The sequence below is a fragment of the Mangrovihabitans endophyticus genome (assembly GCF_014646155.1).
In the GTDB taxonomy this organism is placed as follows: domain Bacteria; phylum Actinomycetota; class Actinomycetes; order Mycobacteriales; family Micromonosporaceae; genus Actinoplanes; species Actinoplanes endophyticus.
In genome coordinates this window covers 1-56273 of sequence record NZ_BMMX01000036.1, presented here as the reverse complement: position 1 = coordinate 56273, position 56273 = coordinate 1, and the positions used below count along the sequence as shown (strand labels likewise).

Here is a 56273-nt window from a genome sequence, read left to right as displayed (position 1 = left end):
GGAGTTGGTTGCAGTACTCCACGGTCCGCTTGATCTCGTCGATGTCCGAGAAGTCGATCATCGGGTCGATGCCCTGGGAGAACAGGTTGAGGCCCAGCGTGACCAGGTCGACGTTGCCGGTGCGTTCGCCGTTGCCGAACAGGCAGCCCTCCACCCGGTCCGCGCCCGCGAGCAGGCCCAGTTCGGCGGCGGCCACCCCGGTGCCGCGGTCGTTGTGCGGGTGCAGCGAGAGCACCAGCGACTCCCGCCGTGGCAGGTTGCGGTGCATCCATTCGATGGAGTCCGCGTACACGTTCGGGGTGGCCATCTCGACCGTGGCCGGCAGGTTGATGATCAGTGGCCGGGCCGGGGTCGGGTCGATCACGTCGATGACGGCCGAGCAGATCTCCAGCGCGTACTCCAGTTCGGTGCCGGTGTAGGACTCGGGGGAGTATTCGTAGAAGATCTCGGTGTCCGGGGTGTGGATCTCCTGGTATTTCTTGCACAGCCGGGCGGCGCTGGTGGCGATGTCGGTGATGCCGTCGGTGTCCAGGCCGAAGACCACGCGGCGTTGCAGCACCGACGTCGAGTTGTAGATGTGCACGATGGCGCGCTTGGCGCCGCGGATCGACTCGAAGGTGCGGTCGATCAGGCGCTCCCGGCACTGCACGAGTACCTGGATGGTCACGTCGTCGGGGATCAGGTCCTGCTCGATCAGTTGCCGCACGAAGTCGAAATCGGTCTGGCTGGCGGCCGGGAAGCCGACCTCGATCTCCTTGTAGCCCATCTGCACGAGCAGCGTGAACATGCGCCGCTTGCGCTCCGGGGACATCGGGTCGATCAGGGCCTGATTGCCGTCGCGCAGGTCGACGGCGCACCAGCGGGGCGCGGCCTCGATGCGCCGGCTCGGCCACTGCCGATCGGGCACGTCGACGGCGAACTGTTGGTGATAAGGCGTGTAACGCCGGAACGGCATCGCGCTGGGGCGCTGCCGGGCAATCGGGTTGTGCTGCTGGTCAGTGGACATGCGGATGCTCCTGAGAAGGCGAAACCGGTGAGGCGGCGCGCATCAACTCCGCGACGAGGTGCCGACCTGGAATGGGGCCTCGTCGCGGCAACGAAGGAGGAGTGCCTGCCACATGTCGTCCACGACCCTACGTGATCGGTGAATGCACCGCTAACGGTATGCCCGGATGGTGGGACCCCGATTCAGGCCGCCGGGGCCGACGCGGCGGACGCCGACGGCTCCGGCGGTGGGGGCGGGGGGCTGGCCATGCCCATCGCGTCGCCGTCCACCACCGGGCCCGGCATCGGCACGGTGGCCGGTGCGGGCGCCGGGTCGGCCGCCAGGCGCACCGTTCCGGATTCCACGCGCGCCGCGGTGAGCAGCCCGTCGGCGGCGTAGCAATAGATCCCGACGTCCACGGCGGCGGACAGCGAAGCGGAGATCGAGTCGATGGAGAAGCAGGTGCCGCGGGAGCCCTTGAGCGGTGTGGTGGCGGTGACGGACAGCGCCGACTGCCGGTCGGTGAAGACGTCCAGCCACTGCCGGAAGACCCGTTCGATCTTCGGGTCGTACTCGGCCGGCACCCGTTCGCCTTGGTCCGCCACGCGTACGCAGGTCGGGGTGACCGGATTCGCGGTGGAGGACAGGCTGCACTGGAAGACACCCTGGGAATTGGAGACGATCGCCACGTCGGCGGTGCCGCCGAGCGCGCCCTTGGCCACGTCCACCCGCCAGCTCCCGTCCCGCGCGACGGTGGCGACAAGCGCGCGCTTGTCCCGTCCCGGGGCGGTGTAGTCGTAGAGCGCGGCGAACCGGTGGTCCTCCGCGGCGGCGGCCAGCGCGGCGAGGTCGGCGCGGGCCGCGGAGCCGTCCGGCGGCACCGACGCGTCGGCCGAGGGCTCGGCGGGGCCGTGCGTTGGCGACTGGTCATCGCCGCAGGCCGCGGCGGATCCGACGAGCATGACGGCGGCGAACGCGGACAAACCACGACGTACGGCGGGGTGAGGGCGCACCGAGCCATTCTCGCCGCATACCCGGCGGTGCACCGTCGGCGGCGGGCGGCGTGTCGCGCTCCACATGCCGGAATCTGGGATCGCCTGTCGGAGTGCCTGCTCGCCGCGGCTAGGCTGATCCGGGTCGTCGTCGGGTCCGTAGAGAGGGGTTGCCTGCCGTGGCGCTGGTGGTGCAGAAGTACGGCGGTTCGTCCGTTGCCACGGCGGAGCGGATCAAACGGGTGGCGGAACGCATCGTGGCCGCACGTAAGGCGGGCGACGACGTCGTCGTCGTGGTGTCGGCGATGGGCGACACCACGGACGAGCTGTTGGACCTGGCGAACCAGGTGAGCCCCCTGCCGCCCGGTCGCGAACTGGACATGCTGCTCACCTCCGGCGAGCGCATCTCGATGGCGCTGCTGGCGATGGCGATCCACAACCTGGGATACGAAGCGCGGTCCTATACCGGCTCGCAGGCCGGCGTGCTGACCACCTCGGTGCATGGCAAGGCGCGCATCATCGACGTGACGCCGGGGCGGCTGCGGACCGCGCTGGACGAGGGCGCGATCACCATCGTGGCCGGGTTCCAGGGCGTTTCCCAGGACACCAAGGACATCACCACGCTGGGCCGGGGCGGCTCGGACACGACGGCGGTCGCGCTTGCCGCGGCTCTGCACGCGGACGTCTGCGAGATCTACACCGACGTGGACGGTGTCTTCACCGCCGACCCGCGCATCGTGCCGGATGCCCGGCATATCAAGCAGATCACCTACGAGGAGATGCTTGAGCTCGCCGCGGGGGGCGCGAAGGTGCTCATGCTGCGATGCGTGGAGTACGCCCGGCGCTTCAAGGTGCCGATCCACGTACGCTCGTCGTACTCGAACAAAGAAGGCACGCTCGTCACCGGCTCGATGGAGGACCCGGACGTGGAACAAGCACTGATCACCGGGGTCGCCCACGATCGCAGCGAGGCGAAGATCACGATCGTCGGCGTGCCGGACGAGCCGGGCGCGGCCGGTCGCATCTTCGAGACCGTTGCCCTGGCCGAGATCAACATCGACATGATCGTGCAGAACGTGTCGACCGAGGGCACCGGGCGTACGGACATCTCCTTCACCCTGCCCAAGTCCGACGGCGTCACCGCGATGGCCGCGCTGGACAAGATCAAAGAGCAGATCAAGTTCAAGAGCCTGCTCTTCGACGACCATGTCGGCAAGGTGTCGCTGATCGGCGCCGGCATGCGCTCGCACCCCGGCGTGGCCGCCTCGTTCTTCGCCTGCATCGGCGAGGCCGGCGTCAACATCGAGATGATCTCCACATCGGAGATCCGGGTGTCCGTGGTGTGCCGCGACAGCGACCTCGACACGGCGGTCCGGGCCGTGCACGACCAGTTCGAGCTGGGCGGCAGCGAGCAGGCGGTGGTCTACGCGGGCACCGGGCGGTAAGCGCGCCGATGGCGCAGCCCACGCTCGCCGTCGTCGGCGCCGACCGTCCCGTCGGCACCGTGATGCGGGAGCTGCTTTCCTCCCGCCGCAACGTCTGGGGCGAGGTTCGTCTCGTCTCCCTGGATCCCGCGGCGGGGGTGTCCCTGCCGTGCCGTGGCGTGGACGTCCCGGTGTCGCCGGTGGCACCCGAAATCTTCGACGGCGTCGACGTGGCGATCTTCGACGTACCGGAACCGGCGGCCGAATACTGGGCGCCGGTGGCGGTGGAGCGCGGCGTGACGGTGGTGGACGGCTCGGCGGCGTTCCGCATGGCGCCGGACGTCCCGCTGGTGGTGCCCGAGGTGAACCGGCAGGCGGTGCGGCGCCGCCCCCGCGGCATCGTGTCCGGGGCGAACTGCACGACCACCTCGATGCTCATGGCCGTCGCACCCCTGCATCACGAGTACGGCCTGCGCGAACTCACCCTGGCGTCGTACCAAGCGGTGTCCGGGGCGGGACAGGTCGGAGTGGACGTCCTGCACGACCAGATCAGCAAGCTGGCCGGCGACCGGACCCTCGGCTCACGGCCCGGTGACGTACGACAAGCGGTGGGTGACGATCTCGGCCCGTTCCGGGCTCCGATGGCGCTCAACGTGGTGCCCTGGATCGGCGATCTCACCGACGGCGGATGGTCGTCGGAGGAACGGGAGATGCGCAACGAGTCGCGCAAGATCCTGGGCCTGCCGGACCTGAAGGTCTCCGCCACCTGCGTGCGGGTGCCGGTGGTGACCGGGCATTCGATCGCGGTGCACGCGGTCTTCGGCGCGGAGCTGAGCGCGGACGAGGCGCGCAAGGTGCTGCGTAACGCGCCAGGGGTGATCCTGGTGGACGATCCGGAGGCCGACGAGTTCCCGATGCCGGTCGACGCGGTGGGCACCGACCCGTCCTGGGTGGGTCGCATCCGCCGGGCCATGGACGACCCGCGCGCCTTGGACTTCTTCGTGACCGGGGACAACATGCGCAAGGGTTCGGCACTCAACACGGTGCAGATCGCGGAGTTGGTGGCGATGGAGTCGGAGCGACGCTGATTCGCGAAATGTGTCCGCCCCATGCTCGAAAGTCCATAAATTCTTAAACTTTCTTTACAGCGATTGACCGAGGCGTTTGGGTTGGGTTGAGTGAATTCCCCTACCTCATCCCCGAACCATCGAGAGGTTGATCCCCATGCCGAGAAAGCGCCTCCTGACGCTTGCGGTCGCGGCAGGTGTCGCCGTGGCGGGTGCCGCGGCGGCCGTGCTGCCCATGACGGTGTCCAACGCCGCCGCGGCCTGTGCCGCGGCGTACGACAGCAACGCCGTCTACACCGGCGGCATGCAGGTGTCCTACCAGAGCCACAACTGGACGGCGAAGTGGTGGACGCAGCACGAAACCCCGAGCACCGGTGGCTCCGGAGTGTGGCAGGACGACGGCACGTGCGGCGACGGTTCCGGCGGTGGCAACTCGGGCGGCGGCAACTCGGGCGGTGGCAACTCGGGCGGCGGAGCGTGTGACTACCCGGCATGGGCGGCGGGCACCTATTACCCGGCCGGTGCCGTGGTGCGTTACACCGACGGCAACTACTACCGCGCCGAGCACGAGAATCCGGGCTACGACCCGGTGATCAGCACGTGGTACTGGGAGCCGTTCTCGTGTGACGGCGGCGGATCGACCACCCCGCCACCCAGCGGCGGCGGAGGCGACAGCAGCGGGTTCCCGGTCTCCGAGGCGCAGTTCAACCAGATGTTCCCGAACCGGATCGCGTTCTACTCGTACGCGGGACTGATCGACGCGATCGGCAAGTTCCCGGCGTTCACCACCACCGGCAGTGAGACCGTGCGCAAGCAGGAAGCTGCGGCGTTCCTGGCGAACATCAACCACGAATCCGGCGGACTGGTCTATGTGGAGGAGCTGAACCAGGCCAACTGGCCGCTCTACTGCGATCAGAGCCAGCCGTACGGCTGCCCGGCCGGCCAGTCCGCATACCACGGCCGTGGGCCGATTCAGCTGAGCTGGAACTTCAACTACAAGGCCGCCGGCGACGCCCTCGGCATCGACCTGCTGAACAATCCGGACCGGGTCAAGAACGAGGCGTCGGTCGCCTACCAGACCGCGGTCTGGTACTGGATGACCCAGCGTGGTCCGGGCACGATGACGCCGCACGACGCGATGGTCAACGGTCGCGGATTCGGCGAGACGATCCGCAGCATCAACGGCTCGCTGGAGTGCAATGGCGGCAACCCGGCGCAGGTGCAGAGCCGGGTGGACGCGTACAACCGGTTCACCTCGATCCTGGGCGTCGCCCCGGGTGGCAACCTGTCCTGCTGAGACGACGCGCCTCGCACGACGCACGAGGGGGGGGGCCGCCGCGGCGCCCCCACCCCTCGTCTGGTTTCACAGGGCGAGCTGTGGCCGGGACGGGATGCCGACCACGGGCGGCGCGGACTCCGGCGGTGGCAACTGGTGCGGCACGTGATAGCTCGGCAGCATCATCGATTCGACCGCCGGCGCGACCGTCGGCTTGTCGTGCAACTGGATCAAGCGGGCCGCGCGAGCCAGCGAGCCGGTCTCGCCGTCGCGGAAGCCCTCCCGGTATCCCTTTTCATAACGTTCGCCGCGGCCCAGAGCCCGGCCGATGGCAAAGCACGACGTCCCGGCGAGGGTCAGCAGAAAGAGCAAAGCGAAGGGTGTCACGTCGGATCCTTTCTGGAGCTCTGTGAGCCGTAAAGTACGCCAAACCGGACAAACGGCTCGTGAATTGTCGAATTCACAACACGAACGGGTGATCCATCGGCGTTCGCCGGTGCGGACCGGCATTCCGCAGCGACGGGCTTCTTTGGCGGGGCCGGTGCCATCGCCCGCTCGACGGCCTGACAGGCTGTCACCTTGTGACAGATTCCGACCTCGCGCGGCGGGTCCGCGACGTGAGCCGGCTGACCGGTCAGTTCGTACTGCGCTCCGGCCGGACCGCCACCGAATATTTCGACAAGTATCAGTTCGAATCCGACCCGGTGCTGCTGGACCGGCTCGCCGAGCAGATGGCCGTGCTGATCCCGGACGGGACCGAGGTGCTGGCCGGCCTGGAGATGGGCGGCATCGCCGTGGTCACCGCACTCGGCCGGCACGCCGGTCTGCCCTGCGCCTTCGTCCGTAAGCAGGCCAAGCAGTACGGCACGGCCCGCCTGGCCGAGGGTGCCGAGGTGGCCGGGCGACGGGTTCTCGTGGTCGAGGACGTGGTCACCTCCGGCGGCCAGGTCGTCATCTCCACCGGCGAGCTGCGCAAGCTGGGCGCCCATGTGGACCATGCCCTGTGCGTCATCGACCGCCAGGAAGGCGGCGTCGCGGCGCTGAACGCCGAGGGCATCGCCCTGCGCGCGCTACTGACCCGCGCCGACCTCGAAGCCGCCGTCTGAGGTCTCGTCCAACACCCATTTGCGGTACGCCGGATTGGCGGCCACGATCGGCAACGCGATGACGCACGGCACGTCATAGGGATGCTCCCGATCCGTGCGTTGCACGATGCGCTCGACCAGCGAGGCGCGAGTGTGCAGGGCGACGCGGGCCTCCGGGTCGTCCTGCATGGCGCCGTCCCACCGGTAGATCGAGCGGATCGCCGGCGTCTGATGCCCGCACGCGGCGAGCCGTTCCTCGACGAGACGTCGAGTGAATCCGGCCAGCCACTCGGCGTCGTCGGCGGTGATCACCACTTCGCAGATCTCGTTGTCGCTCATCGCTCGCAGTGTCCCACCCCTGGTCGCAGTGCTCGCGCGTCACGGCGAGAAATCCCGGGGCGGAATCCTCAGGATCGCGGCCGTGATGCCGACGCATAGGGCCACAGCGAAGGGAGGTGGCGTCACATCCGACATACCAGCGGGCGGTCGGCGAAGCGCAGCAGGTCCGGTGATGCGGCCACCGGAGGTGACGGCGTCAGCGATCCGCCCGAGATCGTCGGTATTACCGCGACACTGACCGGCCGAGGGGCCGGAGGACGGATCATGGGACGAGGGCCACCCCGCGACGGGGGTGGCCCTCGTGATCGTTTCGGTCACTGCACTCGCCACTTCTCGGCGTCGGCGCGCCGGAACGCGTAACCGTTGCCCGGTGCGTCCCGATGCGGCGTGACGCGTCCGCCGATCGGCGTGGCGGCATCGGCGAACAGCATTGTCTCGATGCGCGCGTGATCGTGGAACCACTCCAGGTGCCGCATGTTCGGCGTGGCGGCGGCCACCGCGAGGTGCTGATGCGGCGCGCAGTGCCCGGAGACCTCCAGACCGTGCGCCGCCGCCACCGCCGCCGCCCGCTGAAACTCGGTGATGCCACCGCAGCGGGTGACGTCGATCTGAAGACAGTCCACGTGCGGCGCCATCCGCGCGAAATAGACCAGATCGTAGCCGTACTCGCCGGCCGCCACGTCCGGGCGCACCGCATCGCGCACCTGACCCAGGCCCGCCAGGTCGTCCGAGCTGACCGGCTCCTCGAACCATCGCACGTCCAAGTCGGCGGCCGTCCGCATGACCCGGATGGCCTGCTTGCGCGCGTAACCGCCATTGGCGTCGACGTACAGCTCGGCGTCCCCGATGGTCTTGCGGGCGGCCGCCATCCGGGCCAGGTCCCGGCCGGTGTCGGCTCCCCAGGATTCGCCGATCTTGATTTTGACCCGGGGGATGCCCTGCTCGTGCACCCACCCGGCGAGCTGGGCGTGCTGCCGGTCCGCGTCGTAGGTGGTGAAGCCGCCGCTGCCGTACACCTCGACGACCGCCCGTGCTCCGCCGAGCAGTCGGGCCAGCGGCAGGCCGTGACGCCGGGCCTTGAGGTCCCACAGGGCGTTGTCCACCGCAGACAAGGCCATGCCGGCCACCCCGGGGCGCCCCGCGTTACGGATCCGGCGCTGCATGGCCAGCCACGCCGCGGGCACGTCGTCGGGGTCGGCGTCGGTGACCACGTCGGCGAGCATGCCGGTGATGATCTGCGCGGCGACGGCCGGGGCGTACGTCCAGCCGATCCCGGTCACGCCGTCCGCGCTCGCCTCGGCCAGCACCAGCGTGGTGCTTGACCAGGCGAGCGTGCCGTCTCCCTCGGGAGCGTCGGTCGGAATCGTGTACGCCGTGGCGGTCAGCGTGACCATGAGCGCCACCCCCGTACGGCCGCCCAGCACAGCGTGGCTGCGGCGGCGCCGAGCGTCGCGACGGTCAGTCCCGCGACCGCGCCGGAGGGTGCCGAGGGGCGCCGCGCCCAGCGATGCTCGGGCACCCCGTGGCCGTCGTCGTCGTGCAGGCCGGCGCGCAGCAACTCGGCCAGGTGCATGCCGCAACGGCCCGCGGCCTCGCTTTGCTCGACCTGCGTGCGGCAACTGAAGCCATCGGCCAGGATCACGTCGTCGTCCGCGGCGCCGCGCACGGCGGGCAGCAGCACACGTTCCGCGCACGCCTCGCTCACCTCGTAGTGGCCCTCCTCGAAGCCGAAGTTGCCGGCCAGGCCGCAACAACCCGAGTCGAGGACGTCGGCCTGCACCCCGGCGGCGGACAGGACCGCGCGATCGGCGTCGAATCCCATGACGGCGTGCTGGTGACAGTGCGTCTGGATGTGCGCGGTCCGTGGGATCCGCGGCGGCTGCCACCCGTCGCTGTGCCGATGCAGCAGCTCGGCGAGGGTGACGGTCTGCCGCTTCAACCGCTGCACGTCCTGGTCGTCCGGGAAGAGTTCCTCGGCGTCGCCGCGGAACACCGCCGTGCAGCTCGGTTCCAGGCCCAGCACGAGGGTGCCGGCCCGCAGATGCGGACGCAGCACGGCGACGGTACGCATGAGAATCCGCTTGGCAGTGTCGAGCTGACCGGTGGAGATCCACGTGAGCCCGCAACAGACCGGCTGCTCGGGCACGATCACCCGCCAGCCGGCGTCCTCCACCACCTCGACCGCCGACTCGGCGATGGCCGGGTCGAAATTGTTGGTGAAGGTGTCCGGCCACAGCACCACGTCGCCGCGTTCACCCGTGCCGGTGGGTGTCCGACGGGCGAACCACTCCTGAAAGGTCCGCGGCGCGAACACCGGCACCTCGCGGCGCACGTCCACCCCCGCCGCCTTCTTCGCCACCCGGGACAACCCGGGCGCGTGCGTCAGCGCGTTGGCCAGGCGCGGCGCGGTGCGGGACACCAGGGCGGCGGCCAGCGGAAGCCAGCCCATCGAATAGTGCGTACGCGGTCGCACCCGTCCCTCGTAGTGGTGGGACAGGAACTCCGCCTTGTACGTTGCCATGTCCACGTCGACCGGGCAGTCCGCCTTGCAGCCCTTGCAGGCCAGGCACAGGTCGAGGGCGTCGTTGACCGCGTCGGAGCGCCAGCCGTCCGCGATGGCTCCGCCCCGCGCGCCCCCGTCGAGCATCTCGAACAGCAACCGGGCCCGGCCACGGGTGGAGTGCTCCTCCTCCCGGGTGGCCATGTAGGACGGGCACATCACGCCGCCCGAGTGGCGACGGCACTTGCCCACGCCCACGCATCGCAGCACGGCTCTGCCGAAGCTGCCGTCGTCGTGCGGGTACTGGAAGTGGGTCTCGCCGGTGGTGTGCCGGTAGTCGGTGCCCAGCCGCAGGTTGCTGTCCAGCGGGTATGGCGCGACCACCTTGCCGGGGTTCATCCGGTTGTCCGGGTCGAAGATCGCCTTGAACTGGCCGAACGCCCGGACCAGATCGTCGCCGAACATCTTCGGCAGCAACTCGCCGCGGGCCTGTCCGTCGCCGTGCTCGCCGGAGAGCGAACCGCCGTAGCGCACCACGAGATCGGCGGCGCGTTCCAGGAAGGAGCGGAACGCCGCGATACCGTCGGGGTTCACCAGGTCGAACGGGATGCGCGTGTGCACACAGCCCTGCCCGAAGTGGCCGTAGAGGGACGCCTGCTGGTAGCCGTATTCCTGGTACAGCGTGAGCAGGTCGCGAAGGTAGTCGCCGAGCCGCTCGGGGGCGACCGCGGAGTCCTCCCAGCCCGGCCAGGTGTCCGCCATGCCGGAGACCCGGGCGGTGGCTCCGAGGCCGGATTCGCGCACCGCCCAGAGCCGTTTCTCCAGCTCCGGGTCGTCGAAGAGCAGCACGTCCTTGTCCTCGCGCCCGCGGTCGATGCCGGCCAGCATGCGTGATGCGGCCGCGTCGGCCTCGTCCTTGGTGTCGCCGCCGAACTGTACGAGCAGGAACGCGTCGCCGTCCGGCAGGTTCTCCAGGCCCCGCGGGTTGAGATCCTTGCGCTTCTCGAATCCGATGAGCCTGCTGTCGATGCCTTCCAAGGCGATCGGTTCGTACGGCAGGAGGGACGGCACCGCGTCGGCCGAGGCGGCCACGTCGGAGTAGCCGAGCACGACCAGGGTGCGATGTTTGACGACCGGGACCAGGCGTAGCCGTGCCCGCAGCACGGTCACGAGGGTGCCTTCGCTGCCCACCAGCGCCTTGGCCACGTGGAACTGCTGTTCCGGCAGGAGACTGTCCAGGTTGTACCCGGAGACCCGGCGCGGTATCTGCGGATAGTCGGTGCGCAACTGTCCCAGGTACGCGTCGCGCAACTCGCGCAACTGCCGGTAGATCTCGGCCTTGCGGCCGCCGTCCGCGATGATCCGTGCGTACTCGTCGTCCGAGGTCTCGCCGACCCACATGCGGGTGCCGTCGTAGAGCAGCACCTCCAACTCGACGACGTTGTCGACCACCTTGCCGGTGCGCTGAGCAGTCGCGCCGCACGAGTTGTTGCCGATCATGCCGCCGAGCGTGCAGTGGTTGTGGGTGGCCGGTTCCGGGCCGTACTCCAGACCGGTCGGTTCCAGTTGCTGGTTGAGGATGTCCAGCACGATGCCCGGCTCGACCACGCAGGTGTGGCCGTCGCGGTCCACATCGGACACCCGGTGGCAGTACTTGGACCAGTCGATGACGACCGCGGTGTTGGTGCATTCCCCGGCCAGGCTGGTGCCGCCGCCGCGCGAGGTGATCGGAGCTCCGTAACGGCGGCACACCGCCACCGCCGCGACGCCAGCCTCGACGGTGCGCGGCAGCACCACGCCGATCGGCACCTGGCGATAGTTGGAGGCGTCGGTGGAGTAGGCACCCCGCGACCCGGCGTCGAAGCGGACCTCGCCGTCCACCTCGCCGGCCAGGTCGCGGGCCAGGCCGGCGACGTCGATGTCGCCGGCGTCCGGGATGCGGGTGACCGGATCGGGCAGTTCGACCGCGGTCATGCGCGCCTCCTCGTGTCGTGGAAGTCCGAGACGCTGCTCACCTACCCGCGCCCGGCGGGTGCAAACGAAGCTGTGAGTGTCGATCGAGGTCGATTGCACCAAGCAAAGGTTGCGTATCGCACGGAAATGCGTCCGGCCGGCCCGCGGGGACGGGCCGGCCGGAGGGGCACGGGCGGTGCCGTTCCGGGGGACGGAAGGGGAACGCGGCGCCCGCGGGGTGCCGCGCCGACGGCCGGGAACGGGTCCCGGCCGGGGGATTCCGGCGCGGCATCGAGGTGGATCAGGTGTTCATCATGGTCAACATCTGCTTGATCTGGTCGGTGCGGGACGCCCGCACGCGTTCGGCGAAGGACTTGGCCTGCGCGTTCACCCCGCCCGTGGTCTCCATCTGCGCCATTTCCACGGCGTTGTGCTGGTGTGCCACGAACAGGTTGAGGAAGTCCGTTTCGAACTCGGCACCCTTGGCCTTCTTCAGGGCGGCGATCTCCTCCGGCCCGGTGGCTGGCAGCCCACCGTGGTCGGCGTGCAGGCTCGGCGCATCGTCCACCTCTGTGGGCTTGCCCCACGAAGTGAGCCACGACTTCATCAGCGTCACCTCGTCGGACTGGGTGGCGTCCACGGCCTTCGCCAGGATGCGCACGTCGTCGCTGTCCGCATGCGACTCGGCCAGCCGCGCCATCTCCAGGCCCTGCTCGTGGTGCGCGACCATCATCTGCAGGTACATCACATCGGTGTCGTTGTGCGCGCCGTCCGCCGCGACCGACGCGGTGACCGCGGTGGCCTGCTGCGCATCGGTGGCGGTTGCGGTGCCGCACCCGCCGAGCAGCGCGCCGCACAGGGCCAGTGCGAGAGCCGGGGCCAGTGCGAGAGCCGGGGTCAGCGCCAGGGCCGGGGTCGCGTGGCGGTTGCGCACAGCGGGAGCCCCCCTCACAGCGGGAGCCACAGCGCGGCGGTGTAGATCGACGGCTCCCAGCTCCGGATCGACGAGTGGGCCTGCCGGCAGCGGTAGGTCTTGCCCTGGTAGGTCACCTCGTCACCGGCGCGGTAGGCCACGCCCGGCGCCCACGGCGTACCGTCCGCCGCTGGCGGGTCGGCGGTGGGGGCGGTGGTGGCCGGCGGTTCGGTCGCCGGGCTGGACGTCGCTGGCGGGTCCGCCGGGGGTGTGGTCGGCGCGGTCGTCGGCGGCTCGGTGGCCGGTGGCTCGGTGGCCGGCGGTGTGGTCGGCTCGCTGGTCGGCGGGGTGTCCCCGCCGTCGCCGTCCCCGCCGACCCGAAGGTCGATGCAGCTATAGAACGCGTTCGCGGTGTCCGCGATGTTCCACACCGCGAGCACCGTGCGCCGACCGGGGAAGGCGCTGAGGTCGACGTCGTGCGTCACCACCGCGTCCGGCTGCGCATCGTTGCCGTCCACCGTGGCCACCTTGGTGCCGCCGATGAAGTATTCCCAGTCGCTGGTCCGGTGGCGCGCGGTCATCACCCAGGTGAAGGTGACCTTCGAGCCGACCGCCTTGGCCGGCCAGTCACGACTCTCATCGGAGAGCACCGAGAACTGTGCCAGGCCGCCGTCGCAGGATTTCAGTCCCTTGGGACCCTCGACGCTCTGCGGCTCGAACTGGATCTGACCGCAGTCCGGCACCGCTCCGGCGGCGCACAGGGCCTGTCGGCTCGGTGGCGCGGAGACGTAGCCGTGGGCGAGCGCCGGGGATGCCACGGCGAGGGTCGACCCGACTGCTCCGAGTGCCACCAGCGGATAAGCGATGGACCTGCGCATTGTTCGGCTCTCCTCACGTGTCGTCCGGTTCGTACCGAGAGGACCGTAACGACGCTTTCCATAAGGGAGCCTTAAAGGCGCTCGAAAGGATCATGAAGCAGCAGACCGATCCGGGCCCCGCCGAGGGGTCCACGGGTGATCTGCAAATGGCCGCCCGCGGCTTCCGCGACGCGGCGCACGATGTCCAGGCCGAGCCCGGTGGAACCGGCCCCGCTCACCCCGCGCCGCACCGCCGCGGCCGGGTCCGCGATGCCTGCACCGGCGTCGTCGACCAGCAGGCCGTCCGCGGACACGGTGACCCGGAACGCGGTGCCCTCCGGGGTGTGCGCGAAGACGTTGCCCAGCAAGGCGTCCACCGCGAGGATGACCTCGCTGCGGGCCAGCGGCAGCGGCACCGGCGTCTCCCCGCCGATCACCTCCCAGGGGCGGACCTGGTCCTCGGCCAGCGCCGACCAGAAGGCGAGCCGGTCGGCCAGCACCTCCACCAGGTCGCAGCGCTGACTGCCGCGCGACTCCACACCCAGCCGGGCGCTGGCGATGATGGCCTCCAGCTCCTCGTCGAGCATGTCGCAGGCCTGCCGCATCCGGTCGCCGGTCGGTCCCGGCGGCATGGTCTCCGCGTCCAGACGCAGGGCGGTGAGCGGGGTGCGCAGCCGATGCGACAGGTCGGCGGCAAGTTCCCGCTCGGCGTCCAGCAGCCGACGCAGGTCGGCGGCCATGGTGTTGAAGGCCGTGGCGGCGTCACGCACCTCGGCCGGTCCGGACGGCGTCACACGCGCGGCCAGGTCACCCGCGCCGAGCCGGCGGCTGGAGGCCGCCAGGTCTCGCGTCGCCGCCACCAGGCGGCTGCCCAGGCGGTCGGCGAACAGCACCGAGCCGGCCACCAGCACCACGGCCAGCGCCCCCAATGCCAACCACGCCGGCCACACGCCCCGCCGCGTCTGCTCCCGCGGGACGAACACCTCGACGACCACCGGCCGCCCGTCGGTGAGCACACTGGGCTGCAGATAGACCAGGCCGTCCCCGGCCGGCGCGACCATCGGAGCGCGGAGCCGGGCGGCCCGCGCCACGTCGGCCGGGTCGCCATGCGTGGTGCCGATCGGGGTCCCGGCGGGCAGGTGCACCGCAAGCCGCCCCGCACTGCCCGCCACGGTTCCGGCGATCGCCCCGGCCAGCGTCTGCGGGTCCGCGTTCACCGCGAGCACCGCCACCATGGCCGCGGCCTGCTGCCGGGCGTCCGCGATGGCCCGGTCGTGCGCGATCTTCCCGGTGGCATAGATGAGCGGCACCAGGAAGGCCAGCGCCACCATCGAGGTGATGGCCAGTGCCAGCCGGTTGAGCTCCCACCTCACCGCGGGTCGACCATCATCACGCCGACGCCGCGCACGGTGCGCAGGAAATGCGGTGCCGCGGCCGTCTCGCCGAGCTTGCGGCGCAGCCAGGAGATGTGCACGTCGATGGTCTGCTCCTCGCCGACGCGGGACTGGTTCCACACCTCGGTCATCAGTTCGCGCCGACTCACCACTTGACCGACCCGTTCGGCCAGGTAGGTCAGCACGTCGAACTCGCGGCGGGTGAGCTGCAACGTCTCGCCGCGCAGGGTCGCCCGACGCTGGCGTGGATCGATCTCCAGGTCGCCGACGGTGATCACGCTGGGTCCGGCGTCGGCGGCCGAGCGCGTGCGGCGCAGCACCGCGGAGATCCGGGCCAGGATGTGTCCGCTGGAGAACGGCTTCGTCACGTAGTCGTCCGCGCCCGCGTCGAGCAGGCGGATGATGTCCGCCTCGGAACGCCGCGCGGTGGCCACGATGACCGGCACCGCGGAGATCGACCGCATCATCCGTAATGCGTCCGTGCCATCGATGTCCGGCAGCCCGAGGTCGAGGATGACCAGCTCGGGGCGGTCCTGGGCGAGGATCTGCAGGGCTTGGGTGGCCTGCCCGACGGTGCGCACCACGTGCCCGGCGTCGGTCAGCGCACGGGCCAGCGCCGCAGTGATGTTGCGGTCGTCCTCGACGAGAAGGATCAACGCCATGGGACAACCTTAGGGGTGGGTGAGACCATGGCCGGGTGCGGAATCCTCGGCGTTGGCTCCCGTTGCTCGGCTGGTGCGCGGCCACCCTGGCGAGCATCGTGCTGGCGTCGGTCGCGATGCTGCCGGTGCTGCGCACCGCCATGCCGGAAGAGGGCTCGCTGGCCGCGCTGCAACGGTTGCCGCAGACCCCGACGGCGACCGCTACGCCGGGCAGCGCGCCGGTGACTCCGACACCGGAGGCGACGCCGTCCGCCCGCCCGTCGTCCGCGTCTCCGTCGCCGAGCCGCAGCCGGGCCGCCGGGCCGCGGACGCGTACCCCGACAACGTCGCCGACTACCGAGGCACCGCGGGCGACGGTGGAGGACGGGTGGACGGTCACCACGGACGGCAACGGCACCAAGACGTACGTCCGACTCTTCCGGGTCGACGGGGGCCGCACGGTGATCCGGGGGCGGGATGGGGTGATCGAGCTCGTCACGGCGACGCCGGCGGACGGATTCTCGGTGGCCACCGTGCAGAATTCACCGGACAACCTGGCGGTCTACTTCAACGAGGTGAACCACAGTTTCATCGTGCACGTGGTTTGGCAGGATGACGCTCCGGTCGCCCTGGTCGACGAGGTCGGCTCCTGAGGGGCCGGCCCGCTGATCGGCCCGACGGTACGGCGACTGAGCGCACGGCCCGCACGGTGACGTGCGCCGATCGTTGTCATCACGCACCTCAGTCGGAGAAGCCGCGGCATCCGGAAACGATGCGGGATGCCGCGGCCCGTGCCCGCGGAATGAGGGCGCCTCAATGTCACTGACCGATCGGTACGTCAGTGCGCAGCGTTGAACGCTTCCACCACCGACGCGGGGATACGGCCGCGCTCGGACACCTCGTGGCCGTTCTTGGTGGCCCATTCCCGGATCGCTTGATTCTGTTCCCGGCTGGACCGTGTGGCGGGAGCGGCCCCGCGCCCGCGCCCGGCGGCACGGCCGGTGAAGCCGCCCCGGCCGACACGAGAGCCAGCGGAGATGTAGGGCTCCAGCGCTTTGCGCAGCTTCCCGGCGTTCTTATCGGAAAGATCGATCGTGTAATTCGCGCCATCGATGCCGAATTCGACGGTACGATCCGCCTCCGACCCATCGAGGTCGTCGGTAAGCAATGTGACAACCTGCTTCGCCATGTATCAAACACTCCCCCACGCGACCGGTCGGACCGGCCGTTGATTACCGTTTCGGCAACCCTAACCGCAAGGCCGTGGGTAGCAAATACCGGACCCTCATATATCAGCATCTGCCAATGAACTTTTTCTACGTGGCGAGGCCGGCGGATGCCGCCGCTGGTCGACGGCGCGCAACCGACGGGCTCGACGCCAGGTTGAAAACGGTTCAATGAGGTTTCGCAGCGTGCGGAGATCGGCAACCGCTGGTTCGGGTATCGGCGACGGAATGCGCGGCTCGCCGGGATTCGGCTATGCGGCCCGGTCCATCGCCGCCCGGAAGTCCGCAACGATCCGCGCCAGCCGATCCGGCCCGGCACCCTCCAAGACCTTCCGCATCAGCGCGGAGGCCACCACCACGCCGTCGGCCGCGCGGCACGCCCGCGCCGCCTGGGCCGGGGTAGAGACGCCGAACCCGAGCAGCACCGGGAGATCGCTCGCCTCGCGGGCCCGCGAGGCGAGCGTCAGGGCACCGTCGTCCAGCGCGGTTCGCTCCCCGGTCACGCCCATGGTGCTCACCGCGTACACGAATCCGCGGCTGCGGGCGCAGATCTCGCGGAGCCGCCCGGCCGATGTGGACGGTGCCGCCAGCAGCACCAGATCGATGCCGGCCACGGCCGCGACGGATTCCAGCGACCCGAGTTCGTCCACCGGGACGTCCGGCACGATCAACCCCGAAGCTCCGGCCTCGGCGAGACGCCGACAGAACTCCACGACGCCCAGGCGCACCACCGGATTCGCGTACGTCATGACCACCACCGGCACGGTGAGGCGGTCGCGCACCGCGGCGAGATCGGCCAGCACGCCGTCGAGACGGGTGCCCCGCGCCAGCGCCCGGTCGGAGGCCTGTTGGAGGGTGGCGCCGTCGAGCATCGGGTCGGAGAAGGGCAGGCCGACCTCAACGGCATCGGCGCCGGAGTCCTGGTAGGCGAGCAGGTAATCGGTCCAGTTCGCGGTGATGCCACCGGTCACGTACGGCACCAGCCGCGGGGCGGGTGCCGTGCGCAGCGCGGTGGCGAGCTGACCGCTCATCGCCCGGCCGCCATCAGCGCCGGCATGTCCTTGTCGCCCCGACCGGAAACGGTGATCAGCACTGTGGAGCCGGACGGTAGTTCGGCGGTGCCCGCCGCGCGCAGCACCCAGGCGATCGCGTGTGCCGATTCCAGCGCGCACAGGATGCCCTCGGTGCGGGCCAGCCGACGCAGCGCCGCGACCACCTCGTCGTCGGTGACGGTGACGTAGCGGGCGCGCCGGATGTCGCCGAGGTGCGCGTGTTCCGGTCCGACGCCGGGATAGTCCAGGCCCGGCGCGATCGAATGCGCCTCGGCCACCTGACCGTCCGCGTCCTGCAGGACCCGGCTGCGATAGCCGTGCACCACGCCGACCGCACCGTCGGTCATCGCCGCGCCGCCCGCCGCTTCCACCCCGACGAGCTGGGCGTCCGTATCGACGAAACCGGCGAACGTGCCCGCCGCGTTCGAGCCGCCACCGACGCAGGCGACGACGTGGGTCGGTACCGCGGCGGGCAGTTCCGCCGCGCACTGGGCCCGCGCCTCTTCACCGATGACGCGCTGAAACTCGCGCACCATCCACGGGTACGGGTGCGGTCCCATGACCGAGCCGGCGCAGTAGTACGCGTCGTCGACGGTGGCGACCCAGTGCCGCAGTACCTCGTTGCAGGCGTCCTTCAGCGTGCGGCTGCCACTGCGTACCGGAATCACCTGCGCGCCCAGCATGGTCATCCGGAAGACGTTGAGCTCCTGGCGTTCCATGTCGCGTTCACCCATGAACACGGTGGCGTCGAGCCCCAGCAGGGCCGCGGCGGTGGCGGCGGCCACCCCGTGCTGCCCGGCACCGGTCTCGGCGAGCAGCCGGGTGCGGCCCATCCGGTGCGCCAGCAGCGCCTGCCCCAGCACGTTGTTGATCTTGTGGGAGCCGGTGTGCGTCAGGTCCTCCCGCTTCAGCAGCACGGTCAGACCCAGCTCGGCGGAGAGGTTCGGCGCCGGTGTGAGCGCGGTGGGGCGTCCGGCATAGACGGTGCGCAGCCGGTCGAGCCGCTGCCGGAAGGTGGCGTCCGACCATGCCTCGCGAAAAGTCCGCTCCACCTCGGCGCATGCGGCGACGAGTGACTCCGGCACGAAGCGCCCGCCGTGGTCGCCGAAGCGCCCGCCGGTGGCCGGCTCGGCCATCCGCGATGTCGGCGGCGCGGTGCTCGCGACGGATGGCGCGGTGAGGTGAACCCCGGTCATCTGAACCCCCAAAGTTCTAGAACTCTTGCCAGAGTCTCACAGCCTGCGGCCGGAGTTCAACCGGGTTCGCCCGAGGAGGAGATATGACGCACTCTGGACAGCGCCGCCTACCATTTTGGCCGCCGTCGATGAACTGAGACCCGGCAGGAGACCCCAAAACCGATGCGCGACTCCGAGGACTTCGATGCGTTCTACGCCGCGTCGTCGCGCCGGGTCCTATCGCACGTCAGTGCCATGGTGGGCAGTCAGAGCGACGCCGAGGACGCGGTTGCCGAGGCCTACCTCAAGGCGTGGAAACGTTGGACCCAGGTCCGGCAGTATGGCAGCCCTGAGGCATGGGTGCGGACAGTCGCGTACCGGAATGCGGTGAGTACGTGGCGCAAGGCGGTCAATCGACTGCGCGCCCACCACCGCGACACCGTGGAGCAGGAGGTGGAGGCGTTGAACCCGAATCACGTCGCCATCGTCGCCGCCCTGCGTCAGATCCCCGCCGACCAGCGGCGAGCCGTCGTGCTGCACCACCTCGTCGGCCTGAGCGTCGCCGAGATCGCCCAGGAGACCGGCACCGCACCGGGAACCGTCACCTCGTGGCTGTCCCGGGGCCGCCGGGCGATGGCCGACCACCTGGCCGATGAGCACTCCTCGACGGCCGGGCAGGAGCGCCGCGATGCCTGACGATCGGCTCGACGACGAACTGCGCGCCTATGCCGACCACGTGCAGAACGTGGGTCGACTCCCGATGGCCGCCGAGATCCGCCAGACCGCGCGACGGCGCACCCAACGCCGGTCCGCCGCTGCCGCCTTCGGCGTGGTCATCGTCGGCGCGCTCGGGGTGGGGCTGGGACTTGGCCGCTCGACCCCCACGCCCATCACGCCGCCGCCGGGCCACTCCGCGTCGACCCCGGCGCCCAGCGTCCCGAGCAACGCCGTGCCCAGCTCGCCCGCCCCGCCGTCCTCGTCGTCCGACCCCAGCGCTGCTGCCGGTCCGCCGTCGCCGCCCGCCACCACCACCGCGACCTCACCGGCCGGGCCGCCGGAGCAGACCTCGACCAGCAAACCCGCGGCATCCGGCACGGTGGCCTCCGACCTGTCACAGTTGCGCAGGCTCGGCATCGACCTTGACGTGAGCGTGCTCATCGACGTGGCCGACGACGGCGCGGATTACTTCATGGAAGTGGGCTCCGGCGGCGGCGTGGACTTCACCGGCACCGGCAAGAGCGACGCCACGCGAATGCTGCTGAAAGCCGCGCAGGTGACCGAGAAGACCGAGGAGACGAACAACCGCGTGGTGATCGCCCCGCCGGCGTACGACGGTTCGTGCGTGGCCGACTCGGCACCCGGTGACCTGCGGCTGGCCGCCTGCGACGACGCGGCCGAGAACCAGGTCTGGCGCGTTGTGCCGGGCGGCGACTCCGGCCAGTTCGAGCTGCAGGGCGCGCACACCGTGGTCAGCGTCGAGGGCGACCATCTGGTGGCCGGCAGCCAGGGCCGCATCGGCTTGCAGACCATCCGCTTCGACAAATGACATGACCTGGCGTCATCTCATTCGGCTAGGTTGCTGTGATGGAGTTTCAGGACGTTGTGCGCCGCCGCCGGATGGTCCGCGATTACGATCCCGACCGGCCGGTCCCATCGGAGATCGTCGACCGCATCGTCGATAATGGACTGCGGGCACCGTCCGCCGGATTCTCACAGGGCTGGGGTTTCCTGGTCCTCGACACCGCCGCCGACATCGAGCTCTTTCGAACCGCCGCTCGTCCTGCGGAAAATCCGGAGCGTTGGTTCGCCGCGAACGTCCATGCGCCGCTGGTGATCGTCCCGCTCGCGAACAAAGACGCCTATCTCGAACGATACGCTCGGCCGGACAAGGGGCACACGGATCGTTCCGATGCGTGGTGGCCGGCGCCGTACTGGGATATCGATACCGGTTTCGCCGCGTTGCTGATGTTGCTGACTGCGGTCGATGCCGGCCTGGGCGCGTGTTTCTTCGGTATTCCGGTCGACCGGATCGACACCGTCCGTGAGAAGTTCGGGGTTCCTGCGCAGTACAACCCGATCGGGGCGATCTCGATTGGATACAGCCATGAGCCGCCCCGCGATCTGAGCGGTCGACGCCGTCCCAAGGCAGACGTGGTGCATCGAAGCCGATGGCAGGCCCGGACCGAGTAGCCGTGCGCCTCACTCGGGTTCCTCCTTCACCCGCGCCACGAGCTGGGTCGGGTTGACGAAACGCAGCGCGACCACCAGCAGGATCAGCATCATCGACGTGTAGACGACCGCCATCGCGTCGATCGACTGCTGCGCCCGGATCCCGGCCGCCGACATCGTGTAATAGAGGGCCACCACCAGCGTCTGCGAGTCCGGCCCGGCGGTCAGGAAGGTCAGCTCGAACATGCCGACCGTGCGCACCAGCACCAGGATGGACGCCGCCAGGATGCCGGGGATCAGCAGCGGCGCGAGGATCCGCAGGAAGACCTGCCAGGTGCGGGCGCCGCACATCCGCGCGGCCCGCTCGATCGCCGGGTCGACCTGCTCGATGAACGGGGTCATGGTCAGAATCACGAAGGGGACCGACGGCACCAGATTGGCCATCACCACGCCGGACATGTTGCCGGCGAAGCCGTACTTGTAGAGCACTGTGGCCAGCGGGATGCCATAGGTGATCGGCGGCATCAGGATCGGCAGCAGAAACAGCAGATAGAGCAGGCGCCGGCCGGGAAACGAGCGGCGGGCCAGGACGTACGATGCGGGCACCCCGACCAGCACCGAGATCCCCACCACCAGCAGGGACACCTCGACCGTCACCACCAGCACGTCGAACAGCGTGAACTCCTGCCACGCCTGCCGGTACCACTGGGTGGTCCAGCCCTGCGGCAGCCAGGTGTCGAACCAGTGGCTGCCGAACGAGCTGACCACGACCGAGCCGATGACGCCGGCCAGCATCACGAAGAAGAACGTCACGGCGCCCCAGACCAGCCAGGCACCGGGCGAGGCGGCCAGCCGCCGCCGGGTGCGCGGCCGTGCGACGGAGATGGCGGTCATCCCTTGCCTCCCGTGGATCCGGTGTAGAACAGCGAGCGCAGACCGAGCACGGCAGCGACCACCGCGAGCTCGACCGCCCCCATCACCACCGCGATCGCGCTGGCCAGCGGGTAGTCATAGGTCTCGTAGGCGGCGTGATAGGCCGCGATGGAGATCACCCGGGTCGCACCGGCTGGGTCGCCGACCAGCACCGCGGACGGGAACACGCTGAACGCCAGCACGAAGGTGAGGCAGAAGGTGGTGGCCAGCCCGGGCGCGAGCAGCGGCAGGGTGATCCGGTGGAAACGCGGCCACCAGCCGGCGCCGAGTGTCGCGGCGGCCCGTTCCAGGGTCGGGTCGATGCCGGACAGGTACGACAGGATCAGCAGGAACGCGAACGGGAACCCGGTGATCACCAGGGAGAGGAAGACACCCCAGTAGTTGTTGGTGAGCCGCAGCGGCGTGTCGGTGAGACCGGCCGCCATCAGCGTCCGGTTGAACCAGCCGGTCGGGCCGAGAAAGTTCAGCAGGCCTTCGGCGGTGAGCACGGTGCCCAGCGTGATCGGCACCACGAGCACGATGGTCAGGGTCCGCTTGCCGCGGAACCGGCCGCGCATCCGGTATGCGATCGGCACCGATGCCATCACGTTGAGCAGTGCCGCCGGCAGCGACAGCCGCAGCGTGGTCCCGATGGTGTCGCGCTGGTAGGCGTCGGTGAAGAAGTCCCGGTACGCGCCGAGCACTCCGCCGTGGTCCGGCTGGAAGGACAACCCGAGCCCGTACCCGAACGGGTAGATGAACAGCAGCAGCACGGCCAGCAGGGCCGGCAGCAGGAGCAGCAGTTGCCGATCGATGCCACGCTCGGCGAGCCGGTGTCGCCAGGCCGGCCGGTCGGGGGTCACGAAGCCTCCTCGGGGAAGACGAGCACCCGCGCCGGGTCGGCACGTACGGTGATCTTGTCGCCGGGCGCGGGCCGATCGACCGCCCGCACGTGCACCGGCACCCCCTGGTCGGTGCGCGCCTCGACGGCGACCTCGCGGCCCTGGTATTCGACGACCTCGACGGTGACCGGCACGCCGTCGTCGCCGGGGCGCAGGTCCTCGGGGCGGATCGCGGCCACCACCCGGTCGCCCGCGGACAACGGGACCGCAGGAGTGCCGCGCAGGGTCAGCCCCGGCCCCTCCACGGCGACCAGCCCGCCGTGGGTCCCGGTCACCCGCAACGGCAGCAGGTTGCGGTAGCCCATGAAGTCGGCGACGTGCCGGTTGGCCGGCCGGGTGTGCAACTCCTCCGGGGTGCCGACCTGCTGCACCCGGCCCTCGCGCAGCACCACCAGCCGGTCGGCCATCGACAGCGCCTCCTCCTGGTCGTGCGTCACATAGACCGTGGTGAGGCCGAGCGACTGATGTAGTCGGCGGATCTCGGTACGCATCTCCAGGCGCAGCTTTGCGTCCAGATTGGACAACGGCTCGTCCATCAGCACCAGGGACGGTTCCAGCACCACCGCGCGAGCGATCGCGACCCGCTGCTGCTGGCCGCCCGAGAGCTGGGCGGGCAACTTCGTGGCGTGCTCCTCCAGCCGGACCAGCCTGATCGCTTCGTCGGTGCGGCGCCGCACGTCGGCCCGCGGCAACCGGCGCATCTGCAGGCCGAAGGCGACGTTGCGACGCACCGACAGGTGCGGAAACAGCGCGTAGCTCTGGAACACCATGCCGAAACCGCGCCGCTCCGGCGGCAGCGTGTCCAGCCGCTGGTCGTCCTGCCATATGCCGCCCGCGGAGAGCGGGAGCAGGCCCGCGAGGCAATTAAGGGCGGTGGACTTGCCGCAGCCGGACGGCCCGAGCAGAGCGATGAACTCGCCTCGATCGATGGTCAGGCTGAGCCCGGACAGGGCCGCCCGGTCACCGAAGCGCCGGGTCACTCCGTCCAGCCGCAGTTGCCGGAAGGCGGTCACTTCGTCACCTTCGCGCCGCCGATCTCACGGTCCCACCTGTCGAAGGCGGCAACCAGTGCCTTCGCGTCCAACGGCACCTCGGTGGGGTTGTCCGCGATGAGCTGGTCGTACTCGGGACGGCCGAACTCGCCCAGGGCCTGCCGGCTCTCCTGCGGCGCCATCGACAGCGGTACGTCCTTGATGGCCGGCCCGGGGTAGAAGTAGCCCTTGTCGTACGCCTTGGCCTGCTGCGCCGGGGTGAGCATGTCCGCGAGCAGGTTGCGGATCGCGGCCTGTTCGTCCACGTCGACGCCCTTCGGGATGACCGCGTAGTGCGCATCGGTCACCCAGTGGAAGCCCTGCAGTGTCCCGATCGCGGCCTCTTTCGGCACGGTGCCGAGCACACGCGGGTTGATGTCCCATCCGGTGGTGCTGGCGATGATCTTCGCGGACCCGTTCGCCAGATTCTTCATGGTCTCGGTCGTGCCCGATGGGTAGAGCGTGACGTACTTGTTCAGCTCGGACAGGTAGTCCCAGGTCTTGGCCCAGCCGTTGATCGGGTCCTTCGGGTCGGAGTCGCCCAGCAGGTAGGGCAGGCCCATCAGGAAGGTGCGGCCGGGGCCTGAGTTGGACGGCCGGGCGTACTGCACCGCACCCGGGTTGGCCCGTGCGTACGTGAGCAGGTCGGCCGGGGTCTTCGGCGGGTTCGGCACGTTTGTCGGCAGGTATTCGATAAGCGGGCCGGACGGGTAGTAGGTGACCGTGACGCCGTAGTCGCCGGCCAGCTCCTGCATCGCGGCGGCGCCGGGCAGGTAGTCGTTCATGCCGGACAGCCGGTTCGCATACGCCGGCAGCAGCCGGGTCCACAGGCCCTGGTCGATACCGGCGGCCAGCCCGTCGACGCCGGTCAGCACCAGGTCGATGTCGACGCGGCCGGCGTTCTGCTGCGCCTTGATCTTGCCGACCAGCTCGGGTGCGGTGGCCTTGGCGTAGGTGACCTTGGCGATTTGGTCGTGGTGGTGGCTCACGAACTCGTCGATCATGCCCTGGGTGAGCTGGAGGTCGCCGGCCACGTCCAGGATGTTGATGGTGACGGCGGTGGAGGGCTTGTCGGGAACCGTCCCCCCGGTGTTGCGCTGCGGTTTGGCGGGGGCGCCGCAGGCGGTCAGCGCGACCACTGCGGCGAGGGCGACCAGGGGTTTGCGGGACATGGTCCCTCCGTTTCAGACGGGGGCGGGGCCGGTGGAACCGCGCACCATCAACTGGGTGGGCAGCTCCCGTCGGATCGCGGACGAGCGGTCCGGCTCGGCAAGGAGACGCAGGAGCAGGTCGACGCCGGCGCGGCCGGCATGCTCCTTGGGCAGGGCGACGGAGGTGAGGGCAGGGGTGACCATTGCGGCCGGGGCGATGTCGTCGAAGCCGAGCACACTGAGCGCGCCCGGCACCGCGACACCCCGGGCCGAGAAGCGGTTGAGCAGGCCGAGCGAGACCAGGTCGTTGTAGCCGATCACGGCGGTCACCCCGGCGGCGAGTACCTGGTCGGCGGCGCCGACACCACCCTCGAACTGCGGCGTCACGTTGCCGATCTCGACCAGCTCGACGGCTTTGTCCCGGACGACCAGGCGCAGCGACCGGACACGTTCCCGGTCGGCCCAGGACGAGCGCGGGCCGGCCACGTACCCGATCCGGCGGTGCCCGAGCGCGGTGAGATGGCCGATCGCCTGTCGCATCGCGTCGCCGAGCTCCGGGACCACCGACGGCACCCGGGCGATCCGGCGGTTGATCAGCACCACGGGTGTCTCAGCGGCAAGGGCGCGCAGTTGCCCGTCGGCCATCCGCGGCGAGCAGAGCACGATGCCGTCGACCTGTTTGGACAGTCGTCGCACCAGGCCCGCCTCGGCCGTGGCATCCTCGTCCGTGTCGGCCAGGAAGACCGCGTAGTCGGCCTCGTGCGCGCGGGCCTGCACGCCCTTGACGACGCTGGGGAAGAACGGGTTGCCGAGATCGGGCACGACCAGGCCGATGTTGCCGGTGCGGCCGGTGATGAGACCCCGGGCGGCCCGGTTGGGGTGATAGCCCAGGCTCTCGGCGGTACGCCGGACGCGTTCCCGGGTCTCCTCGCTGACCAGCTCGGGCAGGGTCAGCGCCCGGGTGACGGTGGACGCCGAGACGCCGGCCGCGCGGGCCACGTCCTTGATCGTCACAGCCATGCCCGGACCGCCATGCCGTCCCTCCTCCGCGCGGAGTTAACGGCAAGTGTGAAATCCGTTTCTCATGTGGGTCAAGACATCGACCAGTATCTTTTAAAGATCCTTTTGCGCGATGATGAATCGACTGAAAACGTTGGCGATCTCTCGCGCGAACCCGCGGACGCTGGCGAAGCGGCTGCCAGCCGAGAGACGGAGGCAAACTACTGCTGGAACGACCTGACCCTCAGCCTCGGTAGCGGCCCGGGGAGATGCCGTACTCGCGGCGGAAGGCGGTGGCGAAGGAGAATTCGTTGGCGTAGCCGGACTGGCGGGCGACTGTTGCTAATGGCACGTTTGTCTCGCGGAGCACGCGGGCGGCAGTGCTCAACCGCACCTCCGTCACGTAGGTCATCGGTGGTTTGCCGACAAGCTTGTTGAACCTCCGGGTGAAGGCGGTGCGGGACATCCCGGCTCGATCGCTGAGAAGCTGGACGGTCCACGGCGCACGAGGATCGTCGTGGATGGAACGCACCGCGGCCGAGATGAACGGATCCGGGACCGGCCATGCACTGGTCATCTCGGAGTGCCGTAGCACCTGCATGACGACGAGACCGACCAGGGCCGCGCGGGTGGCTTCTGCGCCGGGCTGGTCGGTGAGATTGTCGTCCAGCAGGGCGGATAACTCGGCCAGCCGGGGAAGACCGCCAGCGACGACCGATACTGGCGGCAACCGTCGCATGGCGGCGTGCACCTGTGGATCAGCGAGGTGGTAGCAGCCGGACAGCACGGTGACGTCCTCGCCGCTGAGCGTATGCCCTGCGCCGGTGGGCAGGAATGCCACATCTCCTGGAGCTGCCCGCAGCGGTCGTTTGTCCGCAGTTGTCAGCCAGGCTGTACCGCGCTCGACGGCGTGGAAACCGATCCCGGTCTTGGGCGGGAAGCTTCGCCGCCATGGCCCAGGCTCAGAGATGCGGCATGCGAAGGCCGTCCCGCCCCGGATCCGGCTGGCGACCTCGCTGAGCAAGTCCACCTCTCGAAGGGTAGCCGAGGGGCTCAGGTGGCAGCCGGAAGGCGCACAACGGGACATGGGTCGTCCTCGCACGGACATGGAACCGTGGCTGGGCTCGGCGTTGACTGTTGACCGTGAAGTTTGTGCTGACGAGTCTTGCGGTGCCGTCACATCTATGGACGATGATCGCGCCGACTGCCCGGCTGTTGCGGTCCGCGGGCCACGAGGTCGCGATCGCGACCGGCTCGGCGATGTCGGCGGACGTCGCGCGGATCGGTGTATCGATGATCTCGCTGGAGAGCATGCTGGACCATGCGCAGCTTGCGGACGAGCCGGATCTCGCCCGGGAAGCCGGCTATGACGGCCGTGGTGGCCTACTGGATCCTGGCGCGACACCCGGTTCGGCATTCGGGCGGTTCCTCGCTGGAGTGCTTGCCGAGCGGGCCGCGGCCGAGCTTATTGAGAAGGCCGCGGACTGGCCGCCGGACCTGGTGGTGCGTGAGTCGCTCGAGTTCGCCGGTGTTCTGCTTGCGGAACACCTGGGTGTCCCACTGGTCACTCTGGACATCGCGCCGTTGGCCATCACCCGCGATCCCGATATATTGCCCTGGCTCAACCGTTCGCGGGCAGCCCTCGGCTTGCCTGTCACGGACGACTTGAGCAGTGTGACAAACGGCCGTTGGGCGGGCTGGTTGCCACCGGATTGGAAGCCGTCCGCACCGCAGCCGGGCGACTATCGCCACTACCAGGCACCGGGGGACGACGAGCGATCGGCCGTCGATCCCGGTGGGCGGCCGTTCGTGTTGGCAGCGTTCGGCTCGCTGGTGCGACAGACCGTCGGCGCGGACAGCTCGCCGATGCACCGGATCGTCGAAGCGCTCGGCGGCCTCGCCTGCACCGCCGTGGTTGCGCTGGGCGACAACGCCGCCGTGGCTTCGTGGACCGGCCCGCGCCCGGCCAATGTCAAGCTGACTGGATTTGCCGACCAACGGTTGCTGCTGCGTTCTTGTGATCTGCTCGTCACTCACGCAGGCTTCGGCAGTCTTCGCGAGGCCCTGACGGTTGGCGTCCCGATGGTGGCGCTGCCGCTTCACTCGGAGCAGCCGGAAAACGCCCAGCGACTGGCCGAACTGGGCGTTGCCGTCGCCCTCGACCCCGCAGACGCCACCCCGGAGGAAATCCGACGGGCCTGCGTCACCGTCATGTTCGACCCCCGGTATCGCACTGCGGCAACAAAATGGCACGACAAAGTAGCCGCCCTACCCACTGCCGAAGCGTTCGTCCGGGATCTTGAAACCCTCGCCGGCGGGTCGGAAGTCAAGGATTTCACCATCGACATCCCGGGACGGGTACTTGACGATCTGCGGGGACGGCTGCGCGCGGCACGATTGCCCGACCAGCTCCGGGGGACGCGCCACAGCATGGGGTTCGACGGGGCGTACCTCCGCGAGATCCTCGACTATTGGGCTGACGACTTCGACTGGCGCGTCGCCGAGGAGCGGTTGAACCGCTTCGCGAATCAAACCGTCCGCATAGCAGGCACGACGCTGCACTTTGTCCATGCCCGCTCGCCGCACCGGCAGGCCCTTCCGCTGCTGATGCTGCACGGCTGGCCCAGCTCGTACGTGCAAATGCTCGACATCATTCCAATGTTGACTCATCCGACGAGCGGCCGTCCATCATTCGATGTCATCGCCGTTTCTTTGCCGGGATACGGCTTCTCAGAGATTCCCAAGAGCCCCGGCATGACTTTCCCGGCGATCGCGGACCTGCTGCACAGACTGATGTCCGAAGTGCTGGGCTACGGCCGGTACGGTATCCGCGCGAGCGACCTCGGCTTCGGCGTGGCAAACGCCATCGCCGCTGCAAACCCCGCCGTGATCGTTGGCATACACGCCAGCGGCACCAACCCGACCCTCCCCGCGCCGTTGCCGGACGATCTGACCGAGGAGGAACGACGATTCGTCGCCGATGCTCAACGGTGGAACGCGAACGAGATGGCCTACCTGCAGCTCCAGGCGAGTAAGCCACAAACGCTCGGGGCGGCGCTGAACGACAGCCCGGCTGGCCTCGCCGCCTGGATCGGCGAGAAGTTCTGGCGCTGGACAGACAACAACGGTGCCATCGAGGACGCAATCCACCGAGACGCCTTCCTGACCAACCTCACCATCTACTGGGCAACCCGCACCATCACGTCCTCCATTCGCCTCTACTACGAGGCAATCCGTGACCCTGCCGGATGGCAGCCCGCGCCAGTGCCCATCGGTTACCTCATGGCTGATGGGGACATGTTCCCCACGCCCCGGTCATGGGTCGAGCGTCAAGGACCGGTTGCGCACTGGACGACTACCGCGCGTGGGGGCCACTTCCTGGAATGGGAGCAGCCCCAGACCGTGGCTGCTGACCTACATGGGTTCTTCGGTGCATTGAGCCCACGCCTCGGCTCGGGACGGGCCCGGCTTCACGAAGACAGAGGCTACGGGTGATCGGCGTGTCTGTGGGTCCGGCGGCTCTTTCGTGGGCCCGGGGTGCGGGTCACGGCGCCGTGCTCGTCGACGATGGCGTTGAGGGCGGCGGCTAGGGCCGGTAGGTCGAGGTCGCCGATGTGGTCGAGGACCACACGTCGGACGCTTTCGAGATGGGCCGGCCAGGCTGAGCGAATCCGGTCGACGCCCCTGTCGGTGAGTGTGGCCATGAGGGAGCGGCCGTCGTCGTGGTGGGGGTGCCGTGCGACCATGCCGTCACGCTCAAGTCGTTCGATCAGGCGGGTCAGGCCGCTCCCGCTGATCAGCGTTCCATCGGCCAGCTCAGTCATGCGCAGGGCCCGGCCAGGGGCCTCGGAGAGCTGCATGAGCACCATGTACTCGGTCAGGGTGAGGCCGGCGTCGCGGAGCAGTTCGGCGTCGATGATGCGGGGGAGGGCGACGCAGATCCGGGCGAGCGCACGCCAAGCCGCCTCCTCGTCTGTGCCGAGCGGTCGGGATTCGTGCACGTCACGCAGCGTATCAAGACGCTTCGGTGCCACCCCGTTGCCGCATCTACTTGTTTGTGCAAACATATTAGGATGAGCTTCCTGACAAGCCCGTCGCATTCGGGGTGGACCGGCGACGGCGTGCTGCACATACCCTCCGGGGAGGGCCTGACCAAATGGGTGTCCGGCGACGTCTACACGATGAAGGCAACCGCGACGGAGACCGGTGGTTCACTGTCGTTCATCGAGGCGATCGTTCCGCCCGGCAGTGGGCCGATCGCCCACGCCCACGGCGGCGAGGACGAGGCTTTCTACCTTCTCGACGGCGCATTGGAGTTCCTCGACGGCGACCGGACCTTCGTGGCTGAGGCGGGGTCCTTTGTGTTCATTCCCCGCAATCGCCGCCACCGCTTCAAGAACATCAGCGACATCGACGCCCGCACCCTGTTCCTCTTCACCCCTGGCGGGCCTGAGGCGCTGTTCGTCGAGGGCGGCGATGATCCTGTCCCGGGCGAGCGCCCCAAGGTCTGGGACATGGACCGCGTCACGGCGATCGCCGAGATCATCCAAAGGATCAACATGACGGTCTTGCCGGAGTAGAACTGTTCTCGACAGCCTGTCATGGTTGCGCCCGGTCGACCCATCCGACAACAGGTCGGGGAAGAAGGCAATCATGCGTACTACGCTCCTGGTTCACGGTGCTTGGCACGGAAGCTGGTGCTGGACGCCGGTCACGGCCCACCTTGCTGCTTACGGCATTCCATCCGTCACCTTCGACCTGCCGGGACACGGGTTGAGCAGCAAAGCACCAGCCGCTCGATGGGCGCGTCCCTTCGACAAAGCGAGGTTCGCTATCGAGAGATCACCGGCGGCCGACATCACCGTGCCCGTCGCCGCTGAAGCACTCATCGACCATCTGCGTTTGATCGGCACCGGCACCCCATGTGTAGTTGTTGCGCACAGTCTGGGCGGAGTGATCGCGACCGCGGCGGCAGAGATGGCACCGGACTTGTTCGCACACCTGGTCTACGTCAGCGCATATGTGCCGATCACCGCCTCCGTGGCAGAGCTCTTTGCCAGCCCTCAGTCCGCCGGAGAGCTGATCTCGGCACTCCTGATTGCCGACCCGGCAGCGATAGGCGCGTTGCGCCACGATCCCGTGGACCCTGCCGGACGCTCCGCCGTCCGCGAGGCCCTGTACGCCGACGTCGATCCCACGACCGCCGATGCCGCCATCGCGATGCTCAGCACCGACAGCCCACTGTCCTACTCAACCGAGAAACCGGGAGTGACAGAGGGCGGCTTCGGGGCCGTCCCTCACTCTTACATTATTTGTACCAACGACCGTGCCATCCCCGAACCGCTGCAGCGGCGGTTCGTCCGCGATATCGATGCCGTGTCTTCCACCCCCACTCGTGTTGTCACCCTCGACGCCTCTCATTCGCCGTTCCTGTCTCAACCAAGGGCAGTGGCGGAGGCCGTGGCCGCAGTGTGGTGATGAGAAACAGGGATCGGCCGCTCCGATGCAGCCGCCAGCCCTCGCAGTCGCCCACGACTGCGGCTTGGCTCCCACCTGCTGCATGCCGTTGTTTGCCGGTTTAGGAGAGGTCGTCGGCGGCGAGGAGCCCGGCCAGCCCGAGGAAGACGGCACCGGTGCCGATGTCGACGCGCTGACGGGTGCGGACGGAGATGCCGGTCGTGCCCAAGCGGCGTCCGAAGCTGATATAGCCGAGCCCGACAATGAGTTCGATCACCAGGTACACCGCGCCGAGCAGGGCGAGTTGCAGGTCGGCGCCTACGGCCGACGTGTCGGTGAATTGCGGCAGGAGCGCGGCGAACAGCAGCAAGGCCTTCGGGTTGCTGATCGCCACCACGAACTCGCGGGTGACGATCGTCTGAATCCTTGCGCCGTCGGCGGCCGTCGTCTGCGTGATGTCCTGTCCGGATCCGCGCAGACCGCTGCGCAGGCTGGAGAACCCGAGCCAGGCCATGTAGCCCACGCCGACCCACTTGATCACCCCGAGCGCGGTCTCGGACGCGATCAGCACAGCCCCCAGGCCGGCTACGACCAGCCCGATCAGCAGAGCGAAGGCGGTGAGCCGCCCGGCCACTCCGGCCATGGCGCGCGCTGTGCCATAGCGGAACGCATTGCCGAGGCCGAGTAGCTGGTTGGCGCCCGGGATGAGCGACACCAGCAGCGCGGCGAGAAGAAATTCGGGCCAGTCAGTCATGCCCCTCGAGACGAGCAGTTGACGGCGCGTGGTTCACGATCGTTTCGAAGCCTCTCGCTCCGGGAACTCGGCACCGAGATCGAAGCCCCAGTCTACGCGGAAACCCGGCCGGCACCGCCGCCGACGAGGGCAGCGAGCCGGATCCGGTTCGCTGCGATGCTTCACCTGGTGGGCCGCCCGGGACTCGAACCCGGAACCTATGGATCAAAAGTCCACAGTAGTCCGGACGTGCCTTACGTGCCCCACACTGCCACCGGAGATTCTGGCCTGCTCAAAGGCTTGACAACCCGAGATAACGGCGGTCCCGTGTGCCAGGCCGAACCCGGCGTGCCCGTCGTCCCGCCGGGGTGACTGGCGCCGGTCCGGGCTGCCCGTCGCCCACCAGTACAGCAGTCAGGCTCCTTCGTTCGGTGGGGCATGCCTGGCGCGTTCGTGAAGGCGCCGGACCCTCCGACGGTACTGCCCGGCATAGGAGCGCTGTGCGTCGTCGAGTGCCTGCGCGTCGGGATCGGCGGCGGCCTCGTAGAGCTCGGTTTCGAACTCGTCGTGATCGTAGGCAACGAGACGAGCAAGCGTCTCCGCATCCCGGGACATCGGCTCTCGCTTCGCGGCTTCCTCGCGCCACAGATGTCCGCCGACCTCATCGGCCCCCATGCGGTGAGTATAGGCCGAGCGATGAAACCGCGGGGGATCGCTCCGACAGATCGTTTACCAGGACCACCGAGGTTCCTCGAATCGGCGGGGCGGACCACGATCCGCACTACACGGCCTTCGTCCTGGTCCTCGTGATCGGCCTGCGGAAGGGTGAAATGCTCGGCGTCACCTGGGCGGGCGTCGATCTGGACGCGGCGGAACTGACCGTGGACATGCAGCTCCAGCAGGTCGGCTATCAGCTTCTGCACCGGGAGACGAAGACGCCGACCTCCGACGACACGCTGCCGATGCCGGACATCTGTACGGTCGCCCTGCGCGAGCACGCTGCCGCGCAGAAGGCTGCACGTGAGAAGGCCAGCGAGGCGTGGCAGGTGTCGGATCTGGCCTTCACCACCCGCTTCGGCACTCCCATCGAGCCGCGCAACGTCAATCGCTACTGGGACCGGCACTGCGACCTGGCAGGCATCCGGCGCATCACGATCAGAGGCGCTCGCCGCGACGGCGACCAGGGCGGCGCTTAAGACGCTGGGCGAGTCTCTCGATGGCTGACCCGGCTGCGGTACTTCGCTGCTGTACGGGCCGGGCAGTGACGCAGCTCAGCATCGGTGGTTCGGTGCTGAGCTGCGTGGATGGTGGACCGGACGTTGCACCATGCGAACCATCGCGCTGTCGTTTCCGGCGGCCCGCTGCCGGATAGTTTCACCAGCTCACGCTGCAATGGCTGAACCGAGGCTGATCTGACGGCCGATCGCCCGGTCGCGCTATGGTGGTCTCGTGGCCGAGTCTCGAACGGTAACTGTGCCGGTCGTCGTTGAGCGCGACGAGGAAGGGGTGTGGTGTGCCCACGCCCAATTGCGCCCCGGTTTGGGAGCGCACGGCGAGGGCGACACCGAGGAAGCCGCGTTGAGTGACCTCCGTGAGGCACTGACCGGCCTCATCGAGGAGTTCGGTGTTCCGCGGGAGCTTTCGATCACCGTTGCCGCCTGATGCCTCCACTTCCATCGGTCTCTGGCGTCCGCATCGTTCGTGCGTTGGAACGGCATGGCTTCAAGGTCGCCAGGGTCGCTGGCAGTCACCGCATCATGCGCCACCCAGACGGACGCGGCACCACTGTTCCCGTGCATGGCAACCGTGACGTCGCCAAGGGCACTCTGCGCGGGATTCTCAGTGATGTCGGTATGACGATCGAGCAGCTCGCACTCTGAGCACGGCGGCCGACCAGCCGACTATTTGCCGTCGCGGCCAGCGGGAGTATCTGGCGGTCAAGATGGGCGCCTATGTTATTCCGCGACATTTCCCTGTGTCCGCGACCCGGTTGACGAGATGAGCCCCAGAGCGCCGCAGCGGCCGGAAATGCCAAATCCCACTATCCCCTACCCGGCCCAACCTTTTGACACGTAAGCGTCAAGCTTGTCTTGACGCTTACGTGTCACTGAAAATTTGGCATCGTAAATCACTGGACATCCGCTCCTCGCCGGCGAGAGTCTCAACGCAATCTCGCTTGACGGAGGTCGACCAAAAGCAAGCCCAAACAATCCCTCGCAAAGAGAGACTCTGCTGGAATTGCGCGCACGGCTGCCGGACAGAGAAGAAGATCTACGGCTGGGTATGCGCCAACTGCGCCTACGAGTTTGATCAGTACTTCTCGGTGCTCACCATTTTCCACGGGCCGATCGGCGCTGCGGAGGCGTTCGCTCACGCCAAGGCACACGGAATGCTGCCGCCGCCTGGACCTCGCGGCCGAGGGGTCAACGTCCGTAAGCCCGGCGGAGTCCCAGTGGCGGTCCAGTTTGCGCTAGCCACCCACGGCTTAGCGTTGCCCTCGGCCTGACGCGAACGGCTCGGAGACTCGCCGATCAACGGGGGCGCCGGCAACACCACGAGTCTGTGGAGCTTCGCGGGGCGGGCCTGCAAGGCACACGGTCGGGCCACTCAAGCGTGCGGGATCGAAACGCGGCGCGTCCATCAGCTCTGCGCGACTGCACGCCGGTGCTGGCCTGAAGCGAACCACCGGCCCGAGAACCGGGCCGCTGGTTCGCATGAAAGATCATCGTGGGCCGCCCGGGACTCGAACCCGGAACCTATGGATTAAAAGTCCACAGCTCTGCCATTGAGCTAGCAGCCCGCACCATCAGGTTACCCGAGGCGCTCACGCTTCAGCGGCCACCCGCGATCAGCCGATCGGACTCGGCGCGCCTGACTCCGTCGATGACGGCGACCGCCTCCGCGTTGCCGAACGTCGTGCCATGGTGGGGCCCGACGCGGCCATACACGGTCCCTTCCGCGCTGCGTCCTTCCCGCGCCGTACGTTCACCCGAACGTGAACGCCGCGTGATCTGGCCATCTCGGATCGTGCCCACAAAGGGGAGCGCGAAATATTGCACCGCTTCGATCGGCCTGGCAAGCTCTACGCGGTGTCGCGCAAAGATTAGCCGAGAGTTACGAAGGCTGCGGCGACGTTTGATCAGCTCACTGCCTGTCATGGCTACTTTACGTCGGGAGATTGTCGACCAAATGTCCACTGTGTACGTCGTGGTCGCGGTGATGCGGGCCGGTCCGGGCATGGGCCGGGGCTGAGCGACCCGCGCCCAGGCTCGCCTTCGATCGGAAAGGACCGCCCATGACGGCGCCGCTCGCCCTGGCCGACGACCTCTGGATGGTGGCGCACGACCGGCCGAACGGTGCGTCGTTCCTGGGAATCAAGCCGCTCGGCATCGGCCTCGGCGCGGCGCTGATCGCCGAGCTGATCATGGCGAACTGGCTCAACCTGGCGGACGGTGCGCTGTACGTGCATCCACAGGCGAGCCGATACCCGCCCCCCGCGGATCCGGCGACCGCCGACGTGTTCGGCCGGATGCAGCAGGAGGAGGCCGCCCAGCGCGGACGCCGCCGGGACGTCACCGATCCGGTGGGTCTGAGCGTCGAGGAATGGATTCAGCACCTGCACAACGGTCACGCTCAGCAACTCGTCGAGCGGCGCTTGACCATGTCCGGACTGGCGGTGGAGGAGAGCCGCGGCGGGCTGTTCCGGTCGTCGCGGACGGTCGTGGTGCCGCAGTCCTCCAGCGTCTCCGGCTGGCCTGCCGCTCGTGTGCGCGACAACTTGCGCGAGGGGCAGCAGCTCAGTGAGCAGGACCTCACCCTCGCCGGATTGATCGTGGCAACCGGTCTCGCCAAGGAGGCCCTGGGCGGAATCGGTGGCCGGCAACGCGAATTCCTCGTCCACCAGACGCAGGCGATCATGCGGCTACCGCTGCGAGAACTGGTCATCTGCGCCGAGACGGCGGTCGGGCGGTTGATCATGATCCGCTGACGCATCCGCGCGCCGACGTCACCCCTCCACCCCCCTCACTCCCTAGGAGACACGGTGCCCAGCACCCTCAGCACGCTGCCCAACTCATTGGCGCCCGACCGGATGGGCGCGCCCGGCATCGGGCTGGCCATCGCCTCGTCGGTGGCGCCCCTGACCGTCGTCGCCGGCGTGGTCACCACGGGACTGGCGGTGACCGGCCTGACCGCCGTGTCCGCCGCGATGATCGCGGTCGCCGCCGCACTCGTCATCTTCGCCGTGGGCTACATGGCGATGGCTCGGCACATCACCAACACCGGCGCCTTTTACGCGTACGTGAGCAAGGGTCTCGGCCGTCCGCTCGGTGTCGGTTCGTCGTGGATCGCGTTGCTGGCGTACAACTGCTTCCAGATCGCGTCGTACGGCGGACTGGGCGCGATCTCGGAACCGTTGTTCCAGGACTGGTTCGGCGTCGACGTGCCCTGGTGGGTGTTCGCGCTCGTGGTCTGGGCGATCGTCGCCTTCCTGGGTCGGCGCGACGTGTCGGTGAGCGAGAAGGTCCTGGCCGTACTGGTCATCAGCGAGACCGCGCTGGTGGTGGTCTACAGCCTGATCATCCTGTTCTCGTCGGACTACGGCTTCTCCGCCAAGCCGTTCTCGGCCGGCCAGTTGTTCGGTGCGGGCGGCGGCGCGCTGCTGGCCATCGGTGCCACCAGCTTCGCCGGTGTCGAGCAGGGCGCGGTCTACATCGAGGAGAGCAAGGACCCGCTGCGCTCGGTGCCCCGGGCGACGTACTACACCATCGGCTTCATCGCGGTGCTGTACGCGGTGGCCAGTTGGGTGCAGATCTCCGCGGCCGGCGACCAGGCCGTGGCCCGCGCCGGGGAGGAGGGCCCCGACCTGTTCTTCAACGAGGCCGCCGCGACGGTCGGTGGCTGGGCGCTGGACCTGGGACACATCCTGTTCCTGACCTCGCTGATCGCCGCGATGATCGCCTTCCACAACATCATCGCGCGCTACACGTACGCGCTGGGCCGGGAGGGCGTGCTCCCGAAGCTGTTCGGTCAGACGGTGGGTGGTGCGCCTCGTGCCGCCTCCACCGCGCAGTCCGTGCTCGGCCTGGTGGTCATCGGCATCTACGCGGTGACCGGCCTCGACCCGCTGGTCGAGCTGTTCTTCGTGGGCGGCACCACCGGAGGCGTCGGCGTGCTGTTGCTGATCACGCTGACGTCCGCCTCGGTGATCGGGTTCTTCCTGCGGGCCGCCCACGGCGAGACTGCCTGGCGGCGCCTCGGCGCGCCGGTCATCGCCACCCTCCTGCTGATCGGCATCAGCTATCTTGCCGTGACCAACCTGGCCACCCTGTACGGCGTCGACCCGGGCACCGGACCGGCGCTGTACATGCCGATCGTCGCGGTGGTGGTGCTTGTCGCGGGCATCGCGTGGGGACTGATCCTGCGGCACACACGTCCCGACGTCTACCAGGGCATCGGCCTCGGGCCGCGTAGCGCCGTCGCCACCACCGGGGGCTTCGCGGCGATGATGGCCGGCGGCTCCGGCCCGGCCACCGAGCAACCGCAGGGCAACCGATGAGCGCCCCCGCGATCCGTGTGGTGACCGACGAGGCCGACATCGCCACGGTCGCGACCCTGATCACCGCCTCGTTCGATCACCTTGACGCCAACCGTTACCTCATCCCCGACCCGGAACGCCGGTTCGATGCCATGCGGGAGTTCTTCGCCGTGCTCACCGAGCATGCCGCGGCGGGCGCCGGTGAGGTCCTGCTGACCGGGGACGGTCACGCGGGGGCCGTCTGGTTCGACCGTACGGTGGAGCCGACCGAGCCCGACGGCTACGCCAAGCGGATCGAGCAGGCGGCCGGCCCGTACGCGGAGCGGTTCACCGCGCTGGACGAGGCGTTCGAGGCCAACCACCCCACCGATCCGCACTGGCATCTGGCGTTCCTGGCGGTCGATGCGGACCACCAGCGGCGCGGGCTGGGCGGCGCCCTGATGGAGCACACGCACGCCGAACTCGACCGGCGCGGGCTGGCGGCCTATCTGGAGGCGACGAACGCCGACAATCGTCGCGTGTATCGGCGGCACGGCTACGCCGACATGACGCCGTCCGAAATCGTGCTGGGTGACCCGCGCGGCAACACCGGCGATCGGGTGGTGGGCGCAACGTTCTACCGCATGTGGCGTCCGGCCGGATCGGCGACGTCCGGACGGTGACGGGCCCGCCGACGGGGCCCGCTCGTGGCCCCGTCGGCGCCGCGCGATCAGGTGCGCTCGACGAGCCAGGCAAGGCGTTCGCTGCGTACCGAAAGGTCGGTCCGGCGACGGACTCCCTGCGGGTTTGTCTCGTCCAGGAGCGCGTCGAGCCGTTGGGCGTCTTCGGTGCCGAGGCGGCGGACCGCCAGCCCGGACCGGATGCGTCGCAGGGTGGCCTCCGCGTAGCGCGGTGCGGCGGGCGGCAGCGGGGCCGTGAGGGCGATGGCGAACGTCCGCTCGCTGCGCGGGGTGAAGCCCGCCCGCGCGAAGCGTGCCGGCCAGTCGTCGCCGATGTGCGGGAGCCGCTCGGCCCGTTCCGCGTCCGCCGCGGCGTGCCAGCGCTGCTCCAGGCGGCCGTCGTCGGTGTCCGCGGGCAGGAAGTACGGGAACCCGGACAGCTCGACCGCAGCGAGCAACCCCGCGGGCCGCAGGATGGCCCGCACGTGGGCGAGTACGCGATCCGGGTCGCCGAGGTGGTGCAGCGAGCCGGATGCCCATGCCAGGTCGGCGGGCCCGGTGTCGGGCCAGGTGGCGTCCAGATCGGCATGCACGGTGTGCACGCGATCGGCCATGTCGAGTCGATGCGCCTTGTCCAGGAGCCGCCGCAGCATGTCGGGGGAGGCGTCCACGGCGGTGACCTCGGCGTCCGGGAAGCGACGTAGCAGCGCGAAGGTGCCGGCGCCGGTGCCGCATCCGAGATCGATGATCTGCCGCACGGGCCGGGCGGCGTGCTGGTCGATCCAAGCGGTCGCCTCGGACAGGTGCTCCTGCATCACCTCGGCGTCGAGGTCCAGCAGGTCGCCGAGGTGCTCGTCGGCGTCGTGATGATGCGCGACGGTGTCGTGGCGATGGTGATGGTGATCGGATGCCATGGGACGACGGTACGAGCTCCTTGCGTCAGGGGCATAAGCTTTTGCCTATGACGCAAGGAGCCGTAGCTCAGGGAGACGGCCTGGAGGACGTGGTGCGTGCCCGGATTCGGGCGCTTCGTGTCGCCCGGTCCTGGTCGCTGGACGACCTCGCCCAGCGGTGTTTCGTCAGCCCGTCCTCGCTGAGCCGCATCGAGACCGGCCATCGCCGGCTCAGCCTGGACCAGTTGACGGCGATCGCGCGTGCCCTGGACACCAGCCTGGACGAACTGTTGGCATCCCCGGACGCGGCCGATGACGTGGTGATCCGGCCGCGCCATGACCCGGTGCGCGGCCGGACCATGTGGACGCTCGACCACGAGCCGGGCCCGGACGGGATGACCGTGGCACGTCTGCGCGTGACGCGGCCGGTGTCGCGCGGGGCGGACGCGCTGCGGGTGCATCCCGGCAAGGACTGGTTCACGGTGTTGTCCGGGACCATCGAGCTGGTGCTCGGTGAGCGGCACATCCTGATCGAGACGGGGCAGGCGGCGACCTTTTCGACGATGATTCCGCATGCCTTCGGCGCCCATGGCGGGCCCGCCGAGGTCCTGGCGATTCTCGATCACAGCGGGCAGCGGACCCATCTGCACATGACGCCGGAGCTCGACCAGATCTGACCGGAGTGCGGGCCGGACCCGATGAGGCGGGGCGTTGAAATGTTTCAGATAGGATCGCCGTACAGCACCGACGATGCGAGGAGCCCCGTGGCACGGAGTGCGGAGCCGAAGGAGCCCGCGCCAGGTCGCGCCCCGGCGCCGCCCCACGGCCGGACGCCCTCGGTGAAGGATGTCGCCGCGTCCGCCGGTGTCTCCCTCGGGACCGTGTCCAACGTGCTGAACAAGCCCGCCGCGGTGTCCGCGGCCACCCGGGAGCGGGTGGAGCGGGCGATGGCCGAGCTCGGTTTCGTCCGCAACGAGTCGGCCCGGCAACTGCGCGCCGGGACCAGTCGCACCCTGGCGTACGTGATGCTGGACGGTGGGAATCCGTTCTTCCACGACGTCGCCCGGGGCATCGAGTCCGGCGCGGAGGACGCCGACCTGTCGCTGTTCATCTGCAACAGCGACGGCCGCGCCGCCCGCGAGGCGAAGCACCTGGACCGGCTGGTGCAGCAACGCGTCCAGGGCATCCTGATCACGCCGGTCGACCCGAGTGCGTCGCATCTGCGGGAGATCGGCCGACGGGGGATTCCGCTGGTCATGGTGGATCGACTGGGCGGTACCGGCGACTGCTGCTCGGTGGCGGTGGATGACGTGCTGGGCGGCCGCATCGCGATCGAGCATCTGACCGATCGTGGTCACGAGCGCGTCGCGTTCGTCGGCGGCCCGGAGTCGATCGGGCAGGTCCGGGAGAGGCTGCTCGGAGCCCGTCAGGTGTGGTCGGAGCTGGGGCGGGACGCCGCCGACCTGATCCATCTGCCGACCGAGGCGTTGACCGTCGCCGAGGGGCGCGGCGCGGGAGAGCGGCTGGCCGGACTGCCGGCGCGGCGACGGCCGACCGCCGTGTTCTGCGCCAACGATCTTTTGGCGCTCGGCCTGTTGCAGCAGGCCACCGCCATCGGCATGCGGGTGCCGGAGGACCTGGCGATTGTCGGATACGACGACATCGAGTTCGCCGCCGCGGCGGCGGTGCCGTTGACTTCGGTCCGGCAGCCGCGCGAGGAACTGGGGCGGACTGCGGCGCGCCTGGTGCTGGCCGAGGCCGGCGACCCGGCGCACCGGCACGAGCAGGCCTGCTTCGTGCCGGAACTGGTGGCTCGCGCCTCGACCGCGGCGGTCCGGCATCCGGCACGGAAGCGATAGCCGGAAAAGATCTGCCCCGGCCCTTGACCCGGGGATAACAGGTTCGTAATCTCGGTCACATCAACTCTGAAACGTTTCATACCCCGTCCCCTGCATCCCTACCGATGGCCCCCGGGCCCGCTCAGCAGGAGGTCTCATGCGTCACCACGGCCGGTTCGCCGCCGCCGTCGCCCTGACCACGACGGCCGCGGTCGCACTCGCGGGCTGCACCAAGAAGAACGACACCGATGACGGCACCGGAGCCGGTTCCGGCTCGACGTACAAGGTCGCCTTCGTCCCGAAGCTGCAGGGCGTGCCCTACTTCGAGGCGATGAATGCCGGCGGCAAGAAGGCCGCCGACGAGTTGGGCGACGTCCAATGGCTCTACCAGGGCCCCACGCAGGCCGACGCCGCGGCGCAGGCGGACATCGTCCGGTCGTACATCCAGCAGAAGGTGGACGTGCTGATCGTCGCGCCCAACGACCCCGACTCGATGGCGCCGTTGCTGCAACAGGCCAAGTCGGCGGGCATTCACGTGGCCACGGCGGACACCGACGCGCCGAACTCGGCGCGCGAGGTGTTCGTCAATCAGGCCTCCACCGAGGGCATCGGCCAGGGGCTCACCGATGCGCTGATGACGGCGATGGGCGGCAAGGGCAAGTACGCCATCGTCTCGTGTGGACAGACCGCGGAGAACCTGAACTCCTGGATCAAGGTGCAGCGGGCGTACACGCAGGAGAAATACCCGCAGGCGCAGATCGTGGACGTGGTCTATGCCGGCGAGGACCAGGCGAAGGCCACCCAGATGGCCACCGACCTGATGAACGCCCACCCGGACTTGACCGGGCTGGTCGGCGAGTGCACATCGTCGGCGCCGGGCGTGGCTCAGGCGGTGCGCGACGCCGGCAAGATCGGCAAGGTCTTCACGGTCGGTCTGGGCACCCCGCAGGCGATGAAGCCCTATCTGGCGGACAAGTCGTCGTCCGCGTCGATCCTGTGGGACGTGGAGAACCTGGGCTATCTCACCGCTTGGGCGGGTGAGCAACTGGCCGCCGGCAAGCAGTTCCAGGCGACCAACAAGGTGAGCGACGCGATGCCCGCCGTCGAGTACGACTCCTCGTCGAAGGTGTTGCTGCTCGGTCCACCGCTGACCATCACCGGCGAGAACGTCGACGACTTCAACTACTGAGCGGTGCCGAGGACGCCGAGAGGCCGAAAGCACTGAGAGTGGAGGGAGGGCCGTCGCGGTGAGTACCGAGGAATCGTCCGCCGACGAGGTGCCACGGCTGCGTCTGTCCGGCATCGCGAAACGGTTCGGGGCGGTACGCGCCATCGAGCATGCGGATCTGACCGTACGTGCTGGGCGGGTGCACGCCCTGGTGGGCGAGAACGGCGCGGGCAAGTCCACGATGATCAAGATTGTGTCCGGGGCGGAGACGGCCGACGCCGGTGTCATCGCCTTCGACGGCACCGAGGTCCGCATCACCTCCACGTCGCAGGCGATGGTGCTGGGCGTCGCGACGGTCTATCAGGAGCCGCAGCTATTCGCCGAGCTGACCGTCGCGGAGAACATCTTCGTCGGCCGCGAGTTGCGCCGCCGCGGGCGCGTCGACTGGCCCGGTCAGAACTCGCGGGTGGTCGACCTGCTGGCACTGCTCGGCCTGCCCGACCGCTATGCCACCGTGCCGGTCGGTGAGCTGTCGGTGGCCGAGCAGCAGCAGGTGTCCATCGCCAAGGCACTGGCTGGCGACGCGCGGGTGCTGATCCTGGACGAGCCGTCGGCCATCCTCACCGACGCCGAGATCGACCGGCTGTTCGACGTGGTCCGCCGGCTCACCGCGGCGGGCGTCGCGGTGGTCTACATCTCGCATCGGCTGGACGAACTGTTCCGCATCGCCGACGAGGTCACGGTGATGCGGGACGGTCGAACCATCGGCACGTACCCGATCGCGGATCTGACCGTGCGGCGCATCGCCGAGCTGATGGTCGGCGGTGCCCTGTCCGACGACCGGCCACAGCGCCGCGTGCCGGACGGGCCGCCGCTGCTCGAACTGCGCAAGCTCACCCGGGCCGGCCGCTTCCACGACGTGGACGTGGCGGTACGCGGCGGGGAGATCGTGGCGCTCTACGGCCTGGTCGGCAGCGGGGTGTCGGAGATCGCGGCGAGCGTGTACGGCATCGACCGGGCCACCGGTGGCGACCTGCTGGTGCGCGGCGCCAAGGTCTCGCCGGGCTCGCCCGGGCAGGCGCAGCGACTGGGCCTGGCACTGCTGCCGGCGAACCGCAAGACGGAGGGCATGTTCGCGTTCCAGTCCATCGCCTTCAACATCTCCGCCGCCCACCTGAGTCTGCTCTCCCGTTTCGGGATCTTCCTGGACCGGGCCCGCGAGCGCGGCGTGGCCACCGACCTGATCCGCCGGCTCGCCGTGAAGACCCCCAGCGAACGCCAGCCGATCAGCGCCATGTCCGGCGGCAACGCCCAGAAGGTGGTGCTTGCCCGGCAACTGGTGGAACGACCCGAGGTGCTGATCCTGGCCGAGCCGACGCAGGGCGTCGACGTGGGCGCCAAGGAGGAGATCCACCGCATCATCGCGGAGCTGGCCGACGGCGGCACCGCGGTGCTGGTGGTGACGTCCGACCTGCCGGAGGCGCTGCGGGTGGCGGACCGCATCCAAGTGGTCCGGGGCGGCACCACCACGGTGGCGTTCACGCCGGAGGCGTCCCAAGTGGACGTGTTGGCCGCGGCGGCCGGGTCGGTGGAGGACCAGCCGGCCGAGGAAGGGCGGGTCTGATGAGCACCACCGCCGTCGACAGGCACGGCCGCCCGGATGCCGGGCCGCCGCCGGGCGCGCCGGTGCCGCCGCGATCGCGGTCCCGCGCGTCCGTGCTGCCGTCCCCGATGACCGGGCAGGAGATGGTGCTTGTCGCGGTGGTCGCGGCGTTGTGGGTGGTGCTCGGGCTGACCACGCCTGCGTTCCTGACCGCTGGCTCGCTGCAACCGCTGCTGGTGGCCACGGCGCCGATCGCGCTGGTCGGCGTGGGTATGACGATCGTCATCATCACCGGAGGCATCGACGTCTCGGTCGGCGCGGCCATCATGGTCTGCTCGGTCGTCACCGCCAAGGTGCTGGTGACCGACGAGGTTAACCTGGCGGTCGCGGTGCTGCTGTCGGTCGCCGTGGGTGGTCTGCTCGGCCTGATCAACGGGGTGCTCATCGCGTACGGGCGAGTGCACGCCATCATCATCACCTTCGGCACGGCGAACCTGTTCCTCTTCGCCGGCCTGCAGATCTTCGGATCCAGCACGGTCAACGGCATCCCGAACACGTTGGACTTCTTCGGGCGTGGACCGGGGGGCCGCACGTGGGGCGTGCCGCACGCCTTCCTGCTCACGGTGCTGGTCACCGCGCTGGCGTGGTGGTACCTGCGGCACGCCGCGGGCGGCCGGCACTTCTTCGCGGTCGGTGGGGATGCGCACGCGGCCCGGCTGGCGGGCGTGCGGGTGCAGCGCCGGGTGCTGCTGGCCTATCTGACCACGGGACTGCTGGTAGGGCTGGCGTCCTGCTTCACCATCGCGCAGGGCACGTCCACACTGGACCAGTCGGTGGGCACCGGCAAGGAACTGGCGGTCATCGCGGCGGTGGTGATCGGCGGCACCTCGATCATGGGCGGTCGCGGATCGGTGCTCGGCACCCTGCTCGGCGCGCTGCTGGTCCAGTCGGTCTCCTCCGGCGTGACCCAGTTGGGCTGGCGCTCGCAACTGTCCGACCTGTTCGTCGGCATCTTCATCATCGTCGCGGTGGGCGCCGACTTGCTGCGCGCCCGGGCCAGGAGGTCACGATGAGCGTCGCCCCGCCGGCCACCGAGGCGCCCGCGCCGCAAGTCGGCGACACCCCCGCGGAGGGCACCGGCGCCCGGCTCCTGCGCGTCCTGCTCACCCAACGGATCGCCCTGCTCGCGGTGCTCATCGTCGCCGTGGTGGTCACGTTCTTCATCCAGGACGCCGGTGGCTATCTCACCGCGCCGTACGACTTCGACTACATGTCCGCCGCGCTGATCAACGCGGTGCCGCTGGCCATGCTCGGACTGGCCGAACTGCTGGTGATCCTGTCCGGTCGCGGCGGCATCGACCTGTCGGTCGGGGCGATCGTCTCGCTGGCCGGCATGGTGTTCGGTTTTCTGTACGGCGAATGGGGCTGGCCATTGTGGATGGCGATCGTCGCGACGGCGGCGTTCGGGGCACTGTGCGGCGCGCTGAACGGTTTCCTGGTGTCCTACATCGGGTTCCCGGCACTGATCGCCACGCTGGCGACCTATTACGCGTTCAAGTCCCTGGCCATCGTGATCAACAATCAGGAGCCGATCAGCACCCCACCGATCCAGAAGCTGTTCTCCCTCAGCCGGTCCGTCGAGCTGCCGCTGTTCGGCCGATATGTGCCGGACGTGCCGCTGGGCATCTTCACCTTCCTGCTTCCCACCGCGGTGCTGGTCTGGGTGCTGCTGGCGCGCACGGCGTACGGGCGGCGGCTGTACGCCATCGGCACCAACGACGTGGCGGCACGCTGGGCGGGCCTGCCGGTGCGCGACACCCGGTTCAAGGCGTACGCGTACGCCGGGCTGCTCTCCGGCCTGGTCGCCGTGGTGACCGTGGGGCAGTTCGCCTCCGCCCGCCCGGATGCGGGCGTCTCCGGGGGCGGCATGGCACTGCCCGCCATCACCATCGCGGTGCTCGGCGGGGTGGCCATCACCGGCGGCATCGGCCGGGTCGCCGGCGTGGTGCTGGCCACCCTGCTCATCGTGTGGCTCAACGCCGGCATCCTGCTGGCCTTCGTCGGCAACGCGGGTGCCCAGTACCAACTCCTGGCGCTCGGCTCGGTGCTCGTGTTCGCCGCGCTGCTCAACGGACTCACCAACCGGAGGTACGGCGGCTCGCGATGAGCGCGCCGGGCACCGAGAGGAGCATCATGACCTTCGACGAGCTGGACGAGTTCACCGTCGAGGTGCCCAGTTGGGCGTACGGCAACTCGGGCACCCGATTCAAGGTCTTCGCGGCGCCGGGGGTGCCCCGTGACCCGTACGAGAAGGTCGCCGACGCCGCCCAGGTGCACCGGCATACCGGCCTGGCGCCGCGGGTGTCCTTGCACATCCCGTGGGACCGGGTGGACGACTACGCGGCCCTTGCCGCGTACGCGAAGGAACAGGGGGTGCGGATCGGCGCGATCAACTCCAACCTGTTCCAGGACGACGACTACAAACTCGGGTCGCTGGCGCATGCCGACCCGGCGGTGCGCGCGAAGGCGGTGGCGCACCACCGGGAATGCCTGGACGTCATGCGCGCCACCGGCAGCAAGGACCTGAAGATCTGGCTGCCGGACGGCACCAACTACGCCGGGCAGGATTCGCTGCGTGACCGCCAGGACCGGCTCGCCGACTCGCTGCAGCGGATCTACACCGCGATGGATCCGGATCAGCGGCTGCTGCTGGAGTACAAGTTCTTCGAACCGTACTTCTACGCCATGGACATCCCGGACTGGGGCACGTCGCTGCTGCACTGCTTGGCACTGGGCGAGCGGGCGCAGGTCGTGCTGGACACCGGGCACCACGCGCCGGGGACCAACATCGAGTTCATCGTGATGCAGTTGCTGCGGCAGGACCGGCTGGGCGCCTTCGACTTCAACTCCCGGTTCTACGCCGACGACGACCTCATCGTCGGCTCGGCGGACCCGTTCCAGCTCTTCCGGATCATGGTGGAGATCGTGTCCGTCGGCGCGCACCGGCCGGCGTCGCGGGTGAACTTCATGCTCGACCAGTGCCACAACATCGAGGAGAAGATCCCCGGCCAGATCCGCTCGGTGCTCAACGTGGAGCAGGCGCTGGCCAAGGCGTTGCTGGTGGACACCGCGGCGTTGAGCGCGGCGCAGCGGTCCGGTGACGTGCTGGGAGCGCACGGCCTGCTGATGGACGCCTTCGAGACCGACGTGCGCGGGCCGCTGGCCGACCGCCGGGAAGAACGCGGCTTGCCGCGCGACCCGGTCGCCGCCTTCGCCGCCTCCGGATATGCCGCGACCGCCGCCGCCACCCGGGTCGGTGGCCGGCAGGCCGGGTGGGGAGCCTGATGAGCGACGCCACGACCACCGTCGCCGAGCTGATCGAGCGCAGCAACCGGCTCGGCGCGGATCCGCGCACCACCAACTACGCGGGCGGCAACACCTCCGCGAAGGGCGCCGCCGTAGACCCGGTCACCGGGCAACCCACCGACCTGCTGTGGGTGAAGGGATCCGGCGGTGACCTGGGCACGCTGACCGAGGCCGGGCTGGCGGTGCTGCGCCTGGACCGGCTGCGCGCCCTCGCCGGGGTCTATCCGGGCGTGCGGCGCGAGGACGAGATGGTGGCCGCGTTCGACCACTGCCTGTTCGGTCGTGGCGGCGCCGCGCCCAGCATCGACACGGCGATGCACGCTCTGGTCGACGCGGCGCACGTGGACCACCTGCACCCGGACTCGGGCATCGCGCTGGCCACCGCGGCTGACGGACCGGCGCTGACCAAGGAGATCTTCGGCGACCGGGTGCTGTGGGTGCCGTGGCGTCGCCCCGGTTTCCAGCTCGGCCTGGACATCGCCGCCGTGCAGCGGGCCAACCCACAGGCGATCGGCGTCATCCTGGGCGGGCACGGCATCACCGCGTGGGGGGCGACAAGCGCCCAGTGCGAGGCGCACTCGCTGGAGATCGTGCACACCGCGGCCGACTACCTCGCCGAGCGCGGACGCCCTGACCCGTTCGGCACGCAGGTGCACGCCGCACTGCCGGAGGCCGCGCGGCGGGAACGCGCCGCCGCGCTGTTCCCGGTGCTGCGGGGCCTCGCCTCGACCGACCACCGGCAGGTGGGTCACTACAGCGACACGGACGTGGTGCTGGACTTCACCGGCCGGGAGCGGATGCCCGCCCTGGCGGCGCTCGGCACCTCCTGCCCGGACCATTTCCTGCGCACCAAGGTGCGGCCGATGGTGGTGGACACCGCCCCGGACGCGCCGCTGGAAACGGTGCTGGCCCGGCTGCGGGAACTGCACGCGGCGTACCGGGAGGATTACCGCGCCTATTACCAGCGACACGCCACATCGGACAGTCCGGCGATGCGCGGCGCGGACCCGGCCGTGGTGCTGGTTCCCGGCGTGGGCATGTTCAGCTTCGGCGCGACCAAACAGACCGCGCGGGTGGCCGGCGAGTTCTACGTCAACGCGATAAACGTGATGCGCGGCGCGGAGTCGGTCTCCACCTACGCGCCGATCGACGAGGCGGAGAAGTTCCGCATCGAGTACTGGGCGTTGGAGGAGGCGAAGCTGCGGCGGATGCCACCGGCCAAGCCGTTGGCAACCCGGATCGCGTACGTGACCGGCGGCGGCTCGGGCATCGGCCGGGCGACCGCACGCCGGCTGGCGGCCGAGGGCGCGTGCGTGGTGGTTGCGGACCGTGACGTCGCATCGGCGCGGGCGGTGGCGGACCAGATCGGCGGCCCGGACGCGGCCGTCGCGGTGCAGGTGGACGTCACCTCACCGGCCGCGGTGGCGACGTCGATCGCCGACACGGTGCTCGCCTTCGGCGGCCTCGACCTGGTGGTGAACAACGCCGGCCTGTCGTTGTCCAAATCGTTGCTGGAGACCACCGAGGCGGACTGGGACGTGCAGCACGACGTGATGGCCAAGGGGTCCTTCCTGGTCTCCCGCGCCGCCGCGCGGGTCCTGATCGACCAGGAGCTGGGCGGCGACATCGTCTACATCTCCAGCAAGAACTCGCTGTTCGCCGGGCCGAACAACGTCGCGTACGGCGCGGCCAAGGCGGACCAGGCGCACCAGGTCCGGCTGCTCGCCGCGGAGCTGGGCGGCCACGGCATCCGGGTCAACGGCGTCAACCCGGACGGCGTGGTGCGCGGATCGGGCATCTTCGCGGGCGGCTGGGGCGCCCAGCGCGCCGCCGTCTACGGCGTTCCGGAGGATCAACTCGGCGCGTACTACGCCGGGCGCACCCTGCTGAAGCGGGAGGTGTTGCCGGAACATGTGGCCAACGCAGTCTTCGTGCTCACCGCGGGCGACCTGTCGCACACCACCGGCCTGCACATCCCGGTGGACGCGGGCGTGGCCGCGGCGTTCCTGCGATGACCGGGTTCGCCGCGGTCGACTTGGGCGCGTCCGGCGGTCGCGTGATGGTCGGCCGGGTGGAGCCCGGAACGTTGGACCTGCGCCAGGTGTGCCGGTTCGCCAACGAACCGGTCCGGGTGGCGGGCACGCTGCACTGGGACATCCTGGCGCTGTACCGCGGGGTGCTGACCGGGCTGCGCGCGGCCGGCCCGGTGCGCAGCCTGGGCGTGGACTCCTGGGCGGTGGACTACGGGCTGCTGGACGAGACCGGGGCGCTGCTCGGGAACCCGGTGCACTACCGCGACTCGCGCACCGACGACGTGCCCGCCCGGGTCGCGCGGCGCATCCCGGAGGATCGGCTCTATGCCCGCACCGGGGTGCAGAGGCAGCCGTTCAACACGCTCTACCAGTTGGTTGCCGCGGCCGGTACGCCGCAACTGCGGGCGGCCCGGCGGATGCTGCTGGTGCCGGACCTGATCGGGTACTGGCTGACCGGGCAGATCGGTGCGGAACTGACCAACGCCTCGACCACGCAACTGCTGGACCCGGCCACCGGCGCCTGGAACACCGGGCTGATCCGCGACCTCGCTCTGCCACCGGACCTCTTCCCGCCGCTGCGCGCGCCGGGTGACCCGATCGGGCCGGTGTCGGCGGATCTGCTCGGTTACCGCACCGAGGCGGTGGCGGTGGGCTCGCACGACACCGCGTCGGCGGTGGTCGGCGTGCCCGCGCAGGGGCCCGACTTCGCATATGTGTCCTGCGGCACCTGGTCGCTGGTCGGCGTGGAACGGGACGCGCCGGTGCTCACCGAGGCGTCCCGGCGTGCCAACTTCACCAACGAACGCGGGGTCGACGGAACCGTCCGGTTCCTGCGCAACGTGGCGGGTCTGTGGCCGCTGCAGGAGTCGCTGCGCGTCTGGGGCCGCGACGACGTGGCCACGCTGCTGCGCGAGGCCGCCCGGGAGCCGGGGCTCGCCGCGGTGGTCGACCTGGACGATCCGGCGTTCCGGCCGCCCGGCGACATGCCGGCCCGGATCGCCGCCGCGTGCCGGGCGTCCGGCCAGCCGGAACCGGCGACACCGGCGGCCACCGTACGGTGCATCGTGGACAGCCTGGCGCTGGCCCACCGCCGCGCGGTGCGGCAGGCGCAGGAACTGTCCGGCGGGCAGGTGAACGCGGTGCACATGGTCGGCGGCGGGGCGCGCAACGAGCTGCTCTGCCGGCTCACCGCGGACGCCTGCGGGCTGCCGGTGCTGGCCGGTCCGGCGGAGGCGACCGCGCTGGGCAACATCCTCGTGCAGGCGCGCGCGGCCGGGGTGCTGCACGGCGACCTGTCTGCGCTGCGGGCTCTGCTGCGGCAGACTCGACCCATCACCCGGTACGAGCCGGGAGGCGACGAGGCCGCCTGGCGTTGCGCCGAGCGGCGGGTCGGAGGCTGACATGCGGATCGCCCTGTTCGCCACCTGCCTGGCGGACACCCTGTTCCCGCGTGCCGCGATCGCGACCGTGCGGCTGCTCGAACGGCTCGGGCACGAGGTGGTCTTCCCGGCCGAGCAGACCTGCTGCGGGCAGATGCACGTGAACACCGGATATGCCCGGGACGCGGTGCCGCTGGTGCGTCGCCACGTGCGCACCTTCGGGCCGTACGACGTGGTGGTCACACCGTCCGGATCATGCGCGGGCTCGGTGCGGCACCAGCACGCCGACGTGGCCGCGGCGGCCGGTGACGACCGGCTCGCCGCGCGAGCCGCCGCGGTCGCCGGACGTACGTACGAGCTGTCCGAGCTTCTCGTCGACGTGCTGGGGGTGGAGGACGTGGGGGCGTACTACCCGCATCGGGTGACCTACCACCCGACCTGCCATTCGCTGCGCGTACTCCGCGTGGGCGACCGGCCGGTGCGGCTGCTGCGGCAGGTGCGCGGGCTGGATCTGGTGCCGCTGCCCGCCGCGGAGCAGTGCTGCGGCTTCGGCGGCACGTTCGCGGTGAAGAACGCTGACGTGTCCACGGCGATGCTGGCCGACAAGATGCGCCACGTGCTGTCCACCGGCGCGGACGTGTGCGCCGCCGCGGACGCGTCCTGCCTGATGCACATCGGCGGCGGCCTGACCCGGCTGCGAGCCGGGGTGCGCACGGTGCATATCGCGGAGATCCTGGCCGCCACCGAGACAGGCCGGGAGGCACCGGCATGACGCGCACCTTTCTGGGCATGCCGGCCACCGCCCCGCGCGGAGTCGGACATCTGCGCGAAGGCGAACCGTTTCCGGCGGCGGCGCGCCGCGCCCTGGGAGATCCGCAACTGCGTCGCAACCTCGGGCACGCCACGACCACGATCCGCGCGAAGTCCGGCCGGGTCATCGGCGAGCTGCCCGACTGGCAACAACTGCGCGACGCCGGGTCGGCGCTCAAGGCGGACACCATGGCTCGGCTGCCGGAACTGCTGGAACAGTTGGAGTCGGCGGTCACCGCGGCCGGCGGCACGGTGCACTGGGCGGCCGACGCGACCGAGGCGAACCGGATCGTCACCGGCCTGGTGCGGGCCACCGGTGAGCAGCGCGTCACGAAGGTCAAGTCGATGGCCACCCAGGAGATCGGCCTCAACGAGGCGCTGGCGGCGGCCGGGATCGAACCGGTGGAGACCGACCTGGCCGAGTTGATCGTCCAGCTCGGCGCCGACCGGCCCAGTCACATCCTGGTGCCGGCCATCCACCGCAACCGGGCGGAGATCCGGGAGATCTTTCTGCGTGCCATGCCGGGCGTGGACCCGGCGCTCTCCGACGAGCCGGCAGCGCTGGCCGGCGCCGCTCGCGCGTATCTGCGGGAGACGTTCCTGCGGACCAAGGTGGCGGTGTCCGGTGCCAACTTCGCGGTGGCCGAGACCGGCACGCTGGCGGTGGTCGAGTCCGAGGGCAACGGCCGGATGTGCCTCACGTTGCCGGAGACGCTGATCACCGTGATGGGCATCGAGAAGGTGGTGCCGTCGTGGCGGGACCTGGAGGTGTTCCTGCAACTGCTGCCGCGGGCCTCGACCGGTGAGCGGATGAACCCGTACACGTCGATGTGGACCGGGGTGACGCCCGGGGACGGGCCGCAGCAGGTGCATCTGGTGTTGCTCGACAACGGCCGCAGCGCGGTGCTGGCCGACGAGGTGGGGCGGCAGGCGCTGCATTGCATCCGCTGCTCGGCCTGTCTCAACGTGTGCCCGGTCTACGAGCGCACCGGCGGTCACGCGTACGGGTCGGTGTATCCCGGCCCGATCGGTGCGGTGCTGTCGCCGCAGCTCACCGGGGTGGCCGACAACGCCTCGCTGCCCTACGCGTCGTCGCTGTGCGGCGCCTGCTTCGACGCCTGCCCGGTGAAGATCGATATTCCGTCCATCCTGGTGCATCTGCGTGGCCGGGCGCCGCATCCACGGGCCGAGGCCGCCGCGATGGCCGCCGCGGCGTACGTGATGGACCGGCCCCGGCTGTACGCGGCCGCGCAGCGTGCCGCCCGGCTGGGGCGACTCACCGGCCGGCGCGGTCGTGGCCTGCCGCCGCCGCTGTCCGGCTGGGCCGCCAGTCGGGACGTTCCGGAGCCGCCGCCCGCGACGTTCCGGGAATGGTGGGCGCGGCGATGACCAGCCGGGACGTGATTCTGGGCCGGATCCGGGAGGCGCTGCGCGGGTACCCGGCCGCCGGTGCGGTGCCGCGCGATTATCGAGGCAGCGACGACGAGCCCGCGGACATGGACCTGTTAGCCGGCCGGCTGGCGGACTATCGCGCGCACGTGCACCGGACCGCGACGATCGGCATCGCGGCGACGATCGCCCGGATTCTCGGCGACGGTCGGGTGGTCGTGGCACCGCCGGGACTGCCGCTCGCCTGGCTGCCGTCGCGGGTCGAGGTACTGATCGATGACGGGCTGCCGGACGAGCGCATCGCGGCCGCGGACGCGGTGGTGACCGCCGCGGCGGTGGCGGTGGCGGAGACCGGAACGATCGTGCTGGACGCCTCGGCCGATCAGGGCCGCCGGGTGCTGAGCCTGCTGCCGGACCTGCACGTCTGCGTGTTGCGCCCGGAGCAGGTGGTGCCGCGCGTGCCACAGGCGATCGCCCGGCTCGACCCGCGCAGGCCGTTGACCTGGATCAGTGGGCCGTCGGCGACCAGCGACATCGAGCTGAACCGGGTGGAAGGTGTGCACGGACCGCGCAACCTGCACGTGATCATCGCGGAGGACGGTTCTTGACAAGACTATTCTCTGAGTGAATAGTGGTCGCCATGTCGACCTCCTTCGTGCTGCTCGGGTTGCTGGCCACCGGCCCGCGCCACGGGTATGAGCTGAAGCGGGCGCACGACGATCGACTGCCGCGGGCCAAGCCGCTGGCGTTCGGGCAGGTTTACGCGACGCTGGGCCGCCTGGAGCGTGACGGCCTGGTGGAAAAGTCCGGCCAGGATCGCGAGGGTGGCCCGGACCGCACCTCGTTCGCCATCACCGAGGCCGGACGAACCAGCCTGGACGAGTGGTTGTCCGCAGTCGAGACGCCGGCGCCCTTCGTGACGAGCACCTTGTTCAGCAAGGTCATGGTGAGTCTGCTGGCTTCCGGGGTGGACCGGGCGCGGGCCTACCTGACCGCCCAGCGAAGCGCGCACGCCGACCGGCTGCGCGAGCTGACCGCGACCAAGACCGCGGCCGACTCCCCGTTCGGGGACGTGGTGGCCGCCGATTTCGCCATCGCTCACCTCGACGCCGACCTGCGCTGGTTGCAGACCACGCTGCAGCGCGTCGCCGACATGGACAGGGAGAAGCGCCCATGACCGCATTGTTGAGCGCAGCGGGGGTGGCCAAGCACTACGGCCGCACTCCGGCGTTGACCGGTGTCGACATCGATGTCGCCGAGGGCGAGATCGTGGCGGTCACCGGGCCGAGCGGGTGCGGCAAGTCCACCCTCCTGCACTGCCTGGCCGGCATCCTGCGGGCCGACGCTGGCACGGTCACCTACCGCGACCAGGACCTGGGCCTGTGGTCGGAGAAGTCCCGCTCCCGCCTGCGCCGCACCGACTTCGGGGTGCTCTTCCAGTTCGGACAGCTAGTGCCGGAGCTGACCGCGGCGGAGAACGTCGCCCTGCCGTTGCTTCTCGCCGGCTCGGGGCGGCGAGAAGCGCGCGCGGATGCTCAACAATGGCTGGAGCGGTTCGGCGTGGACCACGTCGCCGAGGCGCGGCCCGGCGCGATGTCCGGCGGCCAGCAGCAGCGGTGCGCGGTGGCGCGCGCCATGGTCACCCAGCCGCGGGTACTGTTCGCCGACGAGCCGACCGGTGCGCTCGACGCGCTGGCCGGGGAGCAGGTGCTCGGCGAGCTGGTGCGGGCGGCCCGCGATCAGGACACCGCGGTGGTGCTGGTCACCCATGACGCCCGGGTGGCGGCCTACGCCGACCGCGAGGTCGCGCTGCGCGACGGTGCCAACGATCCGTCCGGGCTGGGTGTCGGTTCGTGAGGCCGTCCACCCTGGCCCGGCTCGCGCTGGCCGGCAGCCGCACGGACACGCTGCGGGTGCTGCTCACCACCGCGAGTTCCGCGCTGGCCACGTTGATCCTGCTCACCGCCGCCGCGGTGGCCGCGGTGGAGGAGGCGGGCGGCAGCGACCCGGTGGTCCACCGCTATCGGCCGGCGCTGCTCGCCGAGGACGGGCTGCGCCCCGGCATCGTCATCACCCTGGTGCTGTTGGCACTGCCGGTGCTGGCCCTGGCCGGGCAGTGCGTCCGGTTCGGGTCGCCGGCTCGTGACCGACGGCTGTCCGCCTTCCGGCTCGCCGGGGCCACGCCGGGTCAGGCGGCGCTGATCGCGGTGACCGAGACCGTCGTGGCGGCGATGGCCGGTTCGGTGGTCGGCCTGGCCGTCTTCCTGGTGCTGCGGTGGCTGCTGGACAGCCCCAACGCGGAGGGCCGCCGGGTGCTGCCGACCGACGTCCTGCCGACCGCGCCGGCGATCGTCCTGGCGATGCTGGTGGTGCCGGTGCTCGCCGGCTTGGCCGCCGCCGTGCTGATGCGTAAGGTGATCATCACGCCGCTCGGTCTGGTCCGCCGAGTCCGGCAGAAGCCGCCCTCGGTGATACCCGGCGTCCTCCTGCTCGCCGGGGTGTTCGGCCTGCTCATCGTCGGCTTCACCGACAAGGCGCTGTCCACCGTCCTGCGGCACACCGGACTGCACCTGTTCATGGCGCTGGGCGCTATGGTGATCATGCTGGCCGTCGCGGGGGTGCTGATCGGCACCGGATGGATCTCGCACACCACCGGCCGGCTGCTGCGCCGGTACGGGCGCACGCCGGCCACGCTGCTGGCCGGGCGCCAGTTGATGGCCGACCCGTGGAGCGGGAGCCGCACGCTGTCCGCGCTGCTGGCCACCGTGGTGATCGGCGCCGCGGTGTTGGCGTACCGCAGCGAACTGGTCAGCAGGCTGCGCGCCTCGCGGACCGGCTCGGGTGGCGGCCCCGCGGCGCCGATCGACTTCTACACCAATGCCGTCGACCTGATCACGGTGGCGGTCAGCATCGGGATCGCGGCGGCTGCCGCGGGCATCCTCGTCACCCTCGCCGACGGCATCGTGGCGCGCCGGCGAACCCTGTCCGCGCTGGTGGCCACCGGCGTGCCGCGCCGGACCCTGGCCGCGGCGACGGCGTGGCAGACGCTGGCGCCCCTGGTGCCGGCCACGCTGATCGCGGTGATCGTCGGCACCGGCCTGATCCGCGCCACGACAACCAGCATGGCGCAGGAGAGCGACGTCGACGTTCCGATGCCGATAGGTTCCCTGACCCTGTTGGGTGCGGGCACGCTGATCGTCATGACGCTGGTGGTGCTGGTGTCGATGGTCTTCCTGCGAATGAGCGCGACGGCCGAGGAACTGCGCACGACATAGCCACCCCGCCCGCCCCGCCCCGCCCCGCCCCGCCCCGCCCCGCCCCGCCCCGCCCGCCCCGCCCCGCCCCGCCCCGCCCGCCCCGCCCCAA

56 protein-coding genes and 2 tRNA genes (1 of these 58 running past the window's edge) are annotated in these 56273 nt (G+C 69.8%); 32 read left to right on the top strand and 26 right to left on the bottom strand.

Annotation, left to right across the window (positions count from 1 at the left end; all coding sequences use genetic code 11):
- Positions 1 to 1006 carry the 5' portion of a 2-isopropylmalate synthase gene (gene leuA, locus IEY73_RS26420; RefSeq protein ID WP_189082026.1) on the bottom strand. The gene continues 734 nt to the left of window position 1, outside the view, so the window shows 1006 of its 1740 coding nt (coding positions 1-1006); the start codon lies at positions 1004 to 1006; its stop codon lies beyond the left edge, outside the window.
- A 182-nt stretch (positions 1007 to 1188) separates the two neighbouring features.
- A complete protein-coding gene (locus IEY73_RS26415; RefSeq protein WP_229716175.1) occupies positions 1189 to 1998 on the bottom strand; it encodes a hypothetical protein in 810 nt (269 codons plus the stop codon).
- 158 nt (positions 1999 to 2156) lie between these two features.
- Here IEY73_RS26415 and IEY73_RS26410 point away from each other — a divergent pair, with 158 nt between their 5' ends.
- The 3 genes from IEY73_RS26410 (at position 2157) to IEY73_RS26400 (ending at position 5765) form a co-directional block, all read left to right on the top strand.
- Positions 2157 to 3422: an aspartate kinase gene (locus tag IEY73_RS26410; RefSeq protein ID WP_189082025.1), complete on the top strand. Its 1266-nt coding sequence runs from the start codon at positions 2157 to 2159 to the stop codon at positions 3420 to 3422.
- Positions 3423 to 3430: 8 nt separating this feature from the next.
- Positions 3431 to 4489, top strand: a complete 1059-nt coding sequence (locus tag IEY73_RS26405) for an aspartate-semialdehyde dehydrogenase (RefSeq protein WP_189082024.1) — start codon at positions 3431 to 3433, stop codon at positions 4487 to 4489.
- 136 nt (positions 4490 to 4625) lie between these two features.
- Positions 4626 to 5765: a glycoside hydrolase family 19 protein gene (locus IEY73_RS26400; protein ID WP_189082023.1), complete on the top strand. Its 1140-nt coding sequence runs from the start codon at positions 4626 to 4628 to the stop codon at positions 5763 to 5765.
- A gap of 66 nt (positions 5766 to 5831) precedes the next feature.
- Here the strand turns inward: IEY73_RS26400 and IEY73_RS26395 are convergent, their stop codons facing one another.
- Positions 5832 to 6131: a hypothetical protein gene (locus IEY73_RS26395; protein WP_189082022.1), complete on the bottom strand. Its 300-nt coding sequence runs from the start codon at positions 6129 to 6131 to the stop codon at positions 5832 to 5834.
- Between the two features lie 194 nt (positions 6132 to 6325).
- On the opposite strand from IEY73_RS26395, the gene IEY73_RS26390 reads away from it, so the two are divergent.
- Positions 6326 to 6850, top strand: a complete 525-nt coding sequence (locus IEY73_RS26390) for an orotate phosphoribosyltransferase (protein WP_189082021.1) — start codon at positions 6326 to 6328, stop codon at positions 6848 to 6850.
- Here the strand turns inward: IEY73_RS26390 and cutA are convergent.
- The 7 genes from cutA to IEY73_RS26355 all read right to left on the bottom strand — a co-directional run bounded on the left by cutA (position 6815) and on the right by IEY73_RS26355 (position 15447).
- On the bottom strand, positions 6815 to 7168 hold the full coding sequence (cutA, locus tag IEY73_RS26385) for a divalent-cation tolerance protein CutA (protein ID WP_189082020.1): 354 nt from the start codon (positions 7166 to 7168) through the stop codon (positions 6815 to 6817). The two genes, IEY73_RS26390 and cutA, sit on opposite strands and share 36 nt — an antisense overlap.
- Before the next feature lie 314 nt (positions 7169 to 7482).
- Entirely contained in the window at positions 7483 to 8562 is a 1080-nt protein-coding gene (locus IEY73_RS26380; RefSeq protein WP_189082019.1) for an enolase C-terminal domain-like protein, read from the bottom strand.
- On the bottom strand, positions 8550 to 11642 hold the full coding sequence (locus tag IEY73_RS26375; protein ID WP_189082018.1) for an FAD-binding and (Fe-S)-binding domain-containing protein: 3093 nt from the start codon (positions 11640 to 11642) through the stop codon (positions 8550 to 8552). Before IEY73_RS26375 ends, IEY73_RS26380 begins: the two co-directional genes overlap by 13 nt.
- A 280-nt stretch (positions 11643 to 11922) precedes the next feature.
- Positions 11923 to 12480, bottom strand: a complete 558-nt coding sequence (locus tag IEY73_RS26370; RefSeq protein ID WP_373292881.1) for a DUF305 domain-containing protein — start codon at positions 12478 to 12480, stop codon at positions 11923 to 11925.
- Between the two features lie 89 nt (positions 12481 to 12569).
- Positions 12570 to 13412 carry a lytic polysaccharide monooxygenase gene (locus IEY73_RS26365; protein ID WP_189082017.1) on the bottom strand — a complete coding sequence of 281 codons (843 nt, stop codon included), beginning with the start codon at positions 13410 to 13412 and terminating at the stop codon, positions 12570 to 12572.
- 71 nt (positions 13413 to 13483) lie between these two features.
- On the bottom strand, positions 13484 to 14764 hold the full coding sequence (locus IEY73_RS26360) for a sensor histidine kinase (protein ID WP_189082016.1): 1281 nt from the start codon (positions 14762 to 14764) through the stop codon (positions 13484 to 13486).
- The gene (locus IEY73_RS26355; RefSeq protein ID WP_189082015.1) at positions 14761 to 15447 is read right to left on the bottom strand and encodes a response regulator transcription factor; all 687 of its coding nucleotides are present in this window, start codon (positions 15445 to 15447) and stop codon (positions 14761 to 14763) included. The genes IEY73_RS26360 and IEY73_RS26355 overlap by 4 nt, the downstream gene beginning before the upstream one ends.
- Positions 15448 to 15482: 35 nt before the next feature.
- On the opposite strand from IEY73_RS26355, the gene IEY73_RS26350 reads away from it, so the two are divergent.
- Positions 15483 to 16079, top strand: a complete 597-nt coding sequence (locus tag IEY73_RS26350; protein ID WP_189082014.1) for a DNA mismatch repair protein MutL — start codon at positions 15483 to 15485, stop codon at positions 16077 to 16079.
- A gap of 185 nt (positions 16080 to 16264) precedes the next feature.
- Here IEY73_RS26350 and IEY73_RS26345 read toward each other — a convergent pair whose 3' ends face one another.
- From IEY73_RS26345 to trpB, 3 genes are all read right to left on the bottom strand, one after another.
- On the bottom strand, positions 16265 to 16615 hold the full coding sequence (locus IEY73_RS26345) for a histone-like nucleoid-structuring protein Lsr2 (RefSeq protein ID WP_189082013.1): 351 nt from the start codon (positions 16613 to 16615) through the stop codon (positions 16265 to 16267).
- Between the two features lie 288 nt (positions 16616 to 16903).
- On the bottom strand, positions 16904 to 17683 hold the full coding sequence (gene trpA / locus IEY73_RS26340; RefSeq protein ID WP_189082012.1) for a tryptophan synthase subunit alpha: 780 nt from the start codon (positions 17681 to 17683) through the stop codon (positions 16904 to 16906).
- On the bottom strand, positions 17680 to 18900 hold the full coding sequence (gene trpB, locus IEY73_RS26335) for a tryptophan synthase subunit beta (protein ID WP_229716173.1): 1221 nt from the start codon (positions 18898 to 18900) through the stop codon (positions 17680 to 17682). The genes trpA and trpB overlap by 4 nt, the downstream gene beginning before the upstream one ends.
- Before the next feature lie 162 nt (positions 18901 to 19062).
- On the opposite strand from trpB, the gene IEY73_RS26330 reads away from it, so the two are divergent.
- The 3 genes from IEY73_RS26330 to IEY73_RS26320 are packed head-to-tail and all read left to right on the top strand — an operon-like array spanning position 19063 to position 21069.
- Positions 19063 to 19575 carry an RNA polymerase sigma factor gene (locus IEY73_RS26330; RefSeq protein ID WP_189082011.1) on the top strand — a complete coding sequence of 171 codons (513 nt, stop codon included), beginning with the start codon at positions 19063 to 19065 and terminating at the stop codon, positions 19573 to 19575.
- Complete coding sequence (locus tag IEY73_RS26325) at positions 19568 to 20425, top strand: ricin-type beta-trefoil lectin domain protein (RefSeq protein WP_189082010.1); 858 nt, start codon at positions 19568 to 19570, stop codon at positions 20423 to 20425. Before IEY73_RS26330 ends, IEY73_RS26325 begins: the two co-directional genes overlap by 8 nt.
- A 38-nt stretch (positions 20426 to 20463) precedes the next feature.
- Positions 20464 to 21069 carry a nitroreductase family protein gene (locus IEY73_RS26320; protein ID WP_189082009.1) on the top strand — a complete coding sequence of 202 codons (606 nt, stop codon included), beginning with the start codon at positions 20464 to 20466 and terminating at the stop codon, positions 21067 to 21069.
- A 9-nt stretch (positions 21070 to 21078) separates the two neighbouring features.
- Here the strand turns inward: IEY73_RS26320 and IEY73_RS26315 are convergent, their stop codons facing one another.
- The 6 genes from IEY73_RS26315 to IEY73_RS26290 all read right to left on the bottom strand — a co-directional run bounded on the left by IEY73_RS26315 (position 21079) and on the right by IEY73_RS26290 (position 27067).
- Positions 21079 to 21942, bottom strand: a complete 864-nt coding sequence (locus tag IEY73_RS26315; protein ID WP_189082008.1) for an ABC transporter permease — start codon at positions 21940 to 21942, stop codon at positions 21079 to 21081.
- Complete coding sequence (locus IEY73_RS26310; RefSeq protein WP_189082007.1) at positions 21939 to 22823, bottom strand: ABC transporter permease; 885 nt, start codon at positions 22821 to 22823, stop codon at positions 21939 to 21941. Before IEY73_RS26310 ends, IEY73_RS26315 begins: the two co-directional genes overlap by 4 nt.
- Positions 22820 to 23875, bottom strand: coding sequence for an ABC transporter ATP-binding protein (locus IEY73_RS26305; protein WP_189082006.1), 1056 nt, complete (start codon positions 23873 to 23875; stop codon positions 22820 to 22822). Before IEY73_RS26305 ends, IEY73_RS26310 begins: the two co-directional genes overlap by 4 nt.
- Positions 23872 to 25065, bottom strand: a complete 1194-nt coding sequence (locus IEY73_RS26300; protein WP_189082005.1) for an extracellular solute-binding protein — start codon at positions 25063 to 25065, stop codon at positions 23872 to 23874. Before IEY73_RS26300 ends, IEY73_RS26305 begins: the two co-directional genes overlap by 4 nt.
- Positions 25066 to 25077: 12 nt before the next feature.
- Positions 25078 to 26064: a LacI family DNA-binding transcriptional regulator gene (locus tag IEY73_RS26295; protein ID WP_189082004.1), complete on the bottom strand. Its 987-nt coding sequence runs from the start codon at positions 26062 to 26064 to the stop codon at positions 25078 to 25080.
- A 223-nt stretch (positions 26065 to 26287) separates the two neighbouring features.
- Positions 26288 to 27067: an AraC family transcriptional regulator gene (locus IEY73_RS26290; protein ID WP_189082003.1), complete on the bottom strand. Its 780-nt coding sequence runs from the start codon at positions 27065 to 27067 to the stop codon at positions 26288 to 26290.
- 119 nt (positions 27068 to 27186) lie between these two features.
- Between IEY73_RS26290 and IEY73_RS26285 the strand changes: the two genes are divergently transcribed.
- Positions 27187 to 29538, top strand: a complete 2352-nt coding sequence (locus IEY73_RS26285) for an alpha/beta fold hydrolase (protein WP_189082002.1) — start codon at positions 27187 to 27189, stop codon at positions 29536 to 29538.
- Here the strand turns inward: IEY73_RS26285 and IEY73_RS26280 are convergent.
- Positions 29529 to 30077, bottom strand: coding sequence for a MarR family winged helix-turn-helix transcriptional regulator (locus IEY73_RS26280; RefSeq protein ID WP_229716172.1), 549 nt, complete (start codon positions 30075 to 30077; stop codon positions 29529 to 29531). The two genes, IEY73_RS26285 and IEY73_RS26280, sit on opposite strands and share 10 nt — an antisense overlap.
- Positions 30078 to 30116: 39 nt before the next feature.
- Here IEY73_RS26280 and IEY73_RS26275 point away from each other — a divergent pair, with 39 nt between their 5' ends.
- A complete protein-coding gene (locus tag IEY73_RS26275) occupies positions 30117 to 30623 on the top strand; it encodes a cupin domain-containing protein (protein ID WP_189082000.1) in 507 nt (168 codons plus the stop codon).
- 73 nt (positions 30624 to 30696) lie between these two features.
- Positions 30697 to 31521, top strand: a complete 825-nt coding sequence (locus IEY73_RS26270) for an alpha/beta fold hydrolase (protein WP_189081999.1) — start codon at positions 30697 to 30699, stop codon at positions 31519 to 31521.
- 100 nt (positions 31522 to 31621) lie between these two features.
- Here the strand turns inward: IEY73_RS26270 and IEY73_RS26265 are convergent, their stop codons facing one another.
- From IEY73_RS26265 to IEY73_RS26255, 3 genes are all read right to left on the bottom strand, one after another.
- Positions 31622 to 32254: a LysE family translocator gene (locus tag IEY73_RS26265; RefSeq protein WP_189081998.1), complete on the bottom strand. Its 633-nt coding sequence runs from the start codon at positions 32252 to 32254 to the stop codon at positions 31622 to 31624.
- 166 nt (positions 32255 to 32420) lie between these two features.
- Positions 32421 to 32497, bottom strand: a tRNA-Lys gene (locus IEY73_RS26260).
- A gap of 150 nt (positions 32498 to 32647) precedes the next feature.
- Positions 32648 to 32908: a hypothetical protein gene (locus IEY73_RS26255; protein ID WP_229716171.1), complete on the bottom strand. Its 261-nt coding sequence runs from the start codon at positions 32906 to 32908 to the stop codon at positions 32648 to 32650.
- An 80-nt stretch (positions 32909 to 32988) separates the two neighbouring features.
- On the opposite strand from IEY73_RS26255, the gene IEY73_RS26250 reads away from it, so the two are divergent.
- From IEY73_RS26250 to IEY73_RS26240, 3 genes are all read left to right on the top strand, one after another.
- On the top strand, positions 32989 to 33429 hold the full coding sequence (locus IEY73_RS26250; RefSeq protein WP_189082028.1) for a tyrosine-type recombinase/integrase: 441 nt from the start codon (positions 32989 to 32991) through the stop codon (positions 33427 to 33429).
- Between the two features lie 253 nt (positions 33430 to 33682).
- Positions 33683 to 33895 (top strand): type II toxin-antitoxin system HicB family antitoxin, encoded by a 213-nt coding sequence (locus tag IEY73_RS26245; protein WP_189081996.1) that lies wholly within the window; start codon positions 33683 to 33685, stop codon positions 33893 to 33895.
- A 44-nt stretch (positions 33896 to 33939) separates the two neighbouring features.
- Entirely contained in the window at positions 33940 to 34113 is a 174-nt protein-coding gene (locus IEY73_RS26240; protein ID WP_229716170.1) for a type II toxin-antitoxin system HicA family toxin, read from the top strand.
- Between the two features lie 848 nt (positions 34114 to 34961).
- Here IEY73_RS26240 and IEY73_RS26235 read toward each other — a convergent pair.
- Both IEY73_RS26235 and IEY73_RS26230 read right to left on the bottom strand, forming a co-directional pair.
- Positions 34962 to 35033 (bottom strand) — tRNA-Lys (locus IEY73_RS26235).
- A 31-nt stretch (positions 35034 to 35064) separates the two neighbouring features.
- Positions 35065 to 35391 (bottom strand): hypothetical protein, encoded by a 327-nt coding sequence (locus IEY73_RS26230; protein ID WP_189081994.1) that lies wholly within the window; start codon positions 35389 to 35391, stop codon positions 35065 to 35067.
- A 137-nt stretch (positions 35392 to 35528) separates the two neighbouring features.
- Here IEY73_RS26230 and IEY73_RS26225 point away from each other — a divergent pair, with 137 nt between their 5' ends.
- The 3 genes from IEY73_RS26225 to IEY73_RS26215 are packed head-to-tail and all read left to right on the top strand — an operon-like array spanning position 35529 to position 38431.
- On the top strand, positions 35529 to 36221 hold the full coding sequence (locus IEY73_RS26225) for a GOLPH3/VPS74 family protein (protein ID WP_189081993.1): 693 nt from the start codon (positions 35529 to 35531) through the stop codon (positions 36219 to 36221).
- Between the two features lie 54 nt (positions 36222 to 36275).
- On the top strand, positions 36276 to 37790 hold the full coding sequence (locus IEY73_RS26220) for an APC family permease (protein ID WP_373292880.1): 1515 nt from the start codon (positions 36276 to 36278) through the stop codon (positions 37788 to 37790).
- Entirely contained in the window at positions 37787 to 38431 is a 645-nt protein-coding gene (locus IEY73_RS26215; RefSeq protein WP_189081992.1) for a GNAT family N-acetyltransferase, read from the top strand. Before IEY73_RS26220 ends, IEY73_RS26215 begins: the two co-directional genes overlap by 4 nt.
- Before the next feature lie 47 nt (positions 38432 to 38478).
- Here the strand turns inward: IEY73_RS26215 and IEY73_RS26210 are convergent, their stop codons facing one another.
- Positions 38479 to 39342 carry a class I SAM-dependent methyltransferase gene (locus IEY73_RS26210; RefSeq protein ID WP_189081991.1) on the bottom strand — a complete coding sequence of 288 codons (864 nt, stop codon included), beginning with the start codon at positions 39340 to 39342 and terminating at the stop codon, positions 38479 to 38481.
- 47 nt (positions 39343 to 39389) lie between these two features.
- On the opposite strand from IEY73_RS26210, the gene IEY73_RS26205 reads away from it, so the two are divergent.
- The 15 genes from IEY73_RS26205 to IEY73_RS26135 all read left to right on the top strand — a co-directional run bounded on the left by IEY73_RS26205 (position 39390) and on the right by IEY73_RS26135 (position 56182).
- Positions 39390 to 39998, top strand: a complete 609-nt coding sequence (locus IEY73_RS26205) for a helix-turn-helix domain-containing protein (RefSeq protein WP_189081990.1) — start codon at positions 39390 to 39392, stop codon at positions 39996 to 39998.
- 162 nt (positions 39999 to 40160) lie between these two features.
- On the top strand, positions 40161 to 41180 hold the full coding sequence (locus tag IEY73_RS26200) for a LacI family DNA-binding transcriptional regulator (protein WP_229716169.1): 1020 nt from the start codon (positions 40161 to 40163) through the stop codon (positions 41178 to 41180).
- A gap of 136 nt (positions 41181 to 41316) precedes the next feature.
- Positions 41317 to 42348 (top strand): autoinducer 2 ABC transporter substrate-binding protein, encoded by a 1032-nt coding sequence (locus IEY73_RS26195; RefSeq protein ID WP_189081988.1) that lies wholly within the window; start codon positions 41317 to 41319, stop codon positions 42346 to 42348.
- Between the two features lie 58 nt (positions 42349 to 42406).
- Positions 42407 to 43951: a sugar ABC transporter ATP-binding protein gene (locus IEY73_RS26190; RefSeq protein ID WP_189081987.1), complete on the top strand. Its 1545-nt coding sequence runs from the start codon at positions 42407 to 42409 to the stop codon at positions 43949 to 43951.
- A complete protein-coding gene (locus tag IEY73_RS26185) occupies positions 43951 to 45003 on the top strand; it encodes an ABC transporter permease (protein ID WP_189081986.1) in 1053 nt (350 codons plus the stop codon). The genes IEY73_RS26190 and IEY73_RS26185 overlap by 1 nt, the downstream gene beginning before the upstream one ends.
- The gene (locus IEY73_RS26180) at positions 45000 to 46097 is read left to right on the top strand and encodes an ABC transporter permease (RefSeq protein ID WP_189081985.1); all 1098 of its coding nucleotides are present in this window, start codon (positions 45000 to 45002) and stop codon (positions 46095 to 46097) included. Before IEY73_RS26185 ends, IEY73_RS26180 begins: the two co-directional genes overlap by 4 nt.
- A 26-nt stretch (positions 46098 to 46123) precedes the next feature.
- On the top strand, positions 46124 to 47275 hold the full coding sequence (gene rhaI, locus IEY73_RS26175; RefSeq protein WP_189081984.1) for an L-rhamnose isomerase: 1152 nt from the start codon (positions 46124 to 46126) through the stop codon (positions 47273 to 47275).
- Positions 47275 to 49311 (top strand): bifunctional aldolase/short-chain dehydrogenase, encoded by a 2037-nt coding sequence (locus IEY73_RS26170; protein ID WP_189081983.1) that lies wholly within the window; start codon positions 47275 to 47277, stop codon positions 49309 to 49311. Before rhaI ends, IEY73_RS26170 begins: the two co-directional genes overlap by 1 nt.
- Positions 49308 to 50729, top strand: coding sequence for a rhamnulokinase (locus IEY73_RS26165; protein ID WP_189081982.1), 1422 nt, complete (start codon positions 49308 to 49310; stop codon positions 50727 to 50729). The genes IEY73_RS26170 and IEY73_RS26165 overlap by 4 nt, the downstream gene beginning before the upstream one ends.
- Position 50730: 1 nt before the next feature.
- Positions 50731 to 51480 carry a (Fe-S)-binding protein gene (locus tag IEY73_RS26160; protein ID WP_189081981.1) on the top strand — a complete coding sequence of 250 codons (750 nt, stop codon included), beginning with the start codon at positions 50731 to 50733 and terminating at the stop codon, positions 51478 to 51480.
- A complete protein-coding gene (locus IEY73_RS26155; RefSeq protein ID WP_189081980.1) occupies positions 51477 to 52907 on the top strand; it encodes a lactate utilization protein B in 1431 nt (476 codons plus the stop codon). Before IEY73_RS26160 ends, IEY73_RS26155 begins: the two co-directional genes overlap by 4 nt.
- On the top strand, positions 52904 to 53515 hold the full coding sequence (locus IEY73_RS26150; RefSeq protein ID WP_189081979.1) for a LutC/YkgG family protein: 612 nt from the start codon (positions 52904 to 52906) through the stop codon (positions 53513 to 53515). The genes IEY73_RS26155 and IEY73_RS26150 overlap by 4 nt, the downstream gene beginning before the upstream one ends.
- A gap of 32 nt (positions 53516 to 53547) precedes the next feature.
- Positions 53548 to 54084, top strand: a complete 537-nt coding sequence (locus IEY73_RS26145; RefSeq protein ID WP_189081978.1) for a PadR family transcriptional regulator — start codon at positions 53548 to 53550, stop codon at positions 54082 to 54084.
- Complete coding sequence (locus IEY73_RS26140; RefSeq protein WP_189081977.1) at positions 54081 to 54764, top strand: ABC transporter ATP-binding protein; 684 nt, start codon at positions 54081 to 54083, stop codon at positions 54762 to 54764. The genes IEY73_RS26145 and IEY73_RS26140 overlap by 4 nt, the downstream gene beginning before the upstream one ends.
- On the top strand, positions 54761 to 56182 hold the full coding sequence (locus IEY73_RS26135; RefSeq protein ID WP_189081976.1) for an FtsX-like permease family protein: 1422 nt from the start codon (positions 54761 to 54763) through the stop codon (positions 56180 to 56182). Before IEY73_RS26140 ends, IEY73_RS26135 begins: the two co-directional genes overlap by 4 nt.
- Positions 56183 to 56273 lie beyond the last annotated feature (91 nt).

Excerpts from the sequence above, each read along its gene's own strand:
- IEY73_RS26405 (WP_189082024.1), top strand. The coding sequence starts at position 3,431 with ATGGCGCAGCCCACGCTCGCCGTCGTCGGCGCCGACCGTCCCGTCGGC.
- IEY73_RS26400 (WP_189082023.1), top strand. The coding sequence starts at position 4,626 with ATGCCGAGAAAGCGCCTCCTGACGCTTGCGGTCGCGGCAGGTGTCGCC.
- cutA (WP_189082020.1), bottom strand. The coding sequence starts at position 7,168 with ATGAGCGACAACGAGATCTGCGAAGTGGTGATCACCGCCGACGACGCC.
- IEY73_RS26380 (WP_189082019.1), bottom strand. The coding sequence starts at position 8,562 with ATGGTCACGCTGACCGCCACGGCGTACACGATTCCGACCGACGCTCCC.
- IEY73_RS26375 (WP_189082018.1), bottom strand. The coding sequence starts at position 11,642 with ATGACCGCGGTCGAACTGCCCGATCCGGTCACCCGCATCCCGGACGCC.
- IEY73_RS26365 (WP_189082017.1), bottom strand. The coding sequence starts at position 13,412 with ATGCGCAGGTCCATCGCTTATCCGCTGGTGGCACTCGGAGCAGTCGGG.
- IEY73_RS26355 (WP_189082015.1), bottom strand. The coding sequence starts at position 15,447 with ATGGCGTTGATCCTTCTCGTCGAGGACGACCGCAACATCACTGCGGCG.
- IEY73_RS26345 (WP_189082013.1), bottom strand. The coding sequence starts at position 16,615 with ATGGCGAAGCAGGTTGTCACATTGCTTACCGACGACCTCGATGGGTCG.
- trpA (WP_189082012.1), bottom strand. The coding sequence starts at position 17,683 with ATGAGCGGTCAGCTCGCCACCGCGCTGCGCACGGCACCCGCCCCGCGG.
- trpB (WP_229716173.1), bottom strand. The coding sequence starts at position 18,900 with ATGACCGGGGTTCACCTCACCGCGCCATCCGTCGCGAGCACCGCGCCG.
- IEY73_RS26330 (WP_189082011.1), top strand. The coding sequence starts at position 19,063 with ATGCGCGACTCCGAGGACTTCGATGCGTTCTACGCCGCGTCGTCGCGC.
- IEY73_RS26325 (WP_189082010.1), top strand. The coding sequence starts at position 19,568 with ATGCCTGACGATCGGCTCGACGACGAACTGCGCGCCTATGCCGACCAC.
- IEY73_RS26320 (WP_189082009.1), top strand. The coding sequence starts at position 20,464 with ATGGAGTTTCAGGACGTTGTGCGCCGCCGCCGGATGGTCCGCGATTAC.
- IEY73_RS26315 (WP_189082008.1), bottom strand. The coding sequence starts at position 21,942 with ATGACCGCCATCTCCGTCGCACGGCCGCGCACCCGGCGGCGGCTGGCC.
- IEY73_RS26300 (WP_189082005.1), bottom strand. The coding sequence starts at position 25,065 with ATGTCCCGCAAACCCCTGGTCGCCCTCGCCGCAGTGGTCGCGCTGACC.
- IEY73_RS26295 (WP_189082004.1), bottom strand. The coding sequence starts at position 26,064 with ATGGCTGTGACGATCAAGGACGTGGCCCGCGCGGCCGGCGTCTCGGCG.
- IEY73_RS26275 (WP_189082000.1), top strand. The coding sequence starts at position 30,117 with ATGAGCTTCCTGACAAGCCCGTCGCATTCGGGGTGGACCGGCGACGGC.
- IEY73_RS26270 (WP_189081999.1), top strand. The coding sequence starts at position 30,697 with ATGCGTACTACGCTCCTGGTTCACGGTGCTTGGCACGGAAGCTGGTGC.
- IEY73_RS26265 (WP_189081998.1), bottom strand. The coding sequence starts at position 32,254 with ATGACTGACTGGCCCGAATTTCTTCTCGCCGCGCTGCTGGTGTCGCTC.
- IEY73_RS26255 (WP_229716171.1), bottom strand. The coding sequence starts at position 32,908 with ATGGGGGCCGATGAGGTCGGCGGACATCTGTGGCGCGAGGAAGCCGCG.
- IEY73_RS26230 (WP_189081994.1), bottom strand. The coding sequence starts at position 35,391 with ATGACAGGCAGTGAGCTGATCAAACGTCGCCGCAGCCTTCGTAACTCT.
- IEY73_RS26225 (WP_189081993.1), top strand. The coding sequence starts at position 35,529 with ATGACGGCGCCGCTCGCCCTGGCCGACGACCTCTGGATGGTGGCGCAC.
- IEY73_RS26215 (WP_189081992.1), top strand. The coding sequence starts at position 37,787 with ATGAGCGCCCCCGCGATCCGTGTGGTGACCGACGAGGCCGACATCGCC.
- IEY73_RS26210 (WP_189081991.1), bottom strand. The coding sequence starts at position 39,342 with ATGGCATCCGATCACCATCACCATCGCCACGACACCGTCGCGCATCAT.
- IEY73_RS26205 (WP_189081990.1), top strand. The coding sequence starts at position 39,390 with ATGACGCAAGGAGCCGTAGCTCAGGGAGACGGCCTGGAGGACGTGGTG.
- IEY73_RS26195 (WP_189081988.1), top strand. The coding sequence starts at position 41,317 with ATGCGTCACCACGGCCGGTTCGCCGCCGCCGTCGCCCTGACCACGACG.
- IEY73_RS26185 (WP_189081986.1), top strand. The coding sequence starts at position 43,951 with ATGAGCACCACCGCCGTCGACAGGCACGGCCGCCCGGATGCCGGGCCG.
- IEY73_RS26180 (WP_189081985.1), top strand. The coding sequence starts at position 45,000 with ATGAGCGTCGCCCCGCCGGCCACCGAGGCGCCCGCGCCGCAAGTCGGC.
- rhaI (WP_189081984.1), top strand. The coding sequence starts at position 46,124 with ATGACCTTCGACGAGCTGGACGAGTTCACCGTCGAGGTGCCCAGTTGG.
- IEY73_RS26170 (WP_189081983.1), top strand. The coding sequence starts at position 47,275 with ATGAGCGACGCCACGACCACCGTCGCCGAGCTGATCGAGCGCAGCAAC.
- IEY73_RS26165 (WP_189081982.1), top strand. The coding sequence starts at position 49,308 with ATGACCGGGTTCGCCGCGGTCGACTTGGGCGCGTCCGGCGGTCGCGTG.
- IEY73_RS26160 (WP_189081981.1), top strand. The coding sequence starts at position 50,731 with ATGCGGATCGCCCTGTTCGCCACCTGCCTGGCGGACACCCTGTTCCCG.
- IEY73_RS26155 (WP_189081980.1), top strand. The coding sequence starts at position 51,477 with ATGACGCGCACCTTTCTGGGCATGCCGGCCACCGCCCCGCGCGGAGTC.
- IEY73_RS26150 (WP_189081979.1), top strand. The coding sequence starts at position 52,904 with ATGACCAGCCGGGACGTGATTCTGGGCCGGATCCGGGAGGCGCTGCGC.
- IEY73_RS26145 (WP_189081978.1), top strand. The coding sequence starts at position 53,548 with ATGTCGACCTCCTTCGTGCTGCTCGGGTTGCTGGCCACCGGCCCGCGC.
- IEY73_RS26140 (WP_189081977.1), top strand. The coding sequence starts at position 54,081 with ATGACCGCATTGTTGAGCGCAGCGGGGGTGGCCAAGCACTACGGCCGC.